This is a genomic window from Roseateles sp. GW821-FHT02E12 (genome assembly GCF_059421665.1).
The window spans coordinates 449,499-505,210 of sequence record NZ_JBWKVK010000002.1; the positions used below are offsets into that span (position 1 = coordinate 449,499).

Annotated in this window: 46 protein-coding genes and 2 tRNA genes (2 of these 48 cut by a window edge); 19 read left to right on the forward strand and 29 right to left on the reverse strand. The window is 69.0% G+C overall.

The genetic code is table 11. The annotated features are described in order from the left end of the window. From AC07V5_RS12840 to AC07V5_RS12865, 6 genes are all read right to left on the reverse strand, one after another. Positions 1 to 1,312, reverse strand: the 5' end (the start) of a protein-coding gene (locus AC07V5_RS12840; protein ID WP_495116063.1) for a translocation/assembly module TamB domain-containing protein. The gene continues 2,570 nt to the left of window position 1, outside the view; only the first 1,312 of its 3,882 coding nucleotides appear in the window; it begins with the start codon at positions 1,310 to 1,312; its stop codon lies beyond the left edge, outside the window. Continuing rightward, entirely contained in the window at positions 1,309 to 3,102 is a 1,794-nt protein-coding gene (locus tag AC07V5_RS12845; RefSeq protein ID WP_495116064.1) for an autotransporter assembly complex protein TamA, read from the reverse strand. The genes AC07V5_RS12840 and AC07V5_RS12845 overlap by 4 nt, the downstream gene beginning before the upstream one ends. Continuing rightward, positions 3,102 to 4,292: a vWA domain-containing protein gene (locus AC07V5_RS12850; RefSeq protein WP_495116065.1), complete on the reverse strand. Its 1,191-nt coding sequence runs from the start codon at positions 4,290 to 4,292 to the stop codon at positions 3,102 to 3,104. The genes AC07V5_RS12845 and AC07V5_RS12850 overlap by 1 nt, the downstream gene beginning before the upstream one ends. Positions 4,293 to 4,375: 83 nt before the next feature. Next, positions 4,376 to 5,488 (reverse strand): EAL domain-containing protein, encoded by a 1,113-nt coding sequence (locus AC07V5_RS12855; RefSeq protein ID WP_495116066.1) that lies wholly within the window; start codon positions 5,486 to 5,488, stop codon positions 4,376 to 4,378. A 285-nt stretch (positions 5,489 to 5,773) separates the two neighbouring features. Continuing rightward, positions 5,774 to 7,012, reverse strand: a complete 1,239-nt coding sequence (locus AC07V5_RS12860) for an OmpA family protein (RefSeq protein WP_495116067.1) — start codon at positions 7,010 to 7,012, stop codon at positions 5,774 to 5,776. Beyond that, entirely contained in the window at positions 7,009 to 8,682 is a 1,674-nt protein-coding gene (locus AC07V5_RS12865) for a serine/threonine protein kinase (RefSeq protein ID WP_495116068.1), read from the reverse strand. Before AC07V5_RS12865 ends, AC07V5_RS12860 begins: the two co-directional genes overlap by 4 nt. A 187-nt stretch (positions 8,683 to 8,869) precedes the next feature. Here AC07V5_RS12865 and AC07V5_RS12870 point away from each other — a divergent pair, with 187 nt between their 5' ends. Beyond that, positions 8,870 to 10,165 (forward strand): sensor domain-containing phosphodiesterase, encoded by a 1,296-nt coding sequence (locus AC07V5_RS12870; protein WP_495116069.1) that lies wholly within the window; start codon positions 8,870 to 8,872, stop codon positions 10,163 to 10,165. A 19-nt stretch (positions 10,166 to 10,184) separates the two neighbouring features. On the opposite strand, the gene AC07V5_RS12875 is transcribed toward AC07V5_RS12870, so the two are convergent. From AC07V5_RS12875 to AC07V5_RS12885, 3 genes are all read right to left on the reverse strand, one after another. After that, positions 10,185 to 10,643 carry a tail fiber domain-containing protein gene (locus AC07V5_RS12875; RefSeq protein WP_495116070.1) on the reverse strand — a complete coding sequence of 153 codons (459 nt, stop codon included), beginning with the start codon at positions 10,641 to 10,643 and terminating at the stop codon, positions 10,185 to 10,187. A gap of 35 nt (positions 10,644 to 10,678) precedes the next feature. Then, complete coding sequence (locus AC07V5_RS12880; RefSeq protein ID WP_495116071.1) at positions 10,679 to 11,434, reverse strand: hypothetical protein; 756 nt, start codon at positions 11,432 to 11,434, stop codon at positions 10,679 to 10,681. Between the two features lie 76 nt (positions 11,435 to 11,510). Further along, positions 11,511 to 12,269, reverse strand: a complete 759-nt coding sequence (locus AC07V5_RS12885) for a PEP-CTERM sorting domain-containing protein (protein ID WP_495116072.1) — start codon at positions 12,267 to 12,269, stop codon at positions 11,511 to 11,513. Between the two features lie 344 nt (positions 12,270 to 12,613). Here AC07V5_RS12885 and AC07V5_RS12890 point away from each other — a divergent pair, with 344 nt between their 5' ends. From AC07V5_RS12890 to AC07V5_RS12905, 4 genes are read left to right on the forward strand one after another with little or no spacing between them, the layout of a single operon-like run. Next, positions 12,614 to 15,595 carry an ATP-binding protein gene (locus tag AC07V5_RS12890; protein WP_495116073.1) on the forward strand — a complete coding sequence of 994 codons (2,982 nt, stop codon included), beginning with the start codon at positions 12,614 to 12,616 and terminating at the stop codon, positions 15,593 to 15,595. A gap of 1 nt (position 15,596) precedes the next feature. Further along, a complete protein-coding gene (locus tag AC07V5_RS12895) occupies positions 15,597 to 17,849 on the forward strand; it encodes a hybrid sensor histidine kinase/response regulator (protein ID WP_495116074.1) in 2,253 nt (750 codons plus the stop codon). Beyond that, the gene (locus AC07V5_RS12900; RefSeq protein WP_495116075.1) at positions 17,846 to 18,181 is read left to right on the forward strand and encodes an Hpt domain-containing protein; all 336 of its coding nucleotides are present in this window, start codon (positions 17,846 to 17,848) and stop codon (positions 18,179 to 18,181) included. Before AC07V5_RS12895 ends, AC07V5_RS12900 begins: the two co-directional genes overlap by 4 nt. Then, positions 18,178 to 19,467 (forward strand): response regulator, encoded by a 1,290-nt coding sequence (locus AC07V5_RS12905; RefSeq protein WP_495116076.1) that lies wholly within the window; start codon positions 18,178 to 18,180, stop codon positions 19,465 to 19,467. The genes AC07V5_RS12900 and AC07V5_RS12905 overlap by 4 nt, the downstream gene beginning before the upstream one ends. Here the strand turns inward: AC07V5_RS12905 and AC07V5_RS12910 are convergent. The 5 genes from AC07V5_RS12910 to AC07V5_RS12930 are packed head-to-tail and all read right to left on the reverse strand — an operon-like array spanning position 19,455 to position 24,739. Beyond that, complete coding sequence (locus AC07V5_RS12910) at positions 19,455 to 21,074, reverse strand: M28 family metallopeptidase (protein WP_495116077.1); 1,620 nt, start codon at positions 21,072 to 21,074, stop codon at positions 19,455 to 19,457. The two genes, AC07V5_RS12905 and AC07V5_RS12910, sit on opposite strands and share 13 nt — an antisense overlap. Further along, complete coding sequence (locus AC07V5_RS12915) at positions 21,071 to 23,068, reverse strand: S9 family peptidase (RefSeq protein ID WP_495116078.1); 1,998 nt, start codon at positions 23,066 to 23,068, stop codon at positions 21,071 to 21,073. The genes AC07V5_RS12910 and AC07V5_RS12915 overlap by 4 nt, the downstream gene beginning before the upstream one ends. Continuing rightward, a complete protein-coding gene (locus tag AC07V5_RS12920) occupies positions 23,065 to 23,661 on the reverse strand; it encodes a GNAT family N-acetyltransferase (RefSeq protein ID WP_495116079.1) in 597 nt (198 codons plus the stop codon). The genes AC07V5_RS12915 and AC07V5_RS12920 overlap by 4 nt, the downstream gene beginning before the upstream one ends. After that, positions 23,658 to 23,885, reverse strand: coding sequence for a hypothetical protein (locus AC07V5_RS12925; protein WP_495116080.1), 228 nt, complete (start codon positions 23,883 to 23,885; stop codon positions 23,658 to 23,660). The genes AC07V5_RS12920 and AC07V5_RS12925 overlap by 4 nt, the downstream gene beginning before the upstream one ends. Then, a complete protein-coding gene (locus AC07V5_RS12930; RefSeq protein WP_495116081.1) occupies positions 23,885 to 24,739 on the reverse strand; it encodes an AAA family ATPase in 855 nt (284 codons plus the stop codon). Before AC07V5_RS12930 ends, AC07V5_RS12925 begins: the two co-directional genes overlap by 1 nt. A gap of 98 nt (positions 24,740 to 24,837) precedes the next feature. Here AC07V5_RS12930 and AC07V5_RS12935 point away from each other — a divergent pair, with 98 nt between their 5' ends. The 4 genes from AC07V5_RS12935 to AC07V5_RS12950 all read left to right on the forward strand — a co-directional run bounded on the left by AC07V5_RS12935 (position 24,838) and on the right by AC07V5_RS12950 (position 30,492). Further along, positions 24,838 to 25,482, forward strand: a complete 645-nt coding sequence (locus tag AC07V5_RS12935) for a c-type cytochrome (protein WP_495116082.1) — start codon at positions 24,838 to 24,840, stop codon at positions 25,480 to 25,482. A gap of 136 nt (positions 25,483 to 25,618) precedes the next feature. Next, positions 25,619 to 26,854 (forward strand): cyclic di-GMP phosphodiesterase, encoded by a 1,236-nt coding sequence (locus AC07V5_RS12940; RefSeq protein WP_495116083.1) that lies wholly within the window; start codon positions 25,619 to 25,621, stop codon positions 26,852 to 26,854. Positions 26,855 to 26,930: 76 nt separating this feature from the next. After that, entirely contained in the window at positions 26,931 to 28,499 is a 1,569-nt protein-coding gene (locus tag AC07V5_RS12945; protein WP_495116084.1) for an ABC transporter substrate-binding protein, read from the forward strand. 76 nt (positions 28,500 to 28,575) lie between these two features. Then, entirely contained in the window at positions 28,576 to 30,492 is a 1,917-nt protein-coding gene (locus AC07V5_RS12950; RefSeq protein ID WP_495116085.1) for a hypothetical protein, read from the forward strand. Between the two features lie 37 nt (positions 30,493 to 30,529). Here AC07V5_RS12950 and AC07V5_RS12955 read toward each other — a convergent pair. Next, positions 30,530 to 30,619: transfer RNA gene (locus AC07V5_RS12955), tRNA-Ser, on the reverse strand. Between the two features lie 29 nt (positions 30,620 to 30,648). Next, positions 30,649 to 31,473: a symmetrical bis(5'-nucleosyl)-tetraphosphatase gene (locus AC07V5_RS12960; protein WP_495116086.1), complete on the reverse strand. Its 825-nt coding sequence runs from the start codon at positions 31,471 to 31,473 to the stop codon at positions 30,649 to 30,651. 129 nt (positions 31,474 to 31,602) lie between these two features. Between AC07V5_RS12960 and AC07V5_RS12965 the strand changes: the two genes are divergently transcribed. The 3 genes from AC07V5_RS12965 to AC07V5_RS12975 all read left to right on the forward strand — a co-directional run bounded on the left by AC07V5_RS12965 (position 31,603) and on the right by AC07V5_RS12975 (position 34,559). Further along, positions 31,603 to 32,907, forward strand: coding sequence for a hemolysin family protein (locus AC07V5_RS12965; RefSeq protein ID WP_495116087.1), 1,305 nt, complete (start codon positions 31,603 to 31,605; stop codon positions 32,905 to 32,907). Beyond that, positions 32,904 to 33,638 (forward strand): SapC family protein, encoded by a 735-nt coding sequence (locus AC07V5_RS12970; protein WP_495116088.1) that lies wholly within the window; start codon positions 32,904 to 32,906, stop codon positions 33,636 to 33,638. The genes AC07V5_RS12965 and AC07V5_RS12970 overlap by 4 nt, the downstream gene beginning before the upstream one ends. Positions 33,639 to 33,869: 231 nt before the next feature. Next, positions 33,870 to 34,559 carry an N-acyl amino acid synthase FeeM domain-containing protein gene (locus tag AC07V5_RS12975; protein WP_495116089.1) on the forward strand — a complete coding sequence of 230 codons (690 nt, stop codon included), beginning with the start codon at positions 33,870 to 33,872 and terminating at the stop codon, positions 34,557 to 34,559. On the opposite strand, the gene AC07V5_RS12980 is transcribed toward AC07V5_RS12975, so the two are convergent. Together AC07V5_RS12980 and AC07V5_RS12985 are read right to left on the reverse strand one after the other, a co-directional pair. Further along, entirely contained in the window at positions 34,502 to 35,005 is a 504-nt protein-coding gene (locus AC07V5_RS12980; RefSeq protein WP_495116090.1) for a hypothetical protein, read from the reverse strand. The genes AC07V5_RS12975 and AC07V5_RS12980 overlap by 58 nt on opposite strands. 61 nt (positions 35,006 to 35,066) lie before the next feature. Then, positions 35,067 to 36,491: a phospholipase D-like domain-containing protein gene (locus AC07V5_RS12985; protein WP_495116091.1), complete on the reverse strand. Its 1,425-nt coding sequence runs from the start codon at positions 36,489 to 36,491 to the stop codon at positions 35,067 to 35,069. 142 nt (positions 36,492 to 36,633) lie between these two features. Here AC07V5_RS12985 and AC07V5_RS12990 point away from each other — a divergent pair, with 142 nt between their 5' ends. After that, the gene (locus AC07V5_RS12990) at positions 36,634 to 38,088 is read left to right on the forward strand and encodes a sigma-54-dependent transcriptional regulator (RefSeq protein ID WP_495116092.1); all 1,455 of its coding nucleotides are present in this window, start codon (positions 36,634 to 36,636) and stop codon (positions 38,086 to 38,088) included. Positions 38,089 to 38,103: 15 nt separating this feature from the next. On the opposite strand, the gene AC07V5_RS12995 is transcribed toward AC07V5_RS12990, so the two are convergent. Further along, positions 38,104 to 39,318 carry a glycosyltransferase gene (locus AC07V5_RS12995; protein ID WP_495116093.1) on the reverse strand — a complete coding sequence of 405 codons (1,215 nt, stop codon included), beginning with the start codon at positions 39,316 to 39,318 and terminating at the stop codon, positions 38,104 to 38,106. Positions 39,319 to 39,403: 85 nt separating this feature from the next. On the opposite strand from AC07V5_RS12995, the gene AC07V5_RS13000 reads away from it, so the two are divergent. Continuing rightward, entirely contained in the window at positions 39,404 to 40,669 is a 1,266-nt protein-coding gene (locus AC07V5_RS13000; RefSeq protein WP_495116094.1) for a glycosyltransferase family 4 protein, read from the forward strand. Further along, a complete protein-coding gene (locus AC07V5_RS13005; RefSeq protein WP_495116095.1) occupies positions 40,669 to 41,805 on the forward strand; it encodes a zinc-binding metallopeptidase family protein in 1,137 nt (378 codons plus the stop codon). The genes AC07V5_RS13000 and AC07V5_RS13005 overlap by 1 nt, the downstream gene beginning before the upstream one ends. 23 nt (positions 41,806 to 41,828) lie before the next feature. Here the strand turns inward: AC07V5_RS13005 and AC07V5_RS13010 are convergent, their stop codons facing one another. Then, a complete protein-coding gene (locus AC07V5_RS13010; RefSeq protein ID WP_495116096.1) occupies positions 41,829 to 42,272 on the reverse strand; it encodes a response regulator in 444 nt (147 codons plus the stop codon). Positions 42,273 to 42,393: 121 nt separating this feature from the next. Between AC07V5_RS13010 and AC07V5_RS13015 the strand changes: the two genes are divergently transcribed. Beyond that, positions 42,394 to 42,903, forward strand: a complete 510-nt coding sequence (locus tag AC07V5_RS13015) for a hypothetical protein (RefSeq protein ID WP_495116097.1) — start codon at positions 42,394 to 42,396, stop codon at positions 42,901 to 42,903. Between the two features lie 93 nt (positions 42,904 to 42,996). On the opposite strand, the gene AC07V5_RS13020 is transcribed toward AC07V5_RS13015, so the two are convergent. The 3 genes from AC07V5_RS13020 to AC07V5_RS13030 form a co-directional block, all read right to left on the reverse strand. After that, complete coding sequence (locus AC07V5_RS13020) at positions 42,997 to 43,452, reverse strand: PA2169 family four-helix-bundle protein (RefSeq protein ID WP_495116098.1); 456 nt, start codon at positions 43,450 to 43,452, stop codon at positions 42,997 to 42,999. 92 nt (positions 43,453 to 43,544) lie between these two features. Further along, on the reverse strand, positions 43,545 to 45,776 hold the full coding sequence (locus AC07V5_RS13025) for an ATP-binding protein (protein ID WP_495116099.1): 2,232 nt from the start codon (positions 45,774 to 45,776) through the stop codon (positions 43,545 to 43,547). Between the two features lie 270 nt (positions 45,777 to 46,046). Next, the gene (locus AC07V5_RS13030; protein ID WP_495117061.1) at positions 46,047 to 46,337 is read right to left on the reverse strand and encodes a BON domain-containing protein; all 291 of its coding nucleotides are present in this window, start codon (positions 46,335 to 46,337) and stop codon (positions 46,047 to 46,049) included. 378 nt (positions 46,338 to 46,715) lie between these two features. On the opposite strand from AC07V5_RS13030, the gene rpoN reads away from it, so the two are divergent. Next, positions 46,716 to 48,191, forward strand: a complete 1,476-nt coding sequence (gene rpoN, locus AC07V5_RS13035) for an RNA polymerase factor sigma-54 (RefSeq protein ID WP_495116100.1) — start codon at positions 46,716 to 46,718, stop codon at positions 48,189 to 48,191. Here the strand turns inward: rpoN and AC07V5_RS13040 are convergent. Next, positions 48,188 to 49,534 (reverse strand): PQQ-dependent sugar dehydrogenase, encoded by a 1,347-nt coding sequence (locus AC07V5_RS13040; RefSeq protein ID WP_495116101.1) that lies wholly within the window; start codon positions 49,532 to 49,534, stop codon positions 48,188 to 48,190. The two genes, rpoN and AC07V5_RS13040, sit on opposite strands and share 4 nt — an antisense overlap. 7 nt (positions 49,535 to 49,541) lie before the next feature. Then, a complete protein-coding gene (locus AC07V5_RS13045) occupies positions 49,542 to 49,673 on the reverse strand; it encodes a hypothetical protein (protein ID WP_495116102.1) in 132 nt (43 codons plus the stop codon). A gap of 165 nt (positions 49,674 to 49,838) precedes the next feature. Between AC07V5_RS13045 and AC07V5_RS13050 the strand changes: the two genes are divergently transcribed. Further along, on the forward strand, positions 49,839 to 50,033 hold the full coding sequence (locus AC07V5_RS13050) for a CsbD family protein (RefSeq protein WP_495116103.1): 195 nt from the start codon (positions 49,839 to 49,841) through the stop codon (positions 50,031 to 50,033). Positions 50,034 to 50,108: 75 nt separating this feature from the next. Then, a complete protein-coding gene (locus tag AC07V5_RS13055; RefSeq protein ID WP_495116104.1) occupies positions 50,109 to 50,774 on the forward strand; it encodes a YiaD family glycine zipper/OmpA-like lipoprotein in 666 nt (221 codons plus the stop codon). Between the two features lie 88 nt (positions 50,775 to 50,862). Here AC07V5_RS13055 and AC07V5_RS13060 read toward each other — a convergent pair. From AC07V5_RS13060 to prfB, 4 genes are all read right to left on the reverse strand, one after another. Beyond that, positions 50,863 to 50,938: transfer RNA gene (locus AC07V5_RS13060), tRNA-Thr, on the reverse strand. Positions 50,939 to 50,986: 48 nt separating this feature from the next. Next, positions 50,987 to 52,003 carry a class 1 fructose-bisphosphatase gene (locus tag AC07V5_RS13065; RefSeq protein WP_495116105.1) on the reverse strand — a complete coding sequence of 339 codons (1,017 nt, stop codon included), beginning with the start codon at positions 52,001 to 52,003 and terminating at the stop codon, positions 50,987 to 50,989. A gap of 3 nt (positions 52,004 to 52,006) precedes the next feature. Beyond that, positions 52,007 to 54,670 carry an aminopeptidase N gene (gene pepN, locus AC07V5_RS13070; RefSeq protein ID WP_495116106.1) on the reverse strand — a complete coding sequence of 888 codons (2,664 nt, stop codon included), beginning with the start codon at positions 54,668 to 54,670 and terminating at the stop codon, positions 52,007 to 52,009. Positions 54,671 to 54,765: 95 nt separating this feature from the next. Further along, positions 54,766 to 55,712, reverse strand: a protein-coding gene (gene prfB / locus AC07V5_RS13075) for a peptide chain release factor 2 (protein WP_495116107.1); it runs 158 nt beyond the window's last position. Within the gene, positions 54,766 to 55,712 belong to an annotated coding region that runs on past the window's edge; the region does not span the whole gene.

Here is a 55,712-nt window from a genome sequence, read left to right on the forward strand (position 1 = left end):
CGGCGCCGGCGGTGTCGATGCGGCCGCTGGCCTGCAGCGTTGCGTCGCCGCTGGCGAGCTGGGCGTCGGCGATCTGCCACTTGGTGCCCTCGCCCTGCAATTGGGCCTTCACGCGCAGCGGGCGCTTGTCCAGCGTGCCGGCCAGGTCGAGCTTGGCGCTGAGCGGGCCGGCCTTGCTGCCGGCGAGTGTGAGCGGGCCGTCCAGCCGCGCCGGCGTGGCGCGCGCGTCCAGCGCCTCGGGGCGCAGGCCCTGCACGCGCGCGTCGAGCTGCCAGCGGCCGTCGGCCTCGCGCTGGCCTTTGCCCTGCACGCGGGCACCGCCGGGCAGTTCGGCGTCCAGCGCGGTCAGGCGCAGGCTGGTGGGCTGGTCGGGCCGGCCGGCCAGCGCGAGCACGAGGCGGCTCACGGGCAGGGCGCCCTGGTCCCAGCGGCCGGCGGCGGTGTTGCGCAGGTCGGCCTGCAGCGTGGCCTCGGCATCGCGGGCCGGCGCCTTCAGCTGCGCCTCGCCGCTGAGTGCCGTGCGCGGCAGGCCGGGCATGAGAGCGGCCAGGTCGAGCTTGTCGGCCTTCAGCTGCAGCGCGTTGACGGGCCAGGGTGCGAAGGGCTGGATCTCGCCATCGGCCTTCAGCGTCTGGCGCGCGGCCTCCAGCTCGGCCTTGGCCTTGAGCTTGGCCAGCGGCCCGGTGGCGGCGGCGATGGCTGACCACGGCAGGTCGGTGGCTTCGGTCTGCTGCACGCGCAGCGTGGCGTCCGTCTGCAGCGGCGCGGCGCTGTCGATGCGGGCCTTGCCGGCCAGCGTCAGGTGTTGCCAGCGCGCGGCTCTGAGGTCGATGCGGTGGCTGCCGCGGCGGGGCAGGTCGAGCTGGGCATCCAGGCCGAGCAGCGGCGGCTGATCGGCCGCCCAACTGAGCTTGGCGATGCGCAGGCTGGCGATCTGCACGCCCAGCGGCAGCGTCAGGTCGGGTGGCGGGGCGAGAGGCGTGTCGCTGCCCTGGCTGCGGATGTTGACTTCGTCCACGGCCAGCTCCTGCGCCAGCAGCAGGCCGTCGCTGGCGCTGACCCCCAGGCCCTTCCAGCGCAGGCCGCGCAGCTCGGCCGAGCCGCCGGCCCAGGTGAGCACGAGGCGGCGGGCGCTGAAGTCGCCCATCAGCGAGCCCTCGGGCGCCTCGATCTGCACGCCGGGCAGATGGGCCAGCAGCCAGGCACCGCCGGACGGTCGATTCAGCAGCCAGGCCACGAAGGCCACCGCCATGGCGATCAGCAGCGCCAGCGCGATCAGGCTGGCGCGCAGGATGCGCAAGCTGCGCCTCACAGCGTGATCCCCACGGAGAAGTGCAGGCGCCACTTGCCGGTTTCCTGCGCCCGGGCCAGGTCAACACGCAGCGGGCCGACGGGGCTGCGCCAGCGCACGCCGGCGCCGTAGCCGACGACGGGGCGGTATTCCGTCCAGCGCGAGGCGGCGTTGCCGGCATCGACGAACAGCGCGCCCCAGAGGCTGGGCATGCTTGTCAACAGCGGGTGTGCGATTTCCAGGCTGCCGGTGGCGAGCACGCGGCCACCCACGGTCAGGCCTTTGCTCTCCACGCCGAGGCTGCGGTAGGCGTAGCCGCGCACGGATTCGTCACCGCCGGCCAGGAACAGCAGCTTCTCGGGCACGCCGACGCTGCCGCGCGCGACAACCTGCGCCACCTCGGCGCGCGCCGAGGCGTACCAGCCGCCGAGCGGTTTGTAGACGCCGAGCTTGAGCTGCATGCGGCCGAACGGCCCGCTGTCGTCCGTGCCGCCGCCACGCGCGTAGCCCAGGCCGATGAGGGCCAGGGCATGGTGGCCGTCGGTGGGCAGCAGGGAGCTGTCCAGGCGGCGGCGTATCCACTGCTGGTTGAGGGACACGGCGAGGTTGGTGTTGACCTCGCTGCCCGCGGTTTCGCGCGCGCGCAGCAGCTCGACGTAGCTCAGGCGCTCGTCCTGCGTGGACTCGTAGATCCGGCCCAGGCGCACTCCCAGGTTGGTGGCGATGGTGTCGCCGGTGCGGTCCTGCTCGAACTGCAGGGACGCGAGATTGCGCTTCAGGTCGGGCTGGGGGTGGGAGCTGAGCTCCAGCTCGGCGCCGCGCAGGTCGCGGCTGAGCTGCAGCTTGGTGCGGGCGCGCACGGGCAGGTCGAAGGGCCGGCGGTGCAGGTGCTCGACGCTGATGCTCTGGCCGGTGTTGCTGTGATAACCCACGGCGACGGTGGCTTGCTGCAGCGCGGACTCGGTGAGCGTGACCAGCACTGGGATGCTGCCGTCGGGGTCCGGCGTCTCGGGCAGCAGTTGCACGCGCACGGCGTCGAAGAGCTGCGTCTTGGCCAGGCGCTCCTGGAACTCGGCGAGCTTTTGCTCGGTGTAGCCGTCGCCGGTGTCGAACCCGGTCAGGCGTTGGACGGCCTCGCGGCTCTGGCGCTTCAGGCCTTCGATGCGCAGCGCGCCGAGCTTGGCGCGGTTGCCGCTGGCCAGCACGAGGTGGAGTTCAGCGGTCTGCGTGTCGGGGTCGACGCGGGCGGCGGTGTCGGCCCAGCGGGCCAGCGGGAAGCCGCCGGTGCGTGCGCGCAGCAGCAGGTCGCTCTTGCCCGCGGCCCACTGGGCCTGGGTGAAGGCGGCACCGCTCTTCAGCGGCCAGCTGGCGCGCAGGCTTTCGCGCAGCGCCTTGGCGTCGTCCTCGGCCAGGCCTTCGGTGAACTCGATCTCGAGCTTGTCGACGCGCGTCAACGGGCCGGGCGTGACGCTCAGCCGCAGCTTGGTGTCGTCCGCGGGGTCGCGGTCCACGTCGGCCTTGGCGTTGAAATAGCCTTCGGTCTCCAGCAAGGTCTCGGCCTGTGCGGGCGCGGCGGCCGCCAGTCGCGCCAGCTCCACGCGGCTCAGCGCGGCCTCGCTGGCGCGGTAGCGGGCGAGGTCGAGGTTCTGCAGCAGCAGGTTGCGCAGGGCGCTGTCATCGACGCGGATATCCAGGCTGTAGACGGCGGGTGCGTCTGCCGGGAGGCCAGGCGCGGTTTCGGGCTTCGGCGCGGGGGCGGGTGTCGCGCAGCCGCTCAGCAGCACTGCCACAAGCAGTGCAAGGAGACGCATCATTTGCTGAGTAGCCGCATCGCGCCTTCGAGGCCGGAGAGGGTCAGCGGGAACATGCGCTGCTGCATCAGCTGCTGGATCAGCGCGATGCTCTGCCGGTACTGCCAGACGCCTTGCGGCTCGGGGTTGATCCACGCGTACTTGGGGAAGGCGTGGGTGAGCCGCTGTATCCATTCGGCACCGGGCTCGTCGTTGTTGTATTCAACGCTGCCACCGGCCTGCAGGATCTCGTAGGGGCTCATCGTCGCGTCGCCGACGAAGATGAGCTTGTAGTCGCGGTTGTACTTGCGGATCAGGTCGAAGGTGTTGAGCTTCTCGGCGAAGCGGCGGCGGTTGTTCTTCCAGACGAAGTCGTAGACGCAGTTGTGGAAGTAATAGAACTCGAGGTGCTTGAACTCGGTCTTGGCGGCGCTGAAGAGTTCTTCCACGCGGCTGACGTGCTCGTCCATCGTGCCGCCCACGTCCATCAGCAGCAGCACCTTGACCTTGTTGTGGCGCTCGGGCTGCATGCGGATGTCCAGCATGCCGGCATTGGCGGCCGTGCCATGGATGGTGCCGTCCAGGTCCAGCTCCAGCTCCGAGCCTTCACGGGCAAAGCGGCGCAGGCGGCGCAGCGCCACCTTGATGTTGCGCGTGCCGAGCTCCAGCGTGTCGTCGTAGTCGCGGTAGGCGCGCTGCTCCCAGACCTTGACGGCGCTCTTGTTGCCGCCCGAGCCGCCGATGCGGATGCCTTGCGGGTTGTAGCCACTGTTACCGAAGGGGCTGGTGCCGCCGGTGCCTATCCAGCGGTTGCCGCCCTCGTGGCGTTCCTTCTGTTCCTCGAAGCGCTTCTTCAGCGTCTCCATCAGCTCGTTCCAGCCCATCTTCTCGATGGCGGCCTTCTGCTCGGGCGAGAGCTCGATCTCCAGCTGCTTGCGCAGCCACTCCAGCGGCACCTCGGCGGTGAAGTCGGTCAGCATCTCCACGCCCTTGAAGTAGGCGGCGAAGGCGCGGTCGAACTTGTCGTACTGGGTTTCGTCCTTGACGAGGGTTGTGCGGGCTAGGGTGTAGAAGTCGTCGATGCTGGCCGTGCCGCCGTTGTCGGGGCCGCCGATGACGCCGGCCTGCAGGGCTTCCAGCAGCGTCAGGTACTCGGGCACCGTCACCTTGAGCTTGGCGGCGCGCAGCGTGTAGAAGAACTGGATGAGCATGAAGCGAAGCGAGGTCGGGTTTCTGCGGATTATGCAGAGCCAACCCCGTCTCGCTGTGCCGACTTGTCAGTGCGGCTGTGCCGCTACAGCTTGTCCACCATGACGGGCTTGCCCGTGAGATAGCCCTGGATCAGGCGGAAGCCCATGTCGCGGCAGATCTGGGCCTCCTCCTCTTGCTCCACGCCTTCGGCCAAGGGCACCGAGCCCAGCTCCAGCACCATGCGCACCAGGTCGCGCACCATGCGCTGCTTGCGCTCGCTGGCCTTGTGCAGGTTGCGCACGATGCCCATGTCGAACTTGACGAAGTGCGCAGGCACCTCGGCCAACTCGTTCAGCCGCGCCTGGCCGGCGCCGAAGTCGTCGTAGGCGAATTTCACGCCGATGCCGCCCAGGCGCGCGGCCAACTCGCGCATGCGCTCAACCTCGACCACCGCGCTTTCGTGCACCTCCACCACCAGATGCGGGCTCCCGGGCAGGGCCAGCAGCCCGTGCAGGGAGTCGAAAAACTCGTCCGTGAAGGTCTCGGTCGGGTGGGTGTTGACGAAGACGCCCACGCCTTGGGCCTTGGGCGCAAGCGCCTCCACGCCATAGGAGCGGAACGCCGCGCTCAGCTCGGCCTCGCGCCGCAGCGCGGCGGCCATCATGAACAAGTGCATCGGCGAGCCGGGCAGCTCCGGGTGCGTGCAGCGCCCCAGCAGCTCGTAGGCGAGCAGCTTGCCTGTGTGGGCGTCGACGATGGGTTGCGCTGCCGCGGCCATGCCGCGCCCGGCCAGGAACTCCATGAACTGCGCCTCGTGGCGAACGAAGTTCTGGCTGAGCTGGCTGACGTTCTGCGACACCATCCGCGTGTGCGCCGGGAAGGGCTCGGACAGGGTGGCCGATGCCTGCGTCTCGTCGTGCGTCAGGCGGAACTCGGCATTGCAGAAATGGATGATGTCGTTCGGCGCCAGTGGCCGCGGGGCCGCCAGGCGCTCGCGGTTCACGAAGGTGCCGTTGGTGCTGCCCAGGTCGACCAGCAGCAAGCCGCCCTTGTCGTCCGACTGCAACTCGGCATGCCGTCGAGACAGGCCAGCGGCCTCGATGGTCAGGTCATTGCCTGTGTCGCGGCCGACGCTGAACGGCAACCGGTCGATGCGATGCGTGACGCGCGAACCACCGGCGGCCACGCTCTCCAGGAACCAAGGCGTACTGCCCATTCGTGCCCTCCGAGCCCCTCGCCGCGGACTTGCGGCCGCACGCCTCGGTGCGCGCGTTGGGTTAGGCACATTCTGAAACACATCGGCCGACGCTGACCATCGGCCATTCCCCTGGGTTGAGGGCTGACCGGAGCAATGTGTTGCGTACTTCGGGCCGAGCGCCGGGCTGCTCCCAAGCCGGCCCTTATGGCGACGTGTTTGCGGCTCGATGCCGCATGCATCGCCGTCCCCTCGGGGACCGCATGGGCTTGGCCGCGTTCAGCGCGTCAAGACCCTGCGAGGGGCTCAGCTACTACAGGGCTCCACGCGGAATTCGACGCGCCGGTCCAGGGCATCCACCGCGTTGTCGCTGCCGCTGCCCACCAGGTTCTCGCGCCAGCCCATGCCGCTGGCCTTGATGCGCTGGGCCAGGGCCGATGCTTCAGCTGCCAGGCGCTGCTGGATGAAGGTGGCGCGTTGCAGCGAGAGCACGTCGTTGGTCTGCTCCGAGCCGGTGTGGCTGGTGTGCCCGACGATGACCATGCAGACCCGGGCGCCGGCGCTTTCCTTGGCGATCTGCCTGAGCCACATCGGATACGCCCCGCTGACCTTGGGGTCGGACCAGAACTCCGTGCTGCCAGGGTTGAAGAGGAACTTCACGTCCAGTTTGTTGGAGCGCAGCCCGTAGCCCACGATCTGGCCGAAAGCCCGCTCCGCCTCGGCGATGCGCCCCAGCCGGACGTTGTTGAGGTAGATGCCATTGAGCGTGCGCAGTTGCTCGCCCCCGGCCTGGCTGCGGGCCTCCTGGTACTTGGCCAGCGACTCCGGGTAGCGCTCGGCGTTGTAGAGGGTGCCGGCCTCGCTGATGACGCTGGCCACCGCAACGCGCTCCATGTAGACGGCGTTGGCCGCGCCGCCCGGCGTCGTCAACGCCGTGCTGATGTAGCCGTCGACCACCTTGTCTTTCACCAGCACCGGGCTGTCCTGGTAGATCGCCAGGGGCGTGTGGTTGAGGCCGTCATCGCGGGCCAGCGCCGAGGCCTGTGCCACCACACGGCCCGTCTTGATCTCCACCAGTGCCAGGTTGATGTTCAGCGGCTGCTTGCCGGTGCCGCCCTGCTGCCGGGTCAGCGTTCCGGTCAGCAGGTATTGAACCTTGGACAGGTTCTCCGTCTTGAAGGGCAGCAGGTCAAAGCTGCCTTCCGTGCGCCCTGCCAGGCGCTCGGCGATGCGGCGTTCGAGCAGTTGCGTGGTCTGGGTCTGCTGGCCGCTCGCCGCGTCGATCATGGGATCAACGACGACGCTCTTCTTGACAAGCTGGGACTCCACCATCGCCAGGAAGGCGGGCAGCTTCTGGGTCTGGGCCACCAGGCCATCGGTCGCCAGAGCCACGGCCTGGTTGAAGGACAGGTCGTTGGTCGATACCGTGGGCTGTGGCGGCGCCGTCGCGAGGCAGCCGGCCAACAGGGCCAGGCAGCCCAGCAGGGCGGCACGCCCCAGGCGCACTGAAAAATTGATGCGACTCGTGTGGCTGGCGCTACTCATCGACATTCCTTCTTCAGGTAAGCGGCCTCGTTCGCAGTCAGCGGTTCCAGTGAGGCCTTTTGCAGAATATCACTGCACTTTGCACCTTTCGTGGCAGAGGGTGCAGGGGCGAGCGCGGCAGGGCGTGGCTTGGACGCGGCCGGCGCCACGGCGGTGGGTGTCGGCGCTGAGGCTGGCGGTGCTGGCGTGGGTGCTGGTGCGGACGCTGGCGTGGGTGCGGGCGGCACCATGGTGGCGGAGGAGGGGGTGTCCGAGGCGGAAGCCGCTGAGGCTGCCGGGGCTTCCGGAAGGCTGGAGGCGGCTGGAGCCGAGGTGGGTGATGACGGCAGTTCAGAGGGCGCCGGTGTGGAGAGCAGGCGATAGCCGCCCCAGGCCACCGCGGTCAACCCCGCCAAGCCTGCCAGGCTAAGCACAAGGGTGCGGCGCGGCACGGGCGGCGCGGGCGCTTGCGAGGCCACGGCGCTGGGCACTTGGGGAGGCGTGGGTCGAGGCGGCGTCGGGGCGGGCTGCACCGGGGCTGGCGGCACCACCACAGGCGGGCGTACGGGGGCCGGGGCGGGCGGTGGCGGGGGCGGCGGGCGTGTCGGCTCCCGCGGCGCGAGCAAGGGGTTGCCCGGCGCGACCTGAGTCGGGTCGAAGTCCGGCAGCAGCACCGTTTCGTCGCCTGTCGGGAGGCCCAAGGCCTGCAGTTCGAGCAGATCGATGGCCTGCGTGTCGTCGGTCGTGAGCAGCGCCCGGAACTCGGCGATCGATTGCGGGCGGTCCTTGGGGTGGATGGACAGCGCGACGTCGATGGCAGCGAGGAAGGCATTGCCGCAGCGACCGGACGCCACCGTGGCCAGCGGGCGCAACTGGTCGTTGAGCAGCCTTTCGACGGAGGCCACCGTGCGGCCGCCGCTGATGGCGGCGTAGAGCACGCTGGCCAGCGCGAAAATGTCGGTCCAGGGGCCCTGGGTGATGCCAGGCATCTCGCCGTATTGCTCGATGGGCGCAAAGCCCGGCTTGAGCATGGCGGTCAGGGCATGTGTGAGGTCGCCGATGACGCGGCGCGCGGCGCCGAAGTCCAGCAGCAGCGGGCCGTGGTCGGTGAGCAGGATGTTGTCCGGCGCGATGTCGCGGTGATAGCAGTGCTCGTTGTGCAGCACCTCCAGCGCATCCAGAAGCGGCATCAGCCAGGCGCGCACCTCGGCCTCGGTCGGCAGCCGGCCGAGCTTGGCCAGCGACTCCTTCAGCGTCAGCCCCTGGTAGTAGGGCATGGCCATGTAGGCGGTGCCGTTGGCCTCCCAGAACTGATGCACCTTGAGCAGCGCCGGGTGGTCGAAGCGGGCCAGCAGCTTGGCCTCGTTGACGAAGCTCCTCAGCCCTATCGCAAAGGTCTCTGCGTGGTTGGGCGACTTGACCAGCACCGTCAGCGAATTCCCGGCGCGCGCTGCCATCGAGGAGGGCAGGTATTCCTTGATGGCGACTTGCCGCTCCAGGACGACGTCGGTGGCGAGATAGACGATGCCGAAGCCGCCTTCTCCCAGCACCCGGTCAATGCGGTAGTCGTGGATGCGTGTGCCGGATGGGATGGTGTGCCCCGGCGTCAACGGGGTCGGCAGGGCGATGGTGGGCTCTGCCGGGTCTTCTGGCGTGCGACGCCCGGACGGATCGGCGGCCGCGTCGCTCATTGCTGCGCAAGCAAGGTCAGGTACCCGTGCACCGCCACCTCGAACTCGGCGGCGCGCAGCGTGTAGAAGAACTGGATGGGCATGGGCGCTTGGCTGAGGGGTAAAACGATTATGCAGTGCGATATTCCCGCGACTTTGCAAGCGGCAGGGCTAGCATGGGTCGCATGTCGCTCTCGCAGGACCCACCTTGAAAGCCGTCGCACCGCCGGGTGCCGACGCCATGCTGCTGCGGCTCGTCGAGTCGCTGGAGATGGAAGACGGGCGCTGGCGGGCGCGGCAGGGCGACTGGCTGCTGGACAGCCACTTCCAACCGGTGTTCAGCTTCCCGCACCGGCGCGCCGTGGGCTACGAGGCCTTGCTGCGCGTGTCGGACGCGGACGGCAATGCCGTCTCGCCGCTGAAGTTCTTCGAGCAACTGGCCAGCTTCGAGCAGCAGTGGTCGGCCGACCGGCTGTGCCGGCTGCTGCACGTGCACAACTTCGTGCAGCAGGCGGGTGACGAAGGCTGGCTCTTCCTCAATATTCATCCGGCCGTCTTCGTGCACGGCGCCCAGCAGATGCAGGCGCTGGAGTCTTCGGTGCGCACGATGCAGGCGCTGGGCCTGCCGATGCACCGTGTCGTGCTGGAGGTGACCGAGGACGTCATGGCCCAGGAGGCGGACTTCGAGCGCGCCGTTGCGAACGTGCGCGAGACCGGCTGCCTGCTGGCGCTGGACGACTTCGGCGCGGGGCATTCGAACTTCGACCGCATCTGGCACATCCACCCCGAGATCGTGAAGCTGGACCGCAGCCTGCTGCGTCGCGCCTGCGGGTCGCCGCGCATCGCGCGTGTGCTGGCGCAGATGGTGTCGCTGCTGCACGAGTGCGGGTCGCTGGTGCTGCTGGAGGGCGTGGAGACGCGCGACGAGGCGCTGCTGGCTCTCGATGTGGACGTGGACATGGTGCAGGGCTTCGTCTTCGGCCGCCCCGTGCCGGGCATGCTGGGGCCGCAGGGCGTGTCGGACGAGATCGAGGAAATCTGGGAGCTGCTGGACGAGCGCCATGCATCCAGCCGCCGCTCGTACGCGGCGCGCATCGCGCCCTATCGTGCGGCGCTGAAGCAGGCCCAGGAGCGGCTGCTGGCTGCCAGCCTGCCCGAGGTCTGTGCCGACCTGCTGGCCCTGCCGGGCGTGCAGGTCTGCTTCCTGCTGGACGAGCAGGGCCGCCATGTGGCCCAGCCGCAGCTGCCGCCGGGCGTGCAGCCGCTGTCGCTGGACCCGCGCTTCCAGCCCTTGGGCTTGGCCAGCGACGCACGCTGGGCACGGCGGCCCTATTTCCGCCGCGCGCTGGACGAGCCGGGTGTGGTTCAGATGACCCGGCCCTACCTCAGCCTGCACGGTGCGCGCATGTGCATCACGCTGTCCGTCGCGCTGCGAGTGGTCGGCCGGCTGCAGGTGCTCTGCGCCGACATCGACTGGGCCGGCAGCGACGCCGCCGAGCCCTGAGCGCCCAGGCCGCGGGCGGTCAGCGCCGCTGGGCAGCGACCCACTGCTGCAGGGTCACCAGTTCCATCCCCAGGCGCTGGTAGTCCACCTGCAGATAGCCGTTGGCTGCCGTCGCCACCGCCTCGGGCATGACGGCCGCGACCTCCTGGGCCATCACGCCCACGTAGACGGTGTCGCTCCAGACGTAGCGATAGGCGTACAGGCCCAGGCCGCTCGGCAGGCGTTCGAGCAGGCTGATGTCCTGCTTCAGGCGTTCGTCCGACCACCAGACCCAGGACACGCGGACGGGATTGCCGTGGTTGCCCCGCGCCGTGTGCTGGGACTTGCGCAGCGTCTTGACGGCGGCGCTCGCCTTGCTTGCGGCCGCCACCTGATCCTTTCCAGGGTTGCGGGCCGCGGTCTGCGCGCTGCTCGCAAGGCCTGTCGTCAGCAGGCCAAGTGCCAGCGCGCATTGCAGTGAGATCTGGGTGATGTTCATGGCGATTCCTTGTTGGGGAGTGGCTGGGGTCGGGGTCAGCGCGTGACGGTCAGGTTCCAGGTGCCTTCGATGGTGCCGAACCAGGGGTGGGTCAGCTTCAGGCCGATGACGTGCTTGCCCACCGAGGGCGGGTCGATCAGCGCCCACAGGCCGTCGACCTGGGCCACCTGCGGCGCGCCGGTGATGCAGACGTCGTAGTTCACCCAGTCCTTGGCGGCGGTGAACGGGAAGACGCCGGTGGCGGCACGGCGCAGGCGCACGGGCCGGTTGTCCAGCGTGATCGACGCGAAGGTGATGCCGTCGATGGCCTCGGCCGTCATCGGGCGCAGAAAGGCGTCCAGGCTCTGGCCGGCCGGCAGCTGCGGGTAGGGCTCGGGGCAGGGGAATTCATAGAAGTAGCCCAGGGCCGGCATGAAGATGGCCTTGCCGGCCGGGACCGTGCAGTTGATGGTGAAGTTGGGCGACCCGCCCGGCCCGACCAGGTTCCACACCGGGCCTTGCTGGTTGATGCCGCAGTTGGCGCCGGTCTCCTGCGGATTGGCCGAGTTGACGCCGATGGGGATGGAGAGCATCCAGCGCTGGTGGTCGATGACCAGGTCGGCGATGGACTTGCCCTGCCAGGCCTCCCGGCCGCCATCGGCGGCACGGTTGGCGCTTTGCGAGAACGCGTCGCTGGCCTGCGCCGTGCGGGCACGAGACCCGTTGTGGCGCGGCATGTCGGCCAGGGCGAGCTGGGCGCTGCCCAGGATGGCCAGGGCCAGCAGCGTGGCCTTGCGATGGGAGGTGGACATGATGGGTTCCTTCCGGAATGAGGGATCGATGAAGTGGTGGCAGCCGCGGCTGCGCGCCGTACGGGATCAGGGGGCTTCAGCGCTCTTCGCTGCGGCGCCGGCGCAGCGCGGCGATGGCGACCAGGCCCAGGGTCATCGCGGCCCAGGTGCTGGGCTCGGGCACGGCGGAAATGTTGTAGGTGATGTCCTGCGCGAACGTGAAGCCGTAGTCGGAGTTCATCAGCGCCGTGAAGCGCAGCGTGTGGTTGCCCGCGGCCAGGGGTGCCATGGCGAAGGTGAAGCCTTCGGTGAGGCCCGGGAACACGCCGGGGGCGTAGCCGGTGATGTTGTCCTGCACGAGGGTGAAGGGGAACAGCGGCCCGGACTGGCGGAAGGCCTGCGTCGAGCTCACACCGGCCGGCAGCAGCGCGTCCGCGCCGTCCACGGTCACCGTCAGGTTGCTCACGGTGCCCAGCACCTTGATCGCGTCCGCGCGCATCTTGGCCTCGGTGTCCATCACGGCGTCGGCCCAGTAGACGATGGAGATGGGGCTGAACACCAGGGTTTGATCGCTGCGCACCGTCACGTTGCGCACCACCGGGGTATCGGTGGCCGAAGCGGCCAGGAAGAAGTACTTGCCCTGGTCACCCGACGCGGTTGCGGCGCCCGTGGTGTCCAGCAGCGGGTTGGTAGCGGCGGGGAAGGAGTATTCCCACTGCGCCAGCGCGGCCGACAGATAGCTTTGGCTGTAGCTGGCGACGGGGGCGCCGGGGTCGAGCAGTTGCTGGGCCTGGGCGCCATTGACGGCGAGTGCGAGCAGGGCGGCCGAGGCCAGACGGGTGAGGGATTGGGACATGACGATCCTCCTTTGAGGCAGTGGTTGAAGCCGCAGCGTTGGCTGACGGGTGGCGGCGTCTTGAACCAGGTCTTGATGCCGTGTGGCCACTGTCTTCGTCGCCGCGTCGTTTGTCCTGAAGGCGCCTGAAGCTGGGCTGAAACGTCCTGAAAGTGCGATGCGGCCGAGCGGTTTCAGCAGGCTTCAGGACGGCTTCATACCGTTTAAGGACGCCGGCCCTGCGGGGCCGCCAGAGTGCAGGCGTGCGGCGCTAGGGTCCCTGGCGCTCAGGGTTGATGCCCTCGCGCGGCGGTTGGGACTGCCTATGCTGCCCAGCGGCACTTCGCTCGGATCAGGAGGAAGCGATGACCAGTTTGACGGCCGGAGCCGAAGTCAGCGGTGCAAGCGCCGCGCAGCCGCCCAAAGGTTCCAACACCCGCTTCTGGCAGGTGCTGCTGCTGGCGTTCTGCCTGATGTGCGGCGGGCTGCGGCTGTGGGCCTTTGCCTACATCGAGCGCAGCGTGGTGCCGGAGGCGGCCGGGGGCATCGGAGCCAAGCTCAAGGGGGCGGCCGAGGGTTTGGACTGGACGTGGCTCATCGCCAGCGTGAATCCGGACTCCGATCTGGCGCTCGCGGGCGTGAAGCCGGGCGACAGGCTTTCCTACGATGTGCCCAGTGACCGATGGCGATTTCTGGGCATCGGCGAATCCATCCCTGTCAGCATCGAGTCGCAGGGGCAGACTCGCCATCTGATCGTGCGCACCGTGCCGAACCCCGGCCGGATCACGCCACTCGTTGCCTGGTCGCTGATCGCCGATTGGATCGACAGCATGATGGCGTTGATCGTTGCGGCCATCCTGGCCTGGCGCCGCGCCGACAGCCAGCCGGTACGTGCACTGTCCCTGGCCCTGGCGGGCTACAGCGTTGGGAGCCTGGCCTACTCGCTGCCGGGGGTGCCGCTGCTGGCGGAACTGAGGTTTCTCGGTTTCAACCTGCTGCCTTTCGCGTGCACGGCCTGCTATCTCTACTTTGCACTGACCTTTCCCGACGGTTCAAGCCAGCTCACGCGCCCCTGGCAGCGTTGGACCCTCATCACACTGGTGGGTGTCTGCCTGATCTTTCCTCTGCTGGAGGCACTCCACCTGCTGCGCTGGTTGCCGCTCGACGCGTCGTACAAACTGTTCTTCGACACATCGAAGCAACACGCGACCAATGTCCTCGTCTTCTTCGCTGTCGTCTTTTTGTGGCGCGGGTGGTGGCGTGCGACGGGTTTGGCCAAGTACCGCGCCGGCTGGGTTGGCCTCGGCGTCGGCTTGCTCTTGCTGAGCAACATCATCTTCTTCTTCGTCGGCTCGCTGCCGGGCCGCAATCTTGAGCGCGAGTACCTCCTGCGCGCCGCCAATGTAAGTCTGGACATCATTGCGATGGCCTTTCTTGTCTACGCCGTCCTGCGCTACCGCGTTCTGGGCTTCGGCTTCGCCATCAACCGTGCCCTGGTCTGGGGCCTGGTGCTGGCCGTGCTGCTGCTCGGCGTGGCCCTGCTGCACCACCTGGGCGCGCACCTGCCCGTGATGACCGACCCGCGCGTGGCGGCCGGCGTCACCGTGCCTCTGGCCCTGCTGTTCTCCGGCGCGGTGCCGCGACTGCGGGGCATGGCCGACAACGTCGTGCAGCGCCTGTTCTACCGCAACTGGCTGGCCAAGGAGGAGTCGCTCTGGTCCGCCGCCACCGCCGCCGTCGGCGTGCAGGGCCAGCAGGCGCTGATGAGCCATTACCTGCGCGCCATCAGCCGCTTTGCCGGCGGTGCCCGGGCCACGGTCTACCAGGTCCAGCCCACCGGCAACGCACAGGTCTGCACCCGACTGGCCTGCACCACCACCGATGTGCCCGAGCCCCTGGCCCTGAGCGCGGCCGACCTGCGCAGCATCCAGGCCCAGCGACTGCCCGCCACCGTGGCTGCACGCGCGGGCGTCGATGGCCTGGCTGTGCCGATCAAGCACCGCGACGAACTGACCGGCTTTGTGCTGCTGCACACCCGGCCCGACGCCGCGCCCTACCGGCCCGACGAGGTGCGCGCCCTGGCCCGCGCGACGGACATGATGCAGGAGGACCTGCAGGCCGACGCCGCCCGCACGCAGGCGCAACTGCTGGAACAGAAGCTCGCGGCCGAACTGGCGGCGCGCGAGGCGGCGCAGTCCGCCAACGCGGCCAAGAGCGCCTTCCTGGCCACGGTCAGCCACGAGATCCGCACGCCGATGAACGGCGTCATCGGCATGAGCGGCCTGCTGCTGAACTCGCCGCTGACCGAGGACCAGCGCGACCATGCCCAGACCATCCGCGACTCGGCCGAGGCGCTGCTGACCATCATCAACGACGTGCTGGACTTCTCCAAGATCGAGGCCGGCCGGCTGGAGCTGGAGAACCAGCCCTTCGACCTGCGCGAGTGCGTGCGGCTCGCGCTGGACCTGGTGGGCCTGCGCGCGGCGCAGAAGGGCCTGCAGCTCAGCTGCCACTTCGACGCCGAGGTGCCGGCCGCCGTCGTGGGCGACGCGGCTCACCTGCGCCAGATCCTGCTCAACCTGCTCGGCAATGCGGTCAAGTTCACCGAGCGTGGTGAGGTGGCGCTGAAGGTGTCCATGCCGGCCGATGGTCGGCTCGCCTTCGAGGTGCGCGACACCGGCATTGGCCTGAGCGAGGAGGGCAAGTCCAGGCTGTTCCAGCGCTTCAGCCAGGCCGACAGCAGCATTGCCAGCCGCTACGGCGGCACGGGCCTGGGGCTGGCCATCAGCAAGCAGCTGGCCGAGCTGATGGGCGGCACGATGAGCGTGGAGAGCGCCGGGCCGGGGCAGGGCAGCTGCTTCCGGTTCGACATCCAGGCGCCGCCCGCCGCGCTGGATCTGCTGCCGCAGCGTGCGTCTTCCGCCCCGACCGAGCTGGACCCGCAGATGGCCGCACGCCACCCGCTGCGCATCCTGCTGGCCGAGGACAACGGCGTGAACCAGAAGCTGGCGCTGCGCCTGCTGGAGCAGATGGGCTACCGGGCCGACCTGGCCAGCAACGGTCGCGAGGCAGTGGACAGCGTGGCGCGCCAGCCCTACGACCTGTTGCTGATGGACGTGCGCATGCCTGAAATGGACGGGCTGGAGGCCACCCGGGAAATCGTCTCGCGCTGGCCGCCTGGGCAGCGCCCGCGCATCGTGGCCATGACCGCCAACGCCCTGCATGGGGACCGGCCGCAGTGCCTAGCCGCCGGTATGGATGACTACCTGACCAAGCCCATCCGCGTGGAGCCCCTGGTGCGGGCCTTGCAGCAGAGCGCGGTTGTGGACGCTGGTGGAGGAATCTGAGATGAAGCCGGAGCGCTGGGCCGCCGCCGTGGATGAAGTCGAGAGCCTGCGCCGGGCGCTGGCCCAGCGGGAGGCGGAGCTGGCCGTGATCAGCGGCATTCAGCAAGGGGTGGCCGCGGGCCGGGAGATGAAGGCCATCGTCACCGAGGTGGGTGCCAGGCTGTGCGAGGTCTTGCAGACCGAGAACATGAGCATCCGCTGGTTCGATCACGAAGCCTTTGGCCAGCACTACCTCTTCGCCATCGAGCATGGCCGTCAGATGGACATACCGTTCTGGCACATCGGTCCGGGCGAACGATGGGATCGCATCATGGCCCGGCGTGAGCCGCTGAACCTCAACAACTTCGCGGAGCAGGCGGCCGTGGGCATCAACGCCGCGCCGGGCACGGACCGGGCGCCCTCGCAGCTGACGGTCTATCTGAGGATCGGTGATCGCTCGGTAGGCGCCATGACCGTGGAGAGCTTCGAGCGCGAGTTCGCCTTCGGGCCGGAGGATGTGCGCCTGCTGCAGGCGGTGGGCGGCGTCATGAGTGCGGCGCTTGAGAACGCCCGCCTGTTCGCCGACAACCAGCGCCAGGCCCGCGAGAGTGCCGCCCTGGCCGAAGTCGGCCGGGAGATCTCGGCCATGCTGGACATCAGCCAGGTGATGCAGCGCATCGCCCAGCATGCGCGCGAGCTGCTGGCGGCCGACAGCAGTGCCGTTTTCGTGCCCGCCAATGATCAGGGCTACCGCGCCATCGTGGCCGACGGCCCCATGGCTCCGCAGTTGCTGGACGCCGAGGTGCGGCTGGGCGTGGGCATCGTCGGCAGCATCATCGAGAGCGGCCAGGCCGAGCGGGTCAACAACGCCGGCAGCGACCCGCGTGCCGTGCGGATCGTGGGCACCGAGGTGAGCGGCGAGGAGCGCCTGATGGTGGCGCCGCTGCGCGCGGGCGAGGAGGTGCTGGGCGCGATGGTGGTGTGGCGCAACGGCGGCACGGGGTTCACGGCCCATGAGCTGGGTTTCCTCGTCAGCCTCTCGCTGGCCGCCAGCGTGGCCATGCGCAATGCCAGCCTGTTCGACGAGGCCCGGGTGGCCCGCACCGAGGCCGAAGCGGCGCGCGTGCAGGCCGAGTCCGCCAATGCCGCCAAGAGCGCATTCCTGGCGACGATGAGCCACGAGCTGCGCACCCCGATGAACGCGGTCATCGGCATGAGCGGCCTGCTGCTCAGCTCGCCTCTGGATGACGACCAACGCGACCACGCCCAGACCATCCGGCAATCCGGCGAGGTGCTGCTGAGCCTCATCAACGACGTGCTCGACTTCTCCAAGATCGAAGCCGGCCGTATGGAGATGGAGACCCAGCCCTTCGAGCTGCGCGAGTGCCTGCGCGGGGCGCTTGATCTGGTCAACCCGCTGGCGCAGTCCAAGGGCTTGAAGCTGGGCTGCGAAGTGACGGCCGAGGTGCCGGCTGCCGTGGTGGGCGACGCGGCCCATCTGCGGCAGATCCTGCTGAACCTGCTCAGCAACGCTGTCAAGTTCACCGAGCGCGGCGGCGTGACGCTGCGCGTGTCCCGGCCGGCGCAGGATCGGCTGGCTTTCGAGGTGATCGACACCGGCATCGGCTTGAGCGAGGACGGCAAGGCGAGGCTTTTCCAGCGCTTCAGCCAGGCCGACAACAGCATTGCCAGCCGCTACGGCGGCACGGGCCTGGGGCTGGCCATCAGCAAGCAACTGGCCGAGCTGATGGGCGGCAGCATGGGCGTGGAGAGTGCTGGGCCGGGCAGGGGCTGCCGCTTCCATTTCGAGATCGTGGCGCCGGCCAGCGCGCTGGCCCTGCTGCCCTCGCGCCCGGGCGACGCCATGCTGGAGCTGGATCCCCGCATGGCTGAGCGCCACCCCCTGCGCATCCTGCTGGCCGAGGACAACGGTGTGAACCAGAAGCTTGCCTTGAGGCTGCTGCAGCAGATGGGCTACCGCGCCGACATCGCCAGCAACGGCCGCGAGGCGGTCGACAGCGTGGCCCGCCAGCCCTACGACATGCTGCTGATGGACGTGCGCATGCCTGAGATGGACGGCCTGCAGGCCACCCGCGAGATCGTCGCGCGCTGGCCGTCGGGGCAACGACCGCGTATCGTCGCCATGACCGCCAATGCGCTCAACGGCGACCGCCCGCAATGCCTGGCCGCTGGCATGGACGAGCACCTGAGCAAGCCACTGCGCGTCGAGGCCCTGGTGGGCGTGCTGGCCGATACCCGAGCGCGTGAATCATGAAGCTGCCCCGCATCGACCCCCGCACTTTCGAGGCCCTGCAGGCCAATGCGGGGGCGGACTTCGTCGTCACCCTCGTCGAGGCCTTTGCCGAGGAGGCACCAGGCTTGCTGGCCGAGCTGCGCGCGGCGATGGGGGCTGCCGACGGCGAGAAATTCGAGACCGCGGCCCACACCTTGAAGAGCAACGGCATTGCCTTCGGCGCGACGCGGCTGGCCGAGATGGCGCGCCGCATCGAGTGGCAGGGGCTGGCGACGGCCGAGCCCGATATCGACGCGCTGGCTGCCGAGCTGGATGCCACCTTGACGGCCTTGCGCACCCTGGCACGGCAATGAGCGCGCTGATCTTTGGTCACATCGAACTCAGGCTGGCCGAGCGCCTGCTTTTGGTGGGTGGCGAGCCTGTCGCGCTGGGCAGCCGCGGCTTCGATCTGCTGAAGGCGCTGGTGGCCAAGCGCGACCGCGTCGTCGGCAAGGACGAGTTGCTGGACGAGGTCTGGCCCGGCCTGGTGGTGGAGGAGAACAACCTGCAGGTGCAGATCTCGGGCCTGCGCCGCGTGCTGGGCGCGCGGGCCATCGCGACGGTGGCCGGCATCGGCTATCGCTTCACGCTGACGCCGGGTGCCGCCGATGGCCCGACCCCGGCCGCGCCGCCGCCCTTGGCCGGCACGGCGCTGGCATCGGCGCGCGTGCTGGTGGCCGACGACAACAAGGTCAACCGCCTGCTGCTGTGCCGTTCGCTGGAGCTGATGGGCCACCGCGTCAGCAGCGCCGAGAACGGCCGCCAGGCGCTGGACCTGTTGAAGAGCCAGCCCTTCGAGCTGCTGCTGCTGGACCTGGCCATGCCCGAGCTGGACGGCTTCGGCCTGCTGCAGGCGCGCGCCACCGATGCGGCGCTGCGCGAGGTGGCCGTCATCGTGACGAGTGCGTTGGGCGGTGTGGCGCCGGTGGCGCGCTGCATCGAGCTCGGCGCCGACGATTTCCTGCACAAGCCGGTCGATCCCTGGCTGCTCAAGGCGCGAGTCGAATCAAGCCTCGTGCGCAAGCAGCAACGCGACCAGCAAAGCCAGGCCCTGCGCCGGCTCATGCCCAGCGGCCCGACCCAGGCCAGCCGTCTGGCCGAGGCCTGTGTGCTGGTGGTGGGCCTGAACACGACCGACAGGCTGGCTCAAGCGCCCTCGGAGACGCTGGAGCTGTTGAACAACTGGAGCACGCTGATGCTGGATGCCATTGCCGGGCGCGGCGGCGAGGTGGCGCAGTTCCGGGGCGACGGCCTGACGGCCTTGTTCGGCGAGCCGCAGGCGGCCGTGGCGGCGGCGCGGGACATGGCCGAGTTGACGGCCAGCTTCAACGAGGAGCGCCGGGCCGCCGGCGAGGTGCCGGTGGCCGTTGGCGTTGGCATCGCGCGGGGCGAGGTCGTGGTGGCGACCGTCTCCACCGCTGAACGGGCGGCCTATGCCTGCCTGGGCGCCCCGGTGCTGCGAGCGGAGCAGTTGGCCATGGCCTGCCAGCGTGGCGGCCATGGGCTGCTGGTGGATGCCCCCATGCGGGCCGGGTTGTCCGCCGACATGCCCACCGTGGCCGTGCCGCAAGGCCACGACGGCGTGGCCTACCGGCCGTAGAGCTCGCCGAAGAAGTCGCCGGGCAACCAGCGCGGCCGGCTCGGCTGGCGGGCAATCTCCTGCATGAGTTCCCACTGCAATTGGGCGAAGCGTTGTGCGGCTTGCCAATTGAAAGGCTGGCTCAGGTCGTCACCGGGCTGGTGGTAGCGCTGGCGGCGGAAGTCGCGCATCAGCGCGTTGCCGTCTTCCTTCGCATTGAAGGACGCACCGCCCGGGCCGAGGATGACGGCCGGGATGCCGCGGCGCACGAAGCTGTACTGGTCGGAGCGCGTGAAGCGGCTCTGCTCGGGCACGGGGTCGGGTGCCGTCGCCAGGCCCAGGCGGCGCGCGGCGCGCTCGACGGCAGCGCCCAGCGTCGAATGCTGGGCTCCCAGGGCGACGACGTCCCGGAAGTCGTGCAGCAGGATGGGCATGTCGATGTTGACGGCCGCCACCAGCGCCTCGGCCGGCACGGGTGGGTGGCTGGCGAGGTAGGACGAGCCGAGTTCGCCCTTCTCCTCGGCCGTCAGCGCGGCGACGAGGATGGAGCGCTGCGGCCGGCTTTCAACCAGCAGGCGTGCCGTCTCCAGCAGCATGGCCACGCCCATCGCGTTGTCCATGGCGCCGGGGTAGACGACGTCGCCTTTGTGGCCAAGATGGTCCAGGTGGGCGGTCAGCAGGAGATGCTCGCGCTTGAGCTTCGGGTGGCTGCCTTCGATGCGCCCGATGAGGTTGTGGCTGCGCGCCTGGCCGTGGATGCTTTCGCGCACGAGGCGGGCGCTCAGGCCCAGATCACCGCGCGGCAAGGGGCGGCCGGCTTCGGCGTCGGCCACCAATTGAGCGTAGTCGTGCGTGATGCCGGCCAGCAGGCGCGGCGCCACCTGCAGGCTGAGGTTGGCGCGGCCTTGAAAGCCAGCGACGTCGCTGCCACCGCGGCCGTCGGGTGTCAGCCAGTCCATGTCCAGGCTGTCGACGTACTGGCGGCCGGCGTGGAAGGGCGCCGCGATCTCGCTGCGTGGCGTGGCCAGCCGGAGCATGCCGATGGCGCCCTGCCGTACCGCCTGTTCGGCCTTGGTGCGGCCGCTGCTGAAGTGGGCGCCTTCTTCGGTGGGCAGGCGCGGCGGGCGACCGGCCAGCACGACGACGATCTTGCCCTTCACGTCCAGGCCGGCGTAGTCGTCCAGGCCGAAGGCCGGCGCCGAGATGCCGTAGCCCACGAAGACCAGCGGCGCGCTGAGTTCGGCATGAGCCAGGGCCATGTCGGGCCCGGTCATGAATTCGTCGAGCCAGGTGAGGCGCTCGCAGGCGCCGCCGCGGCAGAGTTCCAGTGTTGGCGGCGTGCTCAGGTCCAGGCGCGCGGTCTTGAGCGGCACGGCCTGGGCGTAGCTGCCGGCATCGCCGAAGCGCTGGAGGCCGAGCTGGGCGAACTGGGCCGCCACGTAGTTCGCGGCAAGGTCGAAGCCGCGCGTGCCGGCCTCGCGGCCTTCCAGCAGCGGGTCGGCCAGGAAGCGCAGGTGCGCCTGCAGGCGTTGCAGGTCGGCTTGCGGAGGCAGGCCGCGGGCCGAGGCGGGCAGGGCGCTTGCCGCCATCGCCGCGAGCGCGGCGTCCAGCAGGCCGCGCCGCCTCATCGCGCCAGGTGCTTGTCCAGCCAAGCGAAGAACTCGCCGTACCAGAGCCGGCTGTTGCGGGGCTTGAGCACCCAGTGGTTCTCGTCCGGGAACCACACCAGGCGTGACGGCACGTCCAGGCTCTTCAGCGTGTTGTAGTAGGCCAGGCCCTGGGCATCGGGCACTCGGTAGTCCATTGCGCCGTGGATGACGAGGGTGGGCGTCTTGAAGTGCTTGGCATACGCATGCGGGCTTTGCGCGGCGACGCGGGCCGGGTCGTCCCAGTAGGCGGCGCCCAGCTCCTTGCGGTGCCAGCTGTAGGCGTCGTCGGCGTACATGGCCTGCCAGTCGTAGCAGCCGGCGTGGCAGACATAGGCCTGGTAGCGGCCGGCAGGCACGTGGCCGTTCATCCACGCCACCATGAAGCCGCCGTAGCTGCCGCCGGTGGCGGCGATGCGCTTCTTGTCCACCCAGCGTTTTTGCAGCAGCCAGTCGGTGCCGGCCTCGACGTCCTGCAACTCGTACTCGCCCCAATGGCCGGTGATGCTGTCCAGGAACTCGTGGCCGAAGCTTGACGAGCCGTGGTAGTTCACGCAGGCCACCACGTAGCCTTGCGCCGCGAAGGCCTGGTGGTTCCAGCGCCAATGCCAGCTGTCGCCGAAGGCGGTGTGCGGGCCGCCGTGGATGACGTGCATGACGGGCCACTTCTTCTTCGGGTCGAAGGCGGGCGGGTAGATGAGCCACATCTGCACGTCGTCGCCGCGTGCGCCCTTGATCGTCACTTCCTCGTGGCGGCCGAAGGTGTGAGCTGCGAGGCGCTCGTCGTTGAGGGCCTCCATGCGACGCAGGCCGTCCTCTGCGAGCGCGGACAGGCGCGGCGGGAACTGCACGCCGTCGTGGTTGATGACGACGCAGTCCGCTGCCAGCGCAAAACTGCCGACGTGGCCGCCCTCGAAGATGGGCTCGGCCAGGCGTTCGCCGAGCGCGAACTGCCACAGGTGCCGGCGGCCGCGTTCCTCGGCGGCGAACAGCACGCTCTGGTCGTCGGCGGCCCAGCGCAGTGGCGCGCTGACGTCGTGATCCCAGTCCTCGCTGAAGACGGCCCAGCGGCCCTGCTGGTCCAGCACGGCGAGCTGGTTGGGCCGGTTGTGGCCGAGGGCCTGGTGGCTGGCCTGGAAGGCGAGATGGGCGCCGCCATGGCTGTAGCGCGGCGCGGCGAAGTCCCAGTCGCCGTCCTGCAGCAGGGTCAGCCCGCGGCGGGTCTTCACGTCGATCTCGGCCAGCGCAAAGCGCGCGTCCAGCTTCTTCTCGGCCGCCGGGTCGAAGGCGAAGGCGATGCGCTTGCTGTCGGGTGAGATGTCGAAGCAGTTCGCATCCGGCTCGGCGCGGCTCAGCTCCCACGCCGTGCCTTCGAACAGGTCCTGCGCCCGGCCGGTCTCGACGTCCATCACATGCAGATGCGGCACCCGGCCCATCGGGATGTGGTGGTCCCAGAAGCGGTACAGCGCCTCGTCGGTGACGTAGGCGCTTTCCTTGCGGGCCTTGAAGTCGTGCAGCGTCTGGCCTTGGGCGGCGGCCTTGCGGTCGGGCCAGACCCAGGCCACGAAGGCGATGCGCCGGCCATCGGGGAACCACTTGAAGGACTCCACGCCCGTGGGCACGTGGCCGACGCGGCGCGCCTCGCCGCCGTCAGGCGCGATGACGTAGAGCTGCGTTTCTTCGTCGCGCTGGCCGGCCTGCTCGCGCTTGGCCGTGAAGGCGATCAGGTCGCCGCGGGGGCTCCACTGCGGGTTGCCGTCCTTCTCGCCGGCCTCGGTCAGGCGGCGCGGCTCGCCGCCCAGCGTCGAGAACAGCCACAGGCTGCTCTGCGCGCGGTTGGTCTGCATCGAGTGGCGGGTGACGCCGGCCACGGCCTGGGCGCCATCGGGGCTGAGGCTGGGTTCGCCGATGCGATCCAAGGCCCAGAGTGCTTCAACGTTGAAGGTTGCGTCGACGGCCTTGGTTTTCTTGTTCATGTTCTCTGTCGAGTCAGTTGCCAGTTCAGATGGGCCTTGACCTCGGGCCATTCGCCCGCGGTCAGGCTGTACATCACGGTGTCGCGCACCGTGCCGTCGCGGCGCAGCGCGTGGTGGCGGATCACGCCGTCGCGCTTGGCGCCCAGGCGCTCGATGGCGCGCTGCGAGGCGTGGTTGAAGTTGTCGGTACGCCAGCCCACGAGGCGGGCGCCCAGCGTCTCGAAGGCATGGGTCAGCAGCAGCAGCTTGGCCGTCGTGTTGACGGCGCTGCGCTGCACGCGCTGGGCGTACCAGGTGTAGCCGATCTCGACGCGCTCCACGGCGGGCACGATGTCGTGATAGCTGGTCGAGCCGAGCACCTCGCCCGTGGCGGCGTCCAGTACGGCGAAGGGCAGGCGGTGGCCGGCGGCCTGGCCGGCGAGCGCTGTCTCGACGTAGGTGACGGTCTCGTCGGGCGCGGGCACGCTGGTGAAGCGCAGATTCCACAGCTCGCCGTCCGCGGCCGCAGCCTGCAGGCCCGGCACGTGTTCCGGCGTCAGCGGCACGAGGCGGATGGGGCCGGCCGCGAGAGTGGTGGGCACCACCGGCTTCATGGCTTGTCCTTCAGGATCAAGCGCCGCGCCAGCCAGCGGCCGCCGCCGCAACCGGCGACGATGAGCACCAGGCCGACGATCTGCTGTGCGTTCCAGTCCGGGCTGGCGATGAAGTCGATGCCGAACTGACGGCCCAGCCACCAGCCGGCCAGGGCCCCGCCAACGAAGCCGACGGCATCCGCCAGCCCTTCGCGCATCGCGCGGTCGAAGTCCTGTTGTGCCATCAGCGGTTATTGCGCTGCATGAACACGAGCTTCTCGAACAGGGTCAGGTCCTGCTCGTTTTTCAACAGCGCGCCCACCAGCGGCGGGATGCTGACCTTCTCGTCCTTGGCCTGCAGCGCGTCCACCGGCACGTCCTCGGCCAGCAGCAGCTTGAGCCAGTCGATCAGCTCCGAGGTGCTGGGCTTTTTCTTCAGGCCCGGCAGGTTGCGCACGTCGTAGAAGTTCTTCAGCGCGGCGGCCAGCAGGTCTTTTTTGAGCGTCGGGAAGTGCACGTCGACGATCTTCTTCATCGTCTCGGCATCGGGGAACTTGATGTAGTGGAAGAAGCAGCGGCGCAGGAAGGCGTCCGGCAGCTCCTTCTCGTTGTTGGAGGTGATGAAGACGAGAGGCCGGTGCTTGGCCTTGATGAGCTGCCGCGTCTCGTAGACATAGAACTCCATGCGGTCGATCTCGCGCAGCAGGTCGTTCGGGAACTCGATGTCGGCCTTGTCGATCTCGTCGATGAGCAGCACGACCGGGTGGTCGGCCTCGAAGGCTTGCCACAGCACGCCCTTGACGATGTAGTTCTCGATGTTGCGAACGCGCTCGCTGCCCTCGATGCCGGCCAGCTGGCTGTCGCGCAGCCGGCTGACGGCGTCGTACTCGTACAGGCCTTGCTGTGCCTTGGTCGTGCTCTTGATATGCCACTGCAGCAGCGGCATGCCCAGAGCACCGGCGACTTCCTCGGCCAGCATGGTCTTGCCGGTGCCGGGCTCGCCCTTGATGAGCAGCGGCCGCTGCAGCGTGGCAGCGGCGTTCACAGCGAGCATCAGGTCGGCCGTGGCGACGTACTGGTCGGAACCTTGAAATTTCATGGGGGAAACCGGGGCAAAACCCGAACTGAAGGGGGGCCGGACCAGTATAGGAGGCCTCCTATAATCGCCGCCGCTCAAGAACACGACTCCTCGGGACCATGAAAAAACTGCTGCAGATCTCGCTCGCCCTGGCCACTGCCTTTGCTGCCTTTGCAGCTCAGGCCCAGGATGTGAAAGCGGGCGAGAAGAAGGTTGCGATGTGCATTGGCTGCCACGGCATCGTCGGCTACCAGGCCAGCTTCCCCGAGATCCACAAGGTGCCGATGATCGCGGGCCAGAACGCGAAGTACATCGTCAGCGCCCTGCAGGCCTATGCCAAGGGCGACCGCAAGCACCCGACGATGCGTGGCATTGCCGGCTCGCTGAGCGATCAGGACATGGCCGACGTTGCCGCCTTCTACGAGCAACAAGCCAAGCTGCCGGCCGTGGCCGACAACGTTCCGGCCGCACCGGCCAACGTGGCCGAGCTGCTGACCAAGGGCGCCTGCGTGTCCTGCCATGGCGCCAATTTCAGCAAGCCCATCGACCCGAGCTACCCCAAGCTCGCGGGCCAGCACGCCGACTACCTGAGCGTTGCGCTGAAGTCGTACAAGACCGAGAAGAACAACAACGTCGGCCGCAGCAACGGCGTCATGGCCGGCCAGGTCAAGCAGTTCAGCAACGCCGAGCTGAAGGCCATCGCCGCCTACATCGGTTCTCTGCCGACCGAACTCGCTACCGTGCCGCAGAGCAAGTTCCGCTGAGCCCAAGAGGCCTGCCGACAAAGCCGCCTTGCCAGGCGGCTTTTGTTTTTTTGAGTCAGACCAGACGGGCGTGCATTGCTGCACGCCCGGCGCCGGACCCGGCGGTGATACTGCGCCCGCGGTGCGACGCGGTGCCATGCTCAAAAAAATACCAGTTTCTGAAGCGACGCTTGGGATGTATATCCAGTCACTGGAAGGATCCTGGCTTTCGCATCCGTTCTGGAAAACCAAGTTCGTGTTGACCGACCCGGTCGACCTGGCCGCGTTGAGGGCCAGCGGCCTTCCGGCCGTCTGGATCGACGTGAGCAAAGGCTGCGATATCGGCACGCCGGCCCAGCCGCCAGCGCCGCCCCCCAGGATAGAAACACCGCCGCCTCAGCAGCTGTCGCCACCAGCCCCCGCACCCGTCCAGCGCGAACCCCGGGCCCGTTTCGAGGACGAAGTGGGCCGCGCCGCCGAGGTGCTGCACCGTTCAAAACAGGCGGTGACAGCGCTGTTCAACGAGGCGCGGTTGGGCAAGGCCATCGATTCCGAGGTCTGCCTGCCCATCGTTGGCGAGATCGCGTCCTCCCTGGAGCGCAACCCGTCGGCCTTCGTCAGCCTGGCCCGGCTCAAGACCAAGGACGACTACACCTACATGCATTCGGTCGCCGTCTGCGGCCTGATGGTGGCGCTGGCCCGTCACCTGGGCCTGCCCGACGAGCAGGCTCGCGAGGCCGGCCTGGCGGGCCTGCTGCACGACGTGGGCAAGATGCAAATGCCGCTGCATGTGCTGAACAAGCCAGGCGCGCTGACCGATGCCGAGTTCGACGTGATGCGCAGCCACCCCGAGCGTGGCTGGGAGCTGTTGAAGGATGGCACCAAGGTGCCGCCGGCGGCGCTGGACGTCTGCCTGCACCACCACGAGAAGATCGACGGCACCGGCTACCCGCACAAGCTGGCGGGTGAGCAGATCAGCCTGATGGCGCGCATGGGCGCCGTTTGCGACGTCTATGACGCGATCACGTCCACGCGCCCCTACAAGGCCGCCTGGGACCCTGCCGGCTCGCTGCAGCGCATGGCGCAGTGGAAGGGCCAGTTCGACCCGATCATCTTTCAGGCCTTCGTCAAGAGCGTGGGCATCTACCCGACCGGCACGCTGGTGCGGCTGCAGTCCGGCAAGCTGGCCGTCGTCGTCGACCAGAACCCGGCGGCCCTCGTCCTGCCACGCGTCAAGGTCTTCTTTTCGACGAAGTCCGGCATGCCCATTCCGGTGCAGCTCATCGACCTGGCTGCCAGCGGCACCAGTGACCGCATCGCCGGCCGCGAGCCGCCCGAGAACTGGAACTTCACCCATCTCGACGAGCTCTGGAATCCCAACGGAAAACGTTGAACTCCCAACGCGGAACGATGATGAAGGGGCATTGCCGGCCCTCCTAAACTGCGCCCATGCAGTTGGGAGATCAGCGATGAAACGATGGATGGGCGTGGCCCTTTTGGCGGTCGCTTGCGGCGCGTCGGCGCAGACCCTGCGCTGGGCCAGCCAGGGCGATCCGCAGACCATGGACCCGGACTCGCAGAACGAGAGCCTGACCAACATGGTCAATGGCCAGATCTACGAGCGGCTGACGAACCGTGACGCCAAGCTGGCCCTGGTGCCGGGTCTGGCCACGGAGTGGAAGCAGACCGGCCCGCTGAGCTGGCGCTTCAAGCTGCGCGCAGGCGTCAAGTTCCACGACGGCACGCCGCTGACGGCGGATGACGTCGCCTTCTCGGTGCAGCGCGCCAAGGAGCCCACCTCGCAGATCGCCGTTTGGGCCAATGCCGTGGGCACGGCCAAGAAGGTCGACGACCTGACGGTGGACTTCCAGCTGACCACCTTCAACCCCATCTTCCTGCAGCACATCGACCAGCTCTGGATCATGAGCCGCAAGTGGTGCGAAGCGCACAAGGCCACCAAGCCGCTGGACTTCAAGAACAAGGAAGAGGGCTTTACCGCGCTGAACACCAACGGCACCGGCCCCTTCATGCTGGCCAGCCGCCAACCCGGCATCAAGACGGTGCTCAAGCGCAACCCGAACTGGTGGAGCAAGACCGAGGGCAACTTGCAGGAGGTCGTCTACACGCCCATCGCCACCGACGCGACGCGGCTGGCGGCGCTGGTCTCGGGCGAGATCGACTTCGTGCTCGACCCCGCGCCGCGCGACATCGCCCGGCTGCGCAACACGGCCGGCGTCAAGGTCATCGAAGGCCCGGAGAACCGCCTCGTCTTCATCGGCATGGACCAGTCGCGCGACAAGCTGCTGTACGGCAACGTGCCGGGCGACAAGAACCCCTTCAAGGACGTGCGCGTGCGCCGCGCCCTCTACCAGGCCATCGACATCGAGGCGGTGAGGACCAAGCTGATGGCGGGTCTGTCCGTGCCCACCGGCGCGCTGACGCCGTCCGGCAACGCCTCCTTCGACGACCCGGCCCTGCAGACTCGCCTGCCGCACGACCTGGCCGGCGCGAAGAAGCTGATGGCGGAGGCCGGCTTTGCCGACGGCTTCGAGGTGACGCTGGACTGCCCCAACAACCGCTACATCAACGACGAGGAGATCTGCACGGCGTTGGCCTCGATGTGGGCGCAGCTCAAGGTCAAGGTCAAGGTCAACGCCATGCCCCGCGTGCTGTACTTCCCCAAGCTGGAGAAGTACGACACCAGCCTGTACATGTACGGCTGGGGTGGCTCGGTGACCGATGCCGAGAGCATCCTGACGCCGCTGTACCGCACGCGTGGCGACAAGGGCGTGGGCAACTACAACTTCGGCGGTTTCCGCAACGACAAGGCCGATGCGCTGGCGGCCCAGTCCAGCGTCGAGCCCGATGCCAAGAAGCGCGAGCAGCTCATCCGCGGTGCGCTCACCGAGCTGCGCGAGCAGGTCAACATCATTCCGCTGCACCGCCAGGTGGTGCCGTGGGGCGCGCGGGCAAATGTCACGGCCGTACACCGGCCCGACAACTGGCTCGAACTCGCCTGGGTGCAAATCAGCCGCTGATTTCCGCCCTTTAACGGCCCATCGCCTGAGGGGCCGGCGCGGGACACTGGCCTGAGCCCAGATTTCCGCCCGCGCCATGCTGTATCGCCTTGCTGCCCTCGTCCTGACCCTGTCCCTCGCCGCCTGCGGAGGCGGCGGTGGTGGTGGTTCGGATACGCCGGTGCTGGAAAAGCCGCCCACGCTGCGCGGCGTTGCCGCCACCGGCGCGCCGCTCGTCAGCGCGCAGATCAGCGTCGTCGACGGCCAGGGCAAGGCCGTTGGCACGGCAACCACCCATGCCGCCGACGGCAGCTACAGCCTGACGCTGAGCACCAACAGCCCCGCGGCGCCCCTCTTCATCCAGGCGCGTGGCCTGGACGCAGGCGGCACCATGCAAGTGCTGCACTCCACGGTGCCGACCATCAGCGCCGCCATGGTGGGCCATGTGACGCCGCTGACGAATGCCATCGTCGCGCTGTCGCTGGGCACCGAGCCCGCGCCGGTGTTCGCGGCCGCCGCCACCAGCACCGGCCAGCTGACGCAGATGGCCAACGCCAGCACCGCCGCGAGCGACTTCCTGAAGACGCTGGTCAAGACCCAACTGACCGACCTCAAGTTCACCGACCCCAAGACGCTGGACCTGCTGGCCGACGCGACATTCGCCGCCAACAAGGGCGCCCACGACCTGCTCATCGAGAGCGTGCGGGTGGACCTGGCCCGCTCCAGGCTGAATGTGCCGCTACTGCAGATCGGCAACAAATTCCTCGCCGCGCCGACGGCTGAAGTCGTCGTCGAGCTGACCACGGCACAGACCGAGCTGCTCAAGGCCAGCGGCACGCCGGCCAATGCCATCACGTCCACGCTGAAGGCCGCCACCAGTGCCAGCACGCTGCTCGGCAATCTGCCCGGCCTGGACGACCTCGGCGCCGCGCTCAACCAGCTCATTGCCCAGGGCCGCGACGTCAGCACCATCCTGACGAGCGCCCTCGTCAGTGGCTACGACAAGCACAACAGCCGCAGCAAGACCGACCTCGCCGCCACCCTGTCCATCTACACGACGGCCAACCGCCAGTTCGGTCGCTTCCAGCTGCTGGGCTGCGCCGACGACGCACCCACCGCGGGCAACTGCAGCAAAGTGCTGGTGGGCGCCGTCATCAGCGACTCGACCGGCGCCGTCGTTGATCTGTTCAGCGACGCCGTCAGCTACAACAAGGCCGCGACGACGACGAACAAGTGGAACCTGATCGGCAACGGCAAGAAGCTCGCCGTGGCCGTGCACCCGCTGGGCTTCATGGCGCTGAACGCCGACGGCACGGCCAGCACCGCCGTCGTGCCCAACCCCGGCATCGGCCTGCAGGTCGAGATCCAGGCGCAGACGCCCGACCCCATTCCCGTCAACCCGCCGGTGCAACTGATCAGCTCGGCCACCCTGCAGCTGCCCGGCGGCTTCAGCATCCCGTTCGGTTATTGCAGCCGCCCGAACCTGTGCGTGTCTTCCACGACCGGTGCCACCAATCTGATCGCGACGGGTGGCGTCGGCGACCTCGCCATCCAGCGCGCGGCGGTCGGCTGGATCGGCAGCGCGGACAGCGTGCGTGGCGCCAAATACATCGTCAATTACACGATCGCTGGCGCAGCCGAGACGCGTACCGCCTACTTGCGCGCCGACGTCCTCGGCGAACCGGCGGCCACGCGCTTCCCGGCCCTGGACGGCGTCGCCGTTGCCAGCCCGCTGTTCGCGGCCACGCTGCAGAGCGGCACGCTGATCATCAACTGGTCCGCCTGGGCCGCGGCCAACCCGGACCTGCGCATCATCGAGATCAAGCGCGTCTTCACGCCGACGGCCGGTGGCTCACCCACGGTGGTGGACACGGCGCCGCCGCTCCCGCCCAAGACCGTCGCCACGCTGAGCACGGCCTACACGCCCGTGGGCGCTGTCACGTCGGAACTGTGGCTGCAGGCCATGGACGCCCAGGGGCGGCGTTTCCATACCCGGTACACGGGCAAGCTCTGAAACGACAAAGGCGCCCAAGGGCGCCTTTTTTGTCTTGTGGCGGAAGCGGTGAGATTCGAACTCACGGAAGGCTCACACCTTCGACGGTTTTCAAGACCGTTGGATTAAACCACTCTCCCACGCTTCCCCGGGGAGGCGGCATTCTACGGTGCCGGGCTATGTGCCCGGCTGCTGCGCCTGCTCGCACGCCACCGAGATGATTTCGCGCTGCAAGCCATCCACACGCGCCGCCGTCAGCTGGCCACCCCAGATGCAGCCGGTATCGAGGCCGAGCAGGTGCGGGCGGTCCAGCAGCCCCAGCGTCGACCAATGGCCGAAGGCGACGGGTGTGTCTTGGGTTTGCCGGCCCGGCACGTCGAACCACGGCATGAAGCCTTCGGGCGCGGCGCCAGCGCCGTCCTTGGTCTTGAAGTCCATCTCGCCGTCGGCGGTGCAAAAACGCAGCCGGGTCAGTGCGTTGACGGTGAAACGCAACCGCGCAGTGCCGGCGAGGTCGGGGTCCCAGCGCGCCGGCTCGTTGCCGTACATGGCGTGCAGGAAGTCGGGCAGGGCGGGGCCGCGCAGCACGGCCTCGACCTCGGCGGCCAGCGCCAGCGTGTCGTCGCGGCTCCATTGCGGCGCGACGCCGGCATGCACCATCAGCCAGCCGGCCTCGTAGACGGCCATGCGCTGGTGGCGCAGCCAGTCGGTCAGCGCGTCGCGGTCAGCGGCGGCCAGGATGTCGTCCAGCGTGTCGCCCCGGTGCGGCCGGCGCACGCCCTGGGCCGCGGCGAGCAGGTGCAGGTCGTGGTTGCCCAGCAGGCAGGTCGCCGAATCACCCAGCTGGATGAGCTTGCGCAGCGTCGCCAGCGACTGGGGCCCGCGGTTGACAAGGTCGCCCAGCAGCCAGAGGCGGTCGCGCGATGGGGAGAAATCGATGCGTTGAAGCAGGCGCTCCAGGGCATCACAGCAGCCTTGGACGTCGCCGATCAGATAGTTCATGGGCAGTGATTCTCCCGGCCCCGAAGCGAGGGATCGCACGATGGGCCGGGTCATCTCCATCTGATAGTCTCCCGGGCTTCGTTTTTGCCCTTGCGCTACCTGGGGTTTTCCCAGGGTTTGGCGCCTTCAATGGACACCGCTCTCGTTCTCGTTCTGATCCTTATCAACGGCCTTTTCGCGATGTCGGAGATGGCGCTGACCGCCAGCCGCAAGGCCCGGCTGCAGGTGATGGTGGAGAGCGGGGAGGGCGGCGCACAGGCCGCGATGGACCTGCACGACAACCCGACCAAATTTCTGTCGACGGTGCAGATCGGCATCACCGGCATCGGCGTGCTGAACGGCATCGTCGGCGATGCGGCTTTCTCGGGCCCGCTGTCGCGCTGGCTGAGCGAGACCTTCAACCTGCATCCCCATGCGACCGAGATCGCGGCGACGGCCCTGGTGGTCGTGATCATCACGCTGCTGACCATCGTCTTCGGCGAGCTGGTGCCCAAGCGCATCGGCCAGATCTACCCCGAGAACGTGGCTCGCCTCGTTGCGCCGTCGATGAACTTCCTGTCCCTCGCTGCGCGGCCCCTGGTGCGCCTGCTCAGCGTGACGACCGAGGCGACGCTGGGCCTGCTGGGCCTTCGCAACAAGGGCCAGCGTGGCGTGACGGAAGAAGAGATTGCCGCCAGCCTGGAGGAAGGGCTGGATGCCGGCGTCATCGAGCAGCACGAGCACCAGATGGTGCGCAACGTGTTCCGCCTGGACGAGCGCCAGGTCGGCTCGATGATGATTCCTCGCACCGAGATTGCCTGGCTGGAAGTCGACGCGACGCCGGCCGAGGTGCTGGCGGTGCTGCGCGAGCATGGCTTCAACCGCTACCCGGTGTGCCGTGGCGGCCTGACCGAGGTGCTGGGCGTGGCCAATGCGCCGGCGCTGCTGGCCGGCATGCTGGAAGGCCTGCCGCTGGACCTGATGGCGGGCCTGGAGCCGCCGCTGTTCGTGCCCGAGACGCTGTCGGGCATGGAGCTGCTGGAACATTTCCGCGTGTCGGACGCGCCGCTGGTTTTCGTCGTCGATGAGTACGGCGAGGTGCAGGGCGTCATTGCCGTGCGCGACGTGCTGGAGGCCATTGCCGGGGAGTTCAATGCCCCCAGCGATGGCGATGCCTGGGCGGTGCAACGCGAGGACGGGAGCTGGCTGATCGATGGCCTCATCCCCGTGCCCGAGCTGAAAGACCGCCTGGAGCTGAAGGAACTGCCCGAAGAGGACCGTGGGCGCTACAACACCTTGGCCGGCATGATCATGCTGCTGCTGGGGCGCTTGCCGCGCACGACCGATGTCGTGGAGTGGGACGCGTGGAGATTCGAGGTCGTGGACCTCGATGGCAAGCGTGTAGACAAAGTGCTGGTCAGTCGTCTGACCGAACCTGGAGAGAAAGAATCATGAGCAACCCCCCGATGTACGGCGAACTGCTGCCGCTGGACCGCGAAGTCCACAAGAACCTGAAGCTGGACACCAACCAGGCCGTCGTCAGCCGTGTGGCCGACCAGAACTCGGTCTTCCTGGCCGCCGTCGAATTTGGCGACGCCTGCAAGGAATATCCGGTCGTCTTCGTGCGTGCCGGCGGCGCTGGCCCGGACAGCAAGCCCGCCGTGGCACCGCTGGCCGTGCTGGGCCTGCGTGCAGGCTCCAACCTCTTCGTCGACGGTGACAAGTGGACGGGCAACTACGTGCCCGCCTACGTGCGCCGCTACCCGTTCGTGATGGCCCGCCTGGACGACAGCTCCAACAACATGGCTGTCTGCTACGACACCAAGTGGCCGGCCTTCAACGAGACCACCGGCGAAGCCCTGTTCAAGGACGGCCAGCCCACCGAGTTCCTGCTCAACGCCAAGTCCTTCCTGGAGAACTTCGAGCAGGAAGCCGAGCGCACCCGCCTGATCTGCAATCTGCTGGTTGAGATGGACCTGCTGCAGGACATGCGCTTCGAAGCCACGCTGCCCAATGGCGAGAAGTTCGACGTTGAAGGCTTCCTGGCCCTGGACGAGAAGAAGTACGCCGAGCTGGCGGACGACAAGGTGCTGCAACTGCATCGCAACGGCCTCATCGCGCTGATCGAGATGCACCGCCTGTCGCTGACCAACATGAACCGCCTGGTCAACAAGTACGCGGTCTGACCCGTCTTTGTGTCAGCACGAGGCCACGCACTGCGTGGCCTTTTTCTTGGCCGCTGTGTGCCGCCGGGCAGAAAGCAGCTTTTCGAAGCGGCAGTTGTCACTTCTCTGAGTGACGCATAAACCCAAACGAGGCTTGAAATTAGATGTATCCGTCTGTGAATGTCAAAAGATTGAGTCATTTCAATCCCTAGACTCCGCCCCTCGGCGCGTTGGGCGCCAAGGATGCTGTCCATGATCCCTACCTTTTTTGAAGAAAGCCGGCGCACGCCGCTGAACCCCAATGGCGGTCCGCCGTTGGAGTTGGACAGCGACTTCGGTGCGTTGGACGGCGATGCCTACGACCTGGTCGAGCGTCGCTATGGGGATCGCGGCCTGTCGGTGACGCGGGAGCGCTACAGCAGCCGCAACGAAGACGGCGACATCGTCTGCACGGCGCGCAATGGCGAGCAGATCGTCGGCACGCTGTCGGTGCGCTTTGACGGCCAGGGCGGCCTGCATGCCGACAAGCTGTTCGAGGCCGAACTGGCCGAATGGCGCGCCGGCGGCGTCAAGCTCTGCGAGTTCGGCAGCCTGGCCGTGGACCGCCACTCACACAACGCCAAGCGCGTGCTGGCCCAGGTGTTCCACCTCGGCTACCTGCACGCCCACCGCAAGGCGCGCTGCGAACGCCTCATCATCGAGGTCAACCCGCGCCACGTCGCCTTCTACCGCCGCTACCTGGGCCTGCTGCCCTTCACCACGGCCCGCCACAACCCGCGTGTGAACGCACCGGCCGTGTTGATGAGCATCGACTTCGCGACGGTGCGCGAGCAGATCGCGGTCTGGGGCGGCCGCCCCGAGCTGCTCACCCAGGCGCGCTGCCTTTACCCGTTGGCGTGGGACGAGGCGACCGAAGCCGCCATGCTCGCCAAGCTCCCCTGAGCGAACAGGCCCGCCGGCACGGTGCAGCCCGGCTGACGGTCAGTCAGCTGCGCGGCCACATGCGGCGCGGTGGCGAATTCCTGCTGCAGACGTTGCAGTAAATCCTCGCGGTTCGGCAAAGGCGCGCCGCAGGAAATGCGCGCTGCGATGGCGCGATCCAGCGCCCCTTCCAGCCCGTTGCACTGCACGGAGAACGACGTGTGATGCGGCTGGCCGAGGCTGTCAGTCCATGTCGCGACGACGCGCAGCACCGGCCCGACCGTGCGCAGCACCCACTCGAAGCGGATGCCGGCCGTGCGCGTGCGGCTGCGGCGCATCAGGCGGCCCATCGTGCTGCCGCCCGGGCGGCGAGGGCGCTCCAGGCGCATCTCGTGCAGAAAGTGTTCGGCGGCGGCCGCATTGGCGGCGCTTGCCATGGAGGGGGTGTCCATGGTTTCAATCTTCATGGTGTGACTCCAGAGGTGCTGATGAACCCGCAGCTCAGTGGCAAACGGCGTTCCCGCGCGTTCAAAGCAGCGGCTCAACGAGGCGCGCAAAGCCCTGCAGCAGGCGCTGGCCCAGGCCGCGCTGCGACCACTGCGCGGCCTCGATGCGCTGCGACACGGTCAGGTCGCGGGCGAACAGGGCCTGCATCTGCTGGCCGAAGTCGTCGCCCAGCACGATGACGTCGATCTCGTGGTTGCCGACGATGCTGCGCCAGTCGAGGTTGCTGGAGCCGACGCTGGAATAGACGCCGTCGACAACGGCCGTCTTGGCATGCATGACGGACTGCGTCATCTCGTGGATCTCCACGCCGGCCTCCAATAGCTGGGCATAGCGCGAGCGCGCTGCGTGCAGCACCATCGCCACGTCGCTGCGCCCCGGCAGCACGAGCGAGACGGCGACGCCACGCCGGGCCGCGTCGCACAGGGCCTGGATGAGTTCGTCGCCGGGCGCGAAATAGGCCATGGTCAGCTGCACGCTGCGCTGCGAGGCCCCGATGGCGCGCAGCAAGGCCGTGTAGCTCGGGTTGATGCCATTGGCCGGGTCGCCCACCACCAGCTTGACGACGCGCTGGCCCGGCGTGGCCACGCGTGGCGCCGGTGCCGCTGCCAGCTCGCCCTTGCAGCCCTGCAGCGCCCAGGATTCGCGGAACACCACGGCCAGCGCCGACACGACGGGGCCACGCAACTCCACCTGCGTGTCGCGCCAGCCCTGCTTGTCGGCGTCTGCCGGAGGGGCTCTTCGGCGGGCGCTGCCGAAGGAACCCTCGGCGTAGACATTGCTCAGGTTGATGCCGCCGGTGAACGCCACGTCGCTGTCGACGGCCAGCATCTTGCGGTGGTTGCGCTGCAGCAGGCCCCAGTGGCCCGGCCGCTCCAGCGGGTTGACGGGGTTGAAGGCGCAGACGGCGATGCCGCCCTGGCGCAGGCGTTCGAAGAAGGCGGCGTCGGTGCCCATCGAGCCGACGCTGTCGTACAGCAGCGCCACGCTGACGCCCTCGGCCGCCTTGCGCAACAGCAACTCGCCCACCTCGGCAGCCACGCCCTCGTCCTCGACGATGTAGAACTCCACCATCACGCGCTGGCGGGCGGCGGCGATGGCCGTCTTCATCGCGGCAAAGGTGGCTGGCCCGTCGACGAGCAGCTTGGCCGTGTTGCCGCGCAGCAGTTGGGCATCACCGGTGCTCGCCAGCACTTCCAGATGATGCTCGAACAGCGCGCCGTTGCCCTCGTCGCGCACGCGGGCCAGGTCACGCGCCTCCACGGCCTCGCTCACCAGGCCGCTGCGGCCTTGCAGCGTGATGCGCTCCGACGCCTGGCGTGGCGGTAGCGGCCGCAGTTGCCGGTCGGCCCCAGGCAGGCTGCCGCAGGCCACCGTGCCGCCCAGCAGGAACAGCGCTGCCAGGGCCCAGGCCCAACCAACGAGGGAGAGGCGGCAGCAGGGTTTCATGAGATCGATCGCTGGCAATCGGCGTGCCCGCCCGCGCGCTCGCCGGCAATCGGAAATTTTTTCCGCATGCCTGCGAATCTGTTCAAAATGATCGGCCCGCTGCTGGGTATCCCTGTAACAAAGCCCGAAGGAAACGACGCGCATGCCGCACGCTTTGGTGGTGGACGACGACCATGACTCCGCAACCTCGCTGCGGGACTTGATCGCGGGCGAGCAGTTCACCGTCGCGGTGGCCCACAACCTGCGCGATGCGCGGCGCCAGCTCGCGCTGCAGCAGCCCGACATCCTGCTGCTGGACCTGCGCCTGCCCGACGGCAACGGCATGGACCTGCTGGCCGATCCCAAGCTGGTGGCCAACTCCGAGGTCGTGCTGTGCACCGGCCACGCCAACCTGGAAACCTCCATCCAGGCGCTGCGCCTGGGCGCGGCCGACTATCTCGTCAAGCCGGTCAACCTGAAGCAGCTCCAGGGTGTGCTGTCGCGCATCATGAAGCCGGCGGCGTTGCAGGCCGAGGTCCAGGACCTGACGGCCAACCTCGACGAATCGGGCCACTTCGGCCACCTCTGGGGCCGCAGCGCGCCGATGAAGCGCATCTACGAGCAGATCTCGCGCGTGGCCGGCACCAGCGTGTCGGTCTTCATCACCGGTGAGTCCGGCACTGGCAAGGAGGTGGTGGCCCAGACGGTGCACGACCTCAGCCGCCGCCGCAAGCGCCCCTTCCTCGCGGTGAACTGCGGCGCCATCAGCCCCAACCTCATCGAGAGCGAAATCTTCGGCCACGAGAAGGGCAGCTTCACTGGCGCCGAGCGCCAGCACCAGGGCTTCTTCGAGCGCGCCAGCGGCGGCACGCTCTTCCTGGACGAGATCACCGAGATGCCGCTGGAGCTGCAGGTCAAGCTGCTGCGCGTGCTGGAGACCGGGCGCTTCATGCGCGTGGGCAGCACGACGGCGCTGGAGACCGACGTGCGTATCGTCGCCGCCACTAACCGCCTGCCCTACCAGGCCGTGTCCTCCGGCAAGTTGCGCGAGGACCTGCTCTACCGCCTCAACATCTTCCCCATCGCGCTGCCGCCGCTGCGCGACCGCGTTGCCGACATCCCGCTGCTGGCCAACCACTTCCTGGCCGCCATAGGCGAGCAGGAGGGCGCCGTGCGCCGTTTCACGCCCGAGGCGCTGGCGATGCTGGTCGCCTACCCCTGGCCGGGCAATGTGCGCGAACTACGCAATGCCGTGCAGCGCGCCTACGTGATGGCCCAGGGCGACGTCATCGACGAAACCTGGCTGCCCGGTGCCCACGAGGCCGGCGGAGTCACTTCAGCCTGGGGGGGCTTCGCGCCGGAGATGCCTGCGCCCGCACCCGCTCGCCCGCGTGAGCCGGCACCTGCGGCTGTGGAGATGCCCTTCATCACCCTGCCCATCGGCTCCAGCCTGGCCGAAGCCGAGCGTGCGCTGATGCTGGCCACCTTGCGGCACTACAACCACCACAAGGAACGCACGGCTGCGGTCCTGGGCATCAGCCTCAAGACGCTCTACAACCGCCTGAAGGAATACGCCGCCGAGAGCGCGCCGCCCTCCGACTGCAGCACCTCGGAGTAGCCGCGCCGGGGCTCGTCAGCGCTGGCGGGCCAGTTGTGCGGCCCAGGGGCGCAACGGTGGGCTGAAGGTCGCTGCCGGCACGGCCGCGGTGGCCTGGCGGCCGATCAGTGCGGCGTAGCGCCGCGTCATCTGCCCCAATACGCGTGGCCAGTCCTGTTCCTGGGCGCGCAACAGCGCGGTGCGGCGCAGGGCGGTGTGGCTGCCGCCCAGACTGGCGTCCATGGCCTCGGCCCAGGAGCCCGCGCGCGGCCGGTCCACCAGCAGGCCGGCGCCGGCCACCAGCTCGCCCAGGCCGGCCGCCGCCGCCGCGACCACCGGCGTGCCGCAGGCCATCGCCTCGAGCACGCCCAGGCCGAAGGTCTCCTGGTCGCCGGCATGCACGTAGGCATCGCAGCTGGCCACCAGCCGGGCGAGCTGGCGGCTGTCGTGCTCGGGCGGCAGCACCCGCACCTGGCCGCCCACCGGCGCCGCCGGCCCGTTGCCGACGACGATCAGCGCATGGCCGCGGCCGAGCAGGGCGACGGCATCCGCCAGCAGCTGCAGGTTCTTCTCCGGCGCGAAGCGGCCGGTGTAGACGAGCAGGCGCGTGGCCGGTTCCAGGCCATGGTCGCGGCAGAACTGGGCGCGCCAGGCGGCGTCGCGTGCACAGGGCGTGAACACCGAGCAATCCACGCCCAGCGGCTGCACGGTCACGCGCGGCACACCCCAGCCCTGCAGGCGCTGGGCGAGGCCGCTGCTGGGCGCCATGACGACGTCGAAGTGGCGGTACAGGCCCACGAGATAGCGCCGCGCCCAGCGTTCGGCGCCGCGGCCGCCGAGCGTGCGGGCGGCCAGCGCGGGCAGATTGCTGTGGCAGAAGGCCACCGCCGGCACGCGCAACTGCTCGGCCGCGGCGAGCGAGGCCCAGGCCAGCGTGTAGGGGTCGGCCGACTCGATGAGGTCGGGCGCCATGAACTCCATCTGCCGCAGCGCGCGGCCGCGCGCCAGCACCACCCGCTGGCCGCTGCCGCCGGGCAGCGCCACGCCGCCGCAGTCGACCATGCCAGGCCCCTGCGCACCCGGCGCGATGACGCTGTGCCGCCAGCCCAGCGCGCGCAGGCGCTCGTGCTTGGCCGTCAACACGCGCCGCACGCCGCCGACCGGGCTCCAGAACATCGACACATCCAGCAGATGGGGGCCCGCCGCAGGACGGCTGTCCTGGGCCTGCTGCTCGGGCCGTGTGTAGCTCATTTGCATTCGGTCACATCGGCAAGCTGCGTGCCTGCGCATTGCCGATGCCGCCGCGGTTTGCGGCAAGGCTTACAGCTTCCCGCGCGTGCTGGACCGGGGCGAGGCCCTGGGCGAGCACGTGGCCCGTGGCGAGCAGGCATCGCGCTTGCCATGGCTTTGGAGCCTGCAACTGCCCGGAGTGAAGCTCGTGCGCATCGTCTACGTCAGCGAGACGTTTCCCCCTGAAATCAACGGCGTGGCCCTGACCGCCGAACGTACCGTGCGCCATCTGCGAGCCGCTGGCCATGCCGTGCAGCTGATCCGGCCTCGCCAGCCGTCTGAGCCTGCACGCCGCGACGCCGAGGAATGGCGCTGCGTCGGCGGCCCCGTCCCGATGGCCCCCGAGCTGCACTACGGCTGGGCCACGCCGGCGGCGCTGCGCGTGCTGTGGCAGGAGGCCGAGGCGTTGCCCGACGTGGTGCATGTGGCGACACCAGGCCCGCTGGGCTGGGCGGCGCTGCGCGCGGCGCGCGCGTTGGGCCTGGCCACCAGCGCCGACTTCCGCACCAACGTCCACGCCCACTGCGGCCACTACGGCATGGGTTGGCTGGAGCCGGTGGCACTGGGCTATCTGAAGCGCTTGCACGCGATGGCCGACGCCACCTTCGTGCCGACACCCGAACTGCACGACCAGCTGGCAGCCCGGGGCTTTGAGCGGCTGCAGGTGCTGGGCCGCGGCGTCGATGCCCAGCAGTTCTCGCCAGAGCGTCGCGACCCGCGCCTGCGCGGCGACTGGCGCCTCGCCAACGATTACCGCGTGATGCTCTACGTGGGCCGGCTCTCACCCGAGAAGAACGCGGGCCTGGCGCTGCAGACCTTCGAGCGCCTGAGTGCGCGCCGCCCGGGCCTGCGCATGGTGGTCGTTGGCGACGGGCCGCTGCGCGAGGAACTGGAGCGCGCCCATCCGCGGGCGCGCTTCGTCGGTACGCTGACCGACGCCGCGCTGGCCCGGTATTACGCCAGCGCCGACGTCTTCCTCTTTCCCAGCCTGGCCGATACCTTCGGCAACGTGACGCTCGAGGCCCTGGCCAGTGGCCTGGCCGTGGCCGCCTTCGACACCGGTGCCGCGGGGCTGCACGTGCACGACGGCGTCAGCGGCTGCCTGGCCCCGCCCTGTGCCGGGCTGGCCGTCGCCGATGCCTTTCTGGAGGCCACCACGCGGGCCCTGGATGCCTCGGCGCTTGACGGTCCGCTGCGCCAGCTGGCGCGGCTGGCCGCCATCCAGGCTCCCTGGGGCAGGGTGCAGCGTCGCTTCGAGCGACAGCTGTCGGAACTGGCTGCAGCTGGCAGCGCCGCGCGTCTGGCGGCGTGATGCTGCCTGTTGCCACCACGCCGCGCCCGGTGCCGGCGCCGCTGACCGCGCGTGCCTTCAGCTGCGCCTGTGGCCGGCCGGTGTTCTTCCGCAACAGCGAATGCCTGGCCTGCCACCGGCCGCTGGGCTACGACGCCGAGCGCGGCCTGCTGCTCGCGCTGGAGCCGCTGCGCTCGGGTGGCTGGCGCGAAGTCGGCGTGGCGACGCGCCGTGCGCGGCGCTATGCGCGCTGCGGCAACCTCGACTCGGCAGCCGCCTGCAACTGGCTGCTCGGTGCAGCCGAGCTTGCGGCCGGCCAGACGCTGTGCCGCTGTTGCCGGCTCACGCGCACCGTGCCCGACCTGACCCAGCCCGAGGCGGGGCCGTGGTGGTGCCGCGTCGAGCAGGCCAAGCGCCGTCTCGTGTCCTCGCTGATCGGGCTGAAGCTGCCGGTCATCTCGAAGGCGGACGACCCGGAGCGAGGCCTGACCTTCGACCTGCTGCTGGCGCCGCTCGAAGGCCCACCCGTCGTGACCGGCCATGCCGACGGGGTCATCACGCTGGACGTTGCCGAGGCCCACGACGCGCGCCGCGAGCAGCTCCGCGATCAGCTCGGCGAGCCCTACCGCACCCTGCTCGGCCACCTGCGCCACGAGACCGGGCACTACTACTGGCAGCAGCTCGTCGAGCCGACGGCGTGGCTGGAGCCCTGCCGCGAACTGTTCGGCGACGAGCGCGAGGACTACGGCGCCGCGCTGCAGCGCCACTACGCGAACGGCGCACCGCCCGACTGGGGCCAGCGCTTCGTCAGTGCCTACGCCAGCTCCCACCCCTGGGAGGACTGGGCCGAAACCTGGGCCCACTATCTGCACCTCGTCGATACGCTGGACACGGCGCGCAGCTTCGGCCTGGACGGCGAACGCGTCGAGCTGAGCTACGAGCGCTTCGGCGCCGAGTTGTTGGCCGACGCGAGTGACCCGCAAGCCGACGGCTTCCTGCAGCTCATCAACAGCTGGATGGAGCTGACCGGCGTGCTCAACGAACTCTCGCGCAGCATGGGCGTGGCGGACTTCTATCCCTTCGTGCTGTCTGCGCCGACGGTGCGCAAGCTCCATCTGGTGCACTGCGTGGTGCGCGGCGCGGCGGCCGGCTGCTGATTCACAGTTGAGGCACTGCCGAGTTAGCGCTCAACCGGTGCCAGCTCGGCCGGCTGCGCGCGCAACTCACTGGGCAGTTGCGGCGGCGGTGACGGCCGTGTGCCGATCAGCGCGTCCAGCCGGGCCAGCACGTCATCGACGGACAGCGGCTTGGGCCAGAGTTCGCAGAACCCCTGGTCCTTGATGTCGAAGTGGATGTCCGCCGTCACCGCGACGGCCGGGGCAGCCTCGCAGCCAGGCAGCGCACGCAGCAGGTCGAGCAGGCCGCTGCCTTGGAAGTCCGGCAGGTCCAGGTCCAGCAACAGCAGCACCGGCCGCAGGCCGGCGGCCAGGCACAAGGCCTCCTCGCCCGTCGGCGCGATGACGAGGTCGAGTTCGGGGCGTCGCTCCAGGATGGCAGCCATCAACAGCGCATTGACCGGATGGTCCTCCACGTAGAGAACGGTGCGGCGGGCTGAGATGGGCATGGTTCCTCCGGAGCATTTGTCACCGGCAAGGGCAAGCTGCGTGCCTGCCTTCGTGGCGTGGCCGGGCACAACGCTTGCCCAAGCAGGGCCATCCCATGCCCATCACGCTAAAAGGCCTGCCATGACCACCATCGATGCCCCCACGGACGCACCCCGCAGCTTCGGCGTCTTCAAGCCCGTCGGCCATGTCGTCATTTCATTTCCCGAGGCCGCGCAAGCTCAGCAGGCCGCGCTGGCCCTGGCTGGCCTGGGCCTGGCGCCAGACGCCGTGCATCACTACAGCGACCGGCAGATGCTCCAGCAGATCGACGAAGACATCGCGAATGCCAGCCCGCTGGCGTCGATCGGCCAGGAGATGAACCTCGTGCTGGCCCACCGTGTGCTGGCCGAGAAGGGCTACCACTGGCTGCTGGTGCGTGCAGCCAGCGACGCGCAGGCCGCGCAGGTGGCCACGGTGGCGCGCGACTGCGGCGCCGAGCGCGCCCAGCACTACGGCCACTTCATCATCGAGGAGCTGATCGCTCGCCCTGGCGACGTGGCGCAGGTGGCCGAGTCGCCCGACCGTGGCCTGGATGCGCAGACGCCCTCGGGCAAAGAGGCCGAGGCGGGCGAGCTGAAGAAGGCCGGCTAGCCCGCTTTGCATCGAGGTGCCCCTGGCACGCCGATCAGGCCAGCCACTGCCCGGCCGCAGCGCAGCCGCGGCCGGGCAGTGGCAAAGGCTCTTTTACAAGGCAGCTGCGCGCGCCTGGTCGCGCAGTGTGCGGATCTGTAGGTGGTTGCGCTTCACGCCTTCGTACTGGCGCTCCACCACCAGGCGCACATCCGGCGGCAGGGATTCTTCCAGCGCCTTGCGGTAGCTCTCCAGTGCGCTGTCCTCGCCGCGCTCGGTTTCCTCGAGGATGGCCTTGTCGGTGTAGCCCGCCAGCGTGCCCTTCACGGCCACCCAGCCGCGGTGCATGGCGCCTGCGGCAGTGCCACCGTCCTCTGCCTTGCCACCCAGGTGGGTGACGAGGGATTGCAGCTCGCTGGCCGCCATGCGGCATTCCTCGGCGCGGCGTTCGAAGGATTGCCTGAGGGCGGTGTCGGTGACGTATTCCGCCGAGGCGTGGAAACCGTACTCGCCGTCCTTGGAGGTTTCGATCAAGTCGTTCAGCGTGTCGATGATGTCGTCGTTGCTCATGGCATGTCCTTTCACGGGTCGATGAACTCACCCCGGCGGCTTGTGCCGCGAGAGCGTCCAGCCCGTTGATGGCAGCCCGCGTTCCCGCCGTGTTACGGCGTGTTCGCTGCGATGGCGGATTGCAGCGCTCGCAGCAGCTCGGCCGGCGCGCAGGGCTTGCGCAGCTGCACGAACTCGCCGTCCGCGATGGGCCGGTTGCTGAAGCCGCTGATCAGCACCACCGGCAGGCCCGGGCGCTGCGCGCGCAACTGCCGCGCCAGCCCCACACCGTCCATCGTGCCGGGCATGACGACATCGCTCAACACGACGTCGGCCTTGGCGCCGTCGTCCAGCACGCGCAGCGCCGCGCCCGCCTCGCTGGCACGCAACACCTTGGCGCCATGCGCCATGAGCAGCGCTGCGGTCACGTCGCCCAGAGATTCGTCGTCCTCGACGAGCAGCACCGTCGTGCCGGCGATGCTTTGCTGGGGTGCGTCAACAGAGGGCTTGTCGGCACTGTCTTCGGTGCCACCAGCCACCGGCAGCAGCAGCGAGACGGTGGTGCCGATGCCGGGCGTGCTGGCCAGGCGCGCAGTGCCGCCCGCCTGCGTGGCGAAGCCATGGACCTGGCTCAGCCCCAGGCCCGTGCCCTGGCCAACGCCCTTGGTCGTGAAGAAGGGCTCGAAGGCATGCTCGACCAGGCTCGGGTCCAGCCCCATGCCGTCGTCGCTGACGGTCAGCAGCACGTAGTCGCCCGGGGGCAGGTGCTCCAGGCCTTCCAGGTCGGTCGCCTTGGCGTTGCTGGCCCTGAGCCGCAGCTCGCCGCCGGCGGGCATGGCGTCGTGCGCGTTGAGGGCCAGGTTGACGAGGGCCAGGTCCAGCTCGTTGGTGTCCACACGCACCGGCCAGACCTGGGGCGACACCTGCACCTGGATCTCGATGCGCCGGCCCAGCACGCTGCGCATCAGCTCTTGTACCTCGGGCAGGTAGCGCGCGAGCGACAGCGTCTGCACGCGCACCGGGCGGCGGCCGGCGAAGCGCAACAGGTGCTGGGTCAACTGGCTGCCCTTGTCGACGGAGCGCTGCGTGGCGCTCAGCGGCCCCTGCAGCTCCAGCGCGCTGGGGTGGCGCTGCATCAGATGCATGCTGTTGCTGATGACGCCCAGCAGGTTGTTGAATTCGTGGGCCACGCCGCCGGTGAGCCGGCCCAGGGCAACAACCCGCTGGCTCTGCGCGCCGCGTTGCTCCATCTGGCGCGTGCGCTCCACGGCTTCGGCCACGCTCTGCTCCAGTTCGGCGCGTGCGCTGGCCATGCTGCGGCCGGCCTCGGACAGTGCGCCGGCCACGCCGTCGGTCTCGACCATGCCCGTCGGCCCGGCCTCGACGGGCCGGCCGGCCTGCAGGTCCTGGGCGAGTTGCTTGAGCGCGTGGATGGGCCGTTCGATGCGGCGCGACACCCAGACAGCACCCGCAATGGCCAGCGCCAGCAGCACCAGCGCGCCAACGACGACCCGCTGCACCGCCTGCGGCATGCGGCCGGCGAACTCCTGGCGCGGCATTGCGCTGATGAAGCTCCAGCCCAGCGGCGACGTGCTGAAGTAGCCCGCTGTCTGCACGCCGTCCAGCGACACGGATTCGAAGGCGCCTTCGCGCGCAGCCGCCATGCGTTGGCGCAGATCGCTGGTGGCTTCGCGGCCGACAAAGCTCGCGCCACCGGGCAGGCGGGCGACGAGGCGGCCACTGCTGTCAATGACCGAGCCTATCCAGCCCGGATGCGGCGCCTGCGCCTGCACGATGCGCTGCAGCTCCGAGGGCCGCACGGTGACGACGAGGTTGTAGACGAGCCGGCCGTCGCGCGTGACCGGCTCCACCCAGGCGGCGTGCGGCTCCTGCGCCTCGCCGGCTTGCTGCGGGGCAGCCGGCGTCAACGGCAGCATGACGGCTGCGGGGCTGAGCTCAACCGGGCCCGCCGCCGGGATCGCTGCACCTTCGGCCTGCCGGGTGCTCAGCAGCACCTGGGCCGGCGCGCGCAACTCCACCCAGCCGTCCATGCCTTGCATCGCGCGCCGGGCCAGTCGCTCGAAGGCCCGCAGCCGCTCCTCGTCCGGCGGTGCGGGGCCGTCCAGCGCGGTGGATTGCGCCAGCACGTGCGCGATCGCCGCGCGGCGAGAGAGTTCGCCGTCCACCAGCATGGACAGCGCGCGCGAGGTGTCGCGCAGCGTGCGCTCGTGGGCGTCTCGCTCGGCCTCGTAGGTGCTTCCAATCAGCCAGGCCGCGCCCAGCATGCAGGGCAGCAGCACCGACAACACCAGCAGCAGCAGACGAGATCGGATGGTGACCGGCATGGTGATGGGAGGGCTGGGCGGGTCACGGGGCGTGGCCGAGCCGGTTGCGCAGGCGCCACCATAGCGCCACCAACGCCGCCTCGGCTGGGAAGATGCTTTGCCGGGCTCAGGGCAAACGGCAGGCCTGGATGATCAGGAGGAGGCCACGCAATGTCCAGGTGCTGCGCGATGCCGAAACAAACGCTGGATTCGGGCCGAGCGCCGTCCCGCGTTGGCCATGTGCTTACCGGTTGCCACGGCAAGCATCGCCGCCCCCGAGGGGGCCATCAGTCAGCTGGCGGGCTTCACGATGATGTTGTTGCGTACTTCCTTGACGTCCGGCACGGCGCGCGCGATCTGGCCGGCACGATCCTTTTCTGCCTGCGACGTGGCGAAGCCCGCAAGCTGCACCGTGCCCTTGAGTGTCTCGACCTGGATGCGCATGGCGCTGACCTGGGTGTCTTCGGCGAAGCGCGCCTTGACGCGTGTGGCGATGGTGGCGTCGTCGACGTACTCACCCACGGTGCTCTGGCCGCTGGTGACGGCGCAGCCGACGTTGGCCAGCGCAGCAAGCGCAACCATCGAGGCGATGAGGATCTTCTTCATGAGTTCTCCTTGCGCGAGGGGATCTCGCCAGGGCCAAGAGCAACCGGCGTGCCTGGGGCGGTGCGGCGGATTTCGGGCAGCCCTTGTTTCCCGATGTGTGCGGGTGTTTCGCGGCAGGCTTTACCGCAATTGCCGGCAGCGCCTGCCGTCATCGGTAAATCCTGCCGGCACGCCGTCGGCCTGACGGCCCTGCACCGGCAGGAAATGCCGGTCGTGCAGGGCTAAACGGCCCTTTTGTGACCGGATGCGACGCCGGCCGCGGCTCGGCATGGAGGTTGCGTTGCAACAGCAGGGCCGAGTCCCGCAGCAGGCGCTGCAGCGACGCGGCATGCCACCGATCCCTGAAAGAGACCTATGCCTTCCATGGACCAGCGCACCGACCAACGGCAGGCCCAGACTCTGTCGCCCCGACTGCAGCACGCCGTGCGCCTGCTGCAGATGTCGTCGTTGGATTTCGCGGCCATGCTGCGCGACACGCTCGGCCGCAACCCCTTCCTGGAAGCCGAGGATGGCGACGGCGACGAGAACGCGCCGCCGCTGGATGCGGCCAACGGCGTCGAGCCGCATTCGCTTGGAGGCATGGACGCCGTGGCCGCCGATGGCGTTGCCGAGCCGGATCTGCCCGCCGGTGCCGACGCCGACATCGCACCCGACGACGGCGGCGACCGCGACCTCTGGGCGGCCGACACCGCCGGCCAGCGCCACGCCGAGGAGGGCGAACTCAGCGCGCTGGACCTGATGGCCGTCGAGACCTCGCTGACGACACATCTGCATGGTCAACTCAATGTGCTGTCGCTGTCCGAGCGCGACCTGGCGCTGGCGCGCACCGTCGTCGAGTCGCTGGACGAAGACGGCTACCTGCGCACGCCGCTGGATGACCTTCTCGGCGCGGCCGAACTGGACCCGATGCCCGAGCCTCAGGAGATGCAGATTGCGCTGAAGCGCGTGCAGGCGCTGGACCCGGCCGGCGTGGCGGCGCGCAGCGTCGGCGAGTGCCTGCTGCTGCAACTGCCCGCCATCGACTGCCCCGAGATGCGCGGCCTCGCCCAGGCCATCATCAGCGAGCATCTGCCGGCGCTGGCGGCGCGCGACGTTGGCGCACTGGCGCGCCGGCTCGGCGAATCACCCACGCGGGTGGAGGCCGTCTGTGATCGCATCCGCCGGCTGGACCCGCGGCCGGGCTGGCGCTTCAGTTCATCGCAGGTGGCCTACGTCGTGCCCGACGTCATCGTGAGGAAGGTGCGCGGCGAATGGAAGGTGCAGCTCAACCCGGCCATCGTGCCCAGGGTCCGGCTCAACCAGGTCTATGCCAACCTGTTCCAGCGCCACCGCACGGCGGGCAATGCCGAGCTGGGCGCGCATCTGCAGGAGGCACGCTGGACGCTGCGCAACGTCGAGCAGCGCTTCTCCACCATCCTCGATGTGGCCGAGGCCATCGTGAAGCGCCAGCACAACTTCCTGGACTACGGCGCGATGGCGATGAAGCCGCTGGGGCTGAAGGAGATCGCCGATGAAGTGGGCGTGCACGAGAGCACCGTCTCGCGCGTGACCAACAACAAATACATGGCCACGCCAGTGGGCGTGCTGGAGCTGAAGTACTTCTTCAGCCGCGCCATGATCAGCGCCAACGGCAGTGCCTGCTCGGGCACGGCCATCCGCAGCCTCGTCAAGGACATCATCGAGGCCGAGAGCCCCGACTCGCCGCTGTCGGACGCCGAGATCACGCGCCAGCTGGCCCAGCAGGGCCTGGTCGTCGCGCGCCGCACCGTCACCAAGTACCGTCAGATGCTGAAGATCGACGCGGTGGAACGGCGTCGGCGCGTGGCTTAGGGCCGGGCCGGTGTGACGCGCCAGATCGTGTTGCCGACATCGTCGGCCACCAGCAGCGCACCACGCGCATCGACAGCCACGCCGACCGGGCGGCCGCGGGCCTCGTCGTCGGGGCCCAGGAAGCCGGTCAGCACGTCGACCGGCAGCCCGCTCGGCTTGCCGTCGGCGAAGGGGATGTAGATCACCTTGTAGCCCGCGAAGGGCTTGCGGTTCCAGGAGCCATGCATGCCGATGAAGACGCCGTCGGCCGCGGCCCCTGGCAGCAGGCCCGGCAGCGGGCTGCGGCCCGCTGCCGCAAGGCCCAGCGCCGCCACGTGGGCGCCCAGCGCGTAGTCGGGTACGAGCGCGCGCGCCACGAGATCAGGCCGCTGCGGCTGCGCCCGGTTGTCGACATGCTGGCCGTACCAGCTGTAGGGCCAGCCGTAGAAGCCACCGTCGCGCACCGAGGTCAGGTAGTCGGGCACGAGGTCGCTGCCGAGCTCATCGCGCTCGTTGGCCACCGTCCACAGCACGGGCGCGCCGCTGCCGGGTGCTGGCATCCAGGCCATGCCGTTGGGGTTGCGCAGGCCGGTGGCGAACAGACGCTTGTTGCCGGTCGCACGGTCGATCTCCCAGATGGCGGCGCGGCCGTCCTCGGCCTCGATGCCGTTCTCGGCCACGTTGCTGTTGGAGCCCACGGTCGCGTAGAGCTTGCTGCCATCGGGGCTGGCGATGAGGCTCTTGGTCCAGTGGTGATTGCGCGTGCCGGCCGGCAGATCGGTGAGCTTGCGCACCGGGCCGGCCAGGGTCTTCTGGCCCGTCGTGTAGGCGTATTCCCAGACGGCGTCGGTGTTGGCCACGTAGAAGCGGTCGCCCACCAATGCCATGCCGAAGGGCGAGTTCAGGCCCTGCAGAAAAACCTCGTTCACCTCGGCGCGGCCATCGCCGTCGGCATCGCGCAGCAGCGTGATGCGGTTGGCGCTGGTGCCGGTGGAGCCGGCCTTGAGCATCAGCTTGCCCATCACCCAGCCCCTGATGCCTTTGCCTTCCTCGGGCCGCGGCGGCGCATTTGTCTCCGCCACCAGCACGTCGCCGTTTGGCAGCACGTGCAGCCAGCGCGGGTGCTCCAGGCCGGCGGCCAGGGCCTGCACTTGCAGGCCAGCGGCAGCCGTGGGCGCCTGGCCTGGCTGCCACGGGCGTGCCGCGGCGACGTGGGCCGTGGGCAGCACGGTCTGTACCGGCTCGGCCAGCGTGGGCCGCGGGCCGACGTCGGCGCCACTGGGCAGCCGCGTGCTTTCGCCGCAGCCGGCCAGGGCCACCGCCAGCACCGCCAGGTGCAAGGACTTGAGGGTGTGGCGGGGCATCAGTACGTCAGTGGAAGAAGATGTAAACCAGCACCAGCACGATGCCCGGAACGCCGAGCAGCCAGGCCAACAAGTACTTACCCATGGTGTTCTCCTGAAGTGGGGGGACGGTCAGCCAAGCTTCGCCGAGCCAGCCCACACCGCATAGCAGACGACGCCCGGCGCTGGCGTAGGAAGAGCGGCGTAGGACTGGGCCCACCGCCCGACCCGGCCCAGGCTGGCGATGCGCTGCTGACGCCGCAATTACGCTGACGACAGCCCCTCAGGCATTCCGTCGCGAGGGCGACCGCAAAGGAGCAAAGTCATGAACAGCGACCAAATCAAGGGCAGTGTGAAGGACGTGGCCGGCAAGGCGCAGCGCAAGCTGGGCGAGGTCATCGGCAGCACCGAACAGCAGGTCAAGGGCGCCGCGACCCAGGTCGAAGGCAAGGTCCAGAAGGCCGTGGGCGACGTCCGCGAAGCCGCCAAGGACGCCCGCGAAAACAGCCGCAAGATCTGACGCCACCGCCTCAGTCCATCGCCGCCAGGCTGTCAAGGCCCGGCGGCTTTTCCCGTGCAAGCCAGGAGGTTCGCCATGCGATTCGCCAACAGTTCCCATCCTTCCCTGCGCCATGCCGCCACGGCCGCGCTCCTCGGCACGGCCCTGATGGCCGCAGGCTGCGCCTCCATGAGCGAGCGTGAACGCGGCACCGCCCAGGGCGCCGGTGCCGGCGCGGTGGCCGGTGCCATCCTCGGCTCGGTGACCGGCGGCAGCGCCGGGCGCAGTGCCGTCATCGGCGGTGCCGTCGGCGCGGTGGCCGGCAACCTGTGGTCCAAGCACATGGAAGACAAGCGCGCCGCGCTGGCCCGCGCCAGCGAAGGCACGGGCATCGAGGTTGCGCGCACTGACGACAACCGGCTCAAGCTGAATGTGCCCAGCGACGTGTCCTTCGACACCGGCCGTGCCGACATCAAGCCGCAGATGCGCCCGGTGCTGGACGAAATCAGCCGCAACCTCGACCCCAGCGTGCGCCTGACCGTCGTCGGCCACACCGACAGCACGGGTGGCGACGTGGTCAACGACCCGCTGTCGCGCGAGCGGGCGATTGCGGTGCGCGACTATCTCGCGATCCGCGGCGTGTCCACGGCGCGCGTCAGCGTCGCGGGCCGAGGCTCGCACGAGCCCGTGGCCAGCAACGACACCGATGCCGGCCGCGCAGCCAACCGTCGCGTCGAGATCTTCCTGTCAGAGCAGGGTTGAGCGATCGGCTCAGGCCCTCGGCAGCCGCCGCGATAGGCCGGAAAGCACAAAGGGTCAGCGCCCGAAGACGCTGACCCTTTGATTTGTTTGGTGCCGGCAAGAGGAGTCGAACCCCCGACCTTCGCATTACGAATGCGCTGCTCTACCAACTGAGCTATGCCGGCTTGATTCACTGCGTTTACCGCAGTGCGCCAAGCCCAACATTATAGCCACTATTTTTGAGCGTCTTCCCGGTGGTAGCTGGCGATGCGTTCGACCTCGTTCCTGGAGCCCAGGGCGACGGCCACGCGTTCGTGCAGCTTGGTGGGCTGCAGGTTCATGATGCGCTCGGTGCCGTTGACGGCCGCGCCGCCCGCCTGCTCGACGATGAAGGCCATGGGGTTGGCCTCGTACATCAGGCGCAGCTTGCCGGGCTTGTCGGGCTCGCGCTGGTCCCAGGGGTAGAGGAAGACACCGCCGCGTGTGAGGATGCGGTGCACGTCGGCCACCATGCTGGCCACCCAGCGCATGTTGAAGTCCTTGCCGCGCGGGCCCGTGGTGCCGGCCAGGCATTCCTCGATGTAGCGCGTCACCGGCGGCGCCCAGTGGCGCAGGTTGGACATGTTGATCGCGAATTCCTTGGTGTCCTCGGGAATGCGCACCTGGTCCTGCGTCAGCACCCAGGAGCCGGTCTCGCGGTCCAGCGTGAAAACGGCCACGCCGTCGCCCACCGTCAGCACCAGCATGCTCTGCGGGCCATAGACGCAGTAACCGGCCGCCGCCTGCTGCTTGCCGGGTTGCAGGAAGTCTTCCTCGGCCACGCCGCGCGAGTGGCCCACCTTGCGCAGCACGCTGAAGATGGTGCCGATGGACACGTTGACGTCGATGTTGGACGAGCCGTCCAGCGGGTCGAACAGCAGCAGGTACTCGCCTTGCGGGTAGCGGTTGGGCACGACGTAGATGCCGTCCATCTCCTCGCTGGCCATGGCGGCGAGATGACCACCCCATTCGTTGGCCTCGATCAACACCTCGTTGGCGATGATGTCGAGCTTCTTCTGTACCTCGCCTTGCACGTTCTCGCTGCCGGCGCTGCCGAGCACGTCACCCAGCGCGCCCTTGTTGACGGCGATGGCGATGCGCTTGCAGGCGCGCGCGACGACCTCGATCAGCAGGCGCAGTTCCTGCGGGATGTGGCCGTGCTCGCGCTGCTGCTCGACGAGGTACTGGGTCAGGCTGGTTTGGCGGGACATCGTTCAGCCTCCCGAAGCCAGGGCGCGCTCGACGATCTCGCGCACGTCGCTGGACAGATCCGGCTTGGCGGCCACGCGGGCCACGGCCTCGCGGGCGGCGCTGCGGTAGGGCTCGGCCAGCACGGCCCAGCGGTCCATCGCGCGGGCGATGCGGCTGGCGAGCTGCGGGTTGATGGCGTCGATGGCCAGCACCTGCTCGGCCCAGAACACGTAGCCCGCCGCATCGGCGCGGTGGAAGGCGGCCGGGTTGAACATGCACAGGCTGCTGAGCAGGCTGCGCGCGCGGTTGGGGTTCTTGAGGCTGAAGTCGGCGTGCTTCATCAGCGACTTCACGCGGGCGAACACACGGCCGTCGGCCTCGGGCGCGCGGGCCTGCAGCGAGAACCACTTGTCCACCACCAGCGCGTCGTCCTTGAACAGCGCGTGGAAGCGCTCGAGCGCCGGCGCGGCCAGTTCAGCGTTCGCGTTGACCAACGCCGACAGGGCGCCCATGCGCTCAGTCATGTTGGAGGCGTCCTTGAAGCGCTGGTAGGCCTTGCCGGGCCACACGGTGTCGCCGGTGGCCTGCGCGTCCAGCACGAGCATGGACAGCGCCAGGTTGGCCAGGGCACGCTTGCCCGAGGACACCGGGTCAGGCGTGTAGCCGCCCTTGATCTGGTGCGCCTCGAAGGCCGTGGCCCAGTCGTCGCGCAGCGCGCTGGCGAGCTGGGTCTGGGCGGCGATGACGGCGGCATGGATGGCCTGCGGGTCGACGACGTCGAGCTGCTCGGCGATGTAGGCCTCGCCGGGCAGCGTCAGGGCCAGTTCCTTGAAGGCGGGGTCCAGCTCGGCGTGGTTGAGCACGCCGCGCATCGCTTCGATGAAGACGGAGCTCAGCACCAGCGGCTGGCCGGCGCGCAGCGCGGAGAGGATGCGGTTCAGCGCCAGGCGCTGGCCGGCTTCCCAGCGGTTGAAGGGGTCGCTGTCGTGGCGCATCAGCACCAGCAGGCCGGCGTCGGACAGGCCGTCGTCCAGCACGACGGGCGCCGAGAAGCCGCGCAGCAGCGAGGGCACGGGCTCGCTGTCGATGTTCTCGAAGACGAAGGTCTGCTCGGCCTGGTCGAACACCAGCACCTGCTCGGTGTCGCCGTTGGCGTTCACGGGCAGCGCGACGCCGTGGCGGTCCAGCAGGCCCAGCACGATCGGGATGACCTGGGGCTGCTTGTCGGTCTGGCCCGGTGTGGCGGGCGTCTGCTGCGTGAAGCGCAGCGTGAAGCGGCGCGCGGCGGCGTCATGCTCGCCGCGGGCGGTCACGCGCGGCGTGCCGGCTTGCGAGTACCAGCGCTTGAAGGTGTCCAGGCGCGTGCTGAGCTCCGAGCCCGGGTTGGCGTCGGCAATGGCCTGGGCGAAGTCGTCGCAGGTCACGGCCTGGCCGTCGTGGCGCTCGAAGTAGAGCTTCATGCCCGCTTCGAAGCCGGTGCGGCCGACCAGCGTCTGGTACATGCGCACCACCTCCGAGCCCTTCTCGTAGACGGTGGCGGTGTAGAAGTTGTTGATCTCGCTGTAGCTGTCCGGGCGCACCGGGTGGGCCATGGCGCCGCTGTCCTCGGGGAACTGCATGGCGCGCAGCTGGCGCACGTCCTGGATGCGGCAGACGGCGCGTGCCGACGGCGTGCCGGCCATGTCCATCGAGAACTCCTGGTCGCGGAAGACGGTCAGGCCTTCCTTCAGCGACAGCTGGAACCAGTCGCGGCAGGTGACGCGGTTGCCGGTCCAGTTGTGGAAGTACTCGTGGGCGACGATGGACTCGATGCGGGCGAAGTCAACGTCCGTCGCCGTCGCCGGGGAGGCGAGCAGGGCGCTGGTGTTGAAGATGTTCAGGCCCTTGTTCTCCATCGCGCCCATGTTGAAGTCGGACACGCCGACGATCATGAAGCGTTCCAGGTCCAGCGGCAGCTTGAATCGAGCCTCGTCCCAGACGATGGAGGCGATCAGCGAGTTCATCGCGTGCTCGGTCTTCTCCAGGTCGCCGCGGCGCACGAACACCTGCAGCAGATGGTCCTTGCCGGCGCGGGTGCGGATGCGCTGCTCGCGGGCCACCAGGTCGCCCACGACGATGGCGAACAGGTAGCTGGGCTTGGGGAAGGGGTCGGACCACACGGCGAAGTGACGGCCGTTCTCCAGCGTGCCGCTGTCGGTCAGGTTGCCGTTGGCCAGCAGCACGGGGTACTTGGTGGCGTCGGCGCGCAGCGTGACCGTGTAGACGGCCATCACGTCCGGGCGGTCCAGGAAATAGGTGATGCGGCGGAAGCCCTCGGCCTCGCACTGCGTGAAGAAGCTGCCGCCCGAGGTGTAGAGGCCCGACAGCGCGGTGTTCTTCTCGGGGCAGATGGCGTTGCGGATCTCCAGCGGGAAGTCGTCGTCCGGCGGGTTGTCGATGATCAGCTCGTGGCCTTCCTGGCGGAAGGAGACGCCGGCACCGGCTATCAACACGCGCAACAGGTTGAGCTCTTCGCCGTGCAGGCGCAGCGGGCCGTGGGGCACGGCGCGGTTGCGCTCGATCTGCATCTTGCTGGTGACCAGGGTCTTGGCCGGGTCGAGGTCGAAGGTCAGGTCGACCTTGCGGATCCAGAACGCCGGCTGCTGGTAGTCGGCGCGGTGGATCACGGGGGCAGTGCCTTCACGCATGAGGGGCTTCCTTGGGGAGAACGAGGTGGCCGCCGCGGGGGTTGGGCGGCGGCCTGGAGCCGGCCGGCAGGGTCAGGGGCCGGCGGCGCGGGTCATCAGACGCCTTGCTTCAACGACTCGGTGATGAACGGGTCGAGATCGCCGTCCAGCACCTTCTGCGTGGCGGAGGTCTCGTAGTTGGTGCGCAGGTCCTTGATGCGGCTCTGGTCCAGCACATAGGAGCGGATCTGGTGGCCCCAGCCGACGTCGGTCTTGGTGTCTTCCAGCTTCTGCTGCTCTTCCTGGCGCTTGCGCATCTCGTGGTCATACAGGCGCGAGCGCAGGCGCTTCCAGGCCACGTCGCGGTTGCTGTGCTGGCTGCGGCCGTCTTGGCACTGCACGACGATGCCGGTCGGGATGTGCGTCAGGCGCACAGCTGAGTCGGTCTTGTTGATGTGCTGGCCGCCGGCGCCCGAGGCGCGGAAGGTGTCGGTGCGCACGTCCGCCGGGTTGATGTCGATCTCGATCGAGTCATCCACCTCGGGGTAGACGAACAGCGACGCGAATGAGGTGTGGCGGCCGCCGGAGGAGTCGAACGGGCTCTTGCGCACCAGGCGGTGCACGCCGGTCTCGGTGCGCAGCAGGCCGAAGGCGTACTCGCCCTCGACCTTGATCGTGGCGCTCTTGATGCCGGCCACGTCGCCCGCGGTTTCGTCTTCCAGCGTGGCCTTGAAGCCTTTGCGTTCGCAGTACTTCAGGTACTGGCGCAGCAGCATGCCGGCCCAGTCGCAGGCCTCGGTGCCGCCGGCGCCGGCCTGGATGTCGACGAAGCAATTCAGCGGGTCCGCCGGGTTGTTGAACATGCGGCGGAACTCGAGTTCCTCGATCTTCTCGCGCAGCTTGGCCGCGTCGGCCTCGATGGCCAGCATGCCGGTCTCGTCGCCTTCCTCGCGGCTCATCTCGAAGAGCTCGACGTTGTCGGCCAGCGAGCTGGTCAGCAGCGTGATCGTGTCGACCACCGCCTCCAGCGTGCGCTTTTCCTTGCCCAGTTCCTGGGCGCGCT

What these genes read in the sequence shown, in the direction of transcription:
- AC07V5_RS12975 (WP_495116089.1), top strand. Translation starts at nt 33,870, where the DNA reads ATGATCCCTACCTTTTTTGAAGAAAGCCGGCGCACGCCGCTGAACCCC.
- AC07V5_RS12945 (WP_495116084.1), top strand. Translation starts at nt 26,931, where the DNA reads ATGAAACGATGGATGGGCGTGGCCCTTTTGGCGGTCGCTTGCGGCGCG.
- AC07V5_RS12875 (WP_495116070.1), bottom strand. Translation starts at nt 10,643, where the DNA reads ATGAACATCACCCAGATCTCACTGCAATGCGCGCTGGCACTTGGCCTG.
- AC07V5_RS12950 (WP_495116085.1), top strand. Translation starts at nt 28,576, where the DNA reads ATGCTGTATCGCCTTGCTGCCCTCGTCCTGACCCTGTCCCTCGCCGCC.
- AC07V5_RS12925 (WP_495116080.1), bottom strand. Translation starts at nt 23,885, where the DNA reads ATGGCACAACAGGACTTCGACCGCGCGATGCGCGAAGGGCTGGCGGAT.
- AC07V5_RS12905 (WP_495116076.1), top strand. Translation starts at nt 18,178, where the DNA reads ATGAGCGCGCTGATCTTTGGTCACATCGAACTCAGGCTGGCCGAGCGC.
- AC07V5_RS12935 (WP_495116082.1), top strand. Translation starts at nt 24,838, where the DNA reads ATGAAAAAACTGCTGCAGATCTCGCTCGCCCTGGCCACTGCCTTTGCT.
- AC07V5_RS13040 (WP_495116101.1), bottom strand. Translation starts at nt 49,534, where the DNA reads ATGCCCCGCCACACCCTCAAGTCCTTGCACCTGGCGGTGCTGGCGGTG.
- AC07V5_RS12965 (WP_495116087.1), top strand. Translation starts at nt 31,603, where the DNA reads ATGGACACCGCTCTCGTTCTCGTTCTGATCCTTATCAACGGCCTTTTC.
- AC07V5_RS12915 (WP_495116078.1), bottom strand. Translation starts at nt 23,068, where the DNA reads ATGAACAAGAAAACCAAGGCCGTCGACGCAACCTTCAACGTTGAAGCA.
- AC07V5_RS13050 (WP_495116103.1), top strand. Translation starts at nt 49,839, where the DNA reads ATGAACAGCGACCAAATCAAGGGCAGTGTGAAGGACGTGGCCGGCAAG.
- AC07V5_RS13030 (WP_495117061.1), bottom strand. Translation starts at nt 46,337, where the DNA reads ATGGTTGCGCTTGCTGCGCTGGCCAACGTCGGCTGCGCCGTCACCAGC.
- AC07V5_RS13015 (WP_495116097.1), top strand. Translation starts at nt 42,394, where the DNA reads ATGACCACCATCGATGCCCCCACGGACGCACCCCGCAGCTTCGGCGTC.
- AC07V5_RS13020 (WP_495116098.1), bottom strand. Translation starts at nt 43,452, where the DNA reads ATGAGCAACGACGACATCATCGACACGCTGAACGACTTGATCGAAACC.
- AC07V5_RS12895 (WP_495116074.1), top strand. Translation starts at nt 15,597, where the DNA reads ATGAAGCCGGAGCGCTGGGCCGCCGCCGTGGATGAAGTCGAGAGCCTG.
- AC07V5_RS12900 (WP_495116075.1), top strand. Translation starts at nt 17,846, where the DNA reads ATGAAGCTGCCCCGCATCGACCCCCGCACTTTCGAGGCCCTGCAGGCC.
- rpoN (WP_495116100.1), top strand. Translation starts at nt 46,716, where the DNA reads ATGCCTTCCATGGACCAGCGCACCGACCAACGGCAGGCCCAGACTCTG.
- AC07V5_RS12940 (WP_495116083.1), top strand. Translation starts at nt 25,619, where the DNA reads ATGCTCAAAAAAATACCAGTTTCTGAAGCGACGCTTGGGATGTATATC.
- AC07V5_RS12860 (WP_495116067.1), bottom strand. Translation starts at nt 7,012, where the DNA reads ATGAGTAGCGCCAGCCACACGAGTCGCATCAATTTTTCAGTGCGCCTG.
- AC07V5_RS12970 (WP_495116088.1), top strand. Translation starts at nt 32,904, where the DNA reads ATGAGCAACCCCCCGATGTACGGCGAACTGCTGCCGCTGGACCGCGAA.
- AC07V5_RS12890 (WP_495116073.1), top strand. Translation starts at nt 12,614, where the DNA reads ATGACCAGTTTGACGGCCGGAGCCGAAGTCAGCGGTGCAAGCGCCGCG.
- AC07V5_RS13010 (WP_495116096.1), bottom strand. Translation starts at nt 42,272, where the DNA reads ATGCCCATCTCAGCCCGCCGCACCGTTCTCTACGTGGAGGACCATCCG.
- AC07V5_RS12990 (WP_495116092.1), top strand. Translation starts at nt 36,634, where the DNA reads ATGCCGCACGCTTTGGTGGTGGACGACGACCATGACTCCGCAACCTCG.
- pepN (WP_495116106.1), bottom strand. Translation starts at nt 54,670, where the DNA reads ATGCGTGAAGGCACTGCCCCCGTGATCCACCGCGCCGACTACCAGCAG.
- AC07V5_RS12850 (WP_495116065.1), bottom strand. Translation starts at nt 4,292, where the DNA reads ATGCTCATCCAGTTCTTCTACACGCTGCGCGCCGCCAAGCTCAAGGTG.
- AC07V5_RS12995 (WP_495116093.1), bottom strand. Translation starts at nt 39,318, where the DNA reads ATGAGCTACACACGGCCCGAGCAGCAGGCCCAGGACAGCCGTCCTGCG.
- AC07V5_RS12885 (WP_495116072.1), bottom strand. Translation starts at nt 12,269, where the DNA reads ATGTCCCAATCCCTCACCCGTCTGGCCTCGGCCGCCCTGCTCGCACTC.
- AC07V5_RS12855 (WP_495116066.1), bottom strand. Translation starts at nt 5,488, where the DNA reads ATGGGCAGTACGCCTTGGTTCCTGGAGAGCGTGGCCGCCGGTGGTTCG.
- AC07V5_RS12980 (WP_495116090.1), bottom strand. Translation starts at nt 35,005, where the DNA reads ATGAAGATTGAAACCATGGACACCCCCTCCATGGCAAGCGCCGCCAAT.
- AC07V5_RS12985 (WP_495116091.1), bottom strand. Translation starts at nt 36,491, where the DNA reads ATGAAACCCTGCTGCCGCCTCTCCCTCGTTGGTTGGGCCTGGGCCCTG.
- AC07V5_RS12920 (WP_495116079.1), bottom strand. Translation starts at nt 23,661, where the DNA reads ATGAAGCCGGTGGTGCCCACCACTCTCGCGGCCGGCCCCATCCGCCTC.
- AC07V5_RS13065 (WP_495116105.1), bottom strand. Translation starts at nt 52,003, where the DNA reads ATGTCCCGCCAAACCAGCCTGACCCAGTACCTCGTCGAGCAGCAGCGC.
- AC07V5_RS12880 (WP_495116071.1), bottom strand. Translation starts at nt 11,434, where the DNA reads ATGTCCACCTCCCATCGCAAGGCCACGCTGCTGGCCCTGGCCATCCTG.
- AC07V5_RS13025 (WP_495116099.1), bottom strand. Translation starts at nt 45,776, where the DNA reads ATGCCGGTCACCATCCGATCTCGTCTGCTGCTGCTGGTGTTGTCGGTG.
- AC07V5_RS12910 (WP_495116077.1), bottom strand. Translation starts at nt 21,074, where the DNA reads ATGAGGCGGCGCGGCCTGCTGGACGCCGCGCTCGCGGCGATGGCGGCA.
- AC07V5_RS12930 (WP_495116081.1), bottom strand. Translation starts at nt 24,739, where the DNA reads ATGAAATTTCAAGGTTCCGACCAGTACGTCGCCACGGCCGACCTGATG.
- AC07V5_RS12960 (WP_495116086.1), bottom strand. Translation starts at nt 31,473, where the DNA reads ATGAACTATCTGATCGGCGACGTCCAAGGCTGCTGTGATGCCCTGGAG.
- AC07V5_RS13005 (WP_495116095.1), top strand. Translation starts at nt 40,669, where the DNA reads ATGCTGCCTGTTGCCACCACGCCGCGCCCGGTGCCGGCGCCGCTGACC.
- AC07V5_RS12845 (WP_495116064.1), bottom strand. Translation starts at nt 3,102, where the DNA reads ATGCGTCTCCTTGCACTGCTTGTGGCAGTGCTGCTGAGCGGCTGCGCG.
- AC07V5_RS12865 (WP_495116068.1), bottom strand. Translation starts at nt 8,682, where the DNA reads ATGAGCGACGCGGCCGCCGATCCGTCCGGGCGTCGCACGCCAGAAGAC.
- AC07V5_RS13055 (WP_495116104.1), top strand. Translation starts at nt 50,109, where the DNA reads ATGCGATTCGCCAACAGTTCCCATCCTTCCCTGCGCCATGCCGCCACG.